The sequence below is a fragment of the Agrobacterium sp. MS2 genome (genome assembly GCF_003261015.1).
GTDB lineage: Bacteria > Pseudomonadota > Alphaproteobacteria > Rhizobiales > Rhizobiaceae > Agrobacterium > Agrobacterium pusense.
This window is the reverse complement of sequence record NZ_QLNF01000003.1, coordinates 1-57,671: the sequence shown is the minus strand read 5'-3', so window position 1 is coordinate 57,671 and position 57,671 is coordinate 1. Positions and strand designations below refer to the sequence as shown.

The 57,671-nt window shown below is 59.9% G+C and carries 50 protein-coding genes and 1 other RNA gene (1 of these 51 running past the window's edge); 14 read left to right on the top strand and 37 right to left on the bottom strand.

What is annotated here, in order from left to right; all coding sequences use genetic code 11:
* From DOU54_RS00550 to DOU54_RS00510, 9 genes are all read right to left on the bottom strand, one after another.
* Positions 1-416 carry the 5' portion of an aminoglycoside phosphotransferase family protein gene (locus tag DOU54_RS00550; protein WP_113381179.1) on the bottom strand. 478 nt of this gene lie to the left of the window's left edge, so the window shows 416 of its 894 coding nt (coding positions 1-416); it begins with the start codon at positions 414-416; its stop codon lies beyond the left edge, outside the window.
* Positions 417-478: 62 nt separating this feature from the next.
* Positions 479-2,653 (bottom strand): NAD-dependent DNA ligase LigA, encoded by a 2,175-nt coding sequence (ligA, locus tag DOU54_RS00545; RefSeq protein ID WP_004442778.1) that lies wholly within the window; start codon positions 2,651-2,653, stop codon positions 479-481.
* Between the two features lie 116 nt (positions 2,654-2,769).
* Positions 2,770-4,443, bottom strand: coding sequence for a DNA repair protein RecN (gene recN, locus DOU54_RS00540; RefSeq protein WP_004442779.1), 1,674 nt, complete (start codon positions 4,441-4,443; stop codon positions 2,770-2,772).
* Between the two features lie 15 nt (positions 4,444-4,458).
* Positions 4,459-5,325 carry an outer membrane protein assembly factor BamD gene (locus tag DOU54_RS00535; RefSeq protein ID WP_006697761.1) on the bottom strand — a complete coding sequence of 289 codons (867 nt, stop codon included), beginning with the start codon at positions 5,323-5,325 and terminating at the stop codon, positions 4,459-4,461.
* Between the two features lie 233 nt (positions 5,326-5,558).
* Positions 5,559-6,518, bottom strand: coding sequence for a UDP-3-O-acyl-N-acetylglucosamine deacetylase (gene lpxC / locus DOU54_RS00530; protein WP_004442781.1), 960 nt, complete (start codon positions 6,516-6,518; stop codon positions 5,559-5,561).
* A gap of 271 nt (positions 6,519-6,789) precedes the next feature.
* Positions 6,790-8,544: a cell division protein FtsZ gene (gene ftsZ, locus DOU54_RS00525; RefSeq protein WP_113381180.1), complete on the bottom strand. Its 1,755-nt coding sequence runs from the start codon at positions 8,542-8,544 to the stop codon at positions 6,790-6,792.
* A gap of 91 nt (positions 8,545-8,635) precedes the next feature.
* On the bottom strand, positions 8,636-9,967 hold the full coding sequence (gene ftsA, locus DOU54_RS00520) for a cell division protein FtsA (protein ID WP_113381181.1): 1,332 nt from the start codon (positions 9,965-9,967) through the stop codon (positions 8,636-8,638).
* On the bottom strand, positions 9,964-10,896 hold the full coding sequence (locus tag DOU54_RS00515; protein ID WP_193603276.1) for a cell division protein FtsQ/DivIB: 933 nt from the start codon (positions 10,894-10,896) through the stop codon (positions 9,964-9,966). The genes ftsA and DOU54_RS00515 overlap by 4 nt, the downstream gene beginning before the upstream one ends.
* Positions 10,884-11,810, bottom strand: coding sequence for a D-alanine--D-alanine ligase (locus tag DOU54_RS00510; protein WP_004442785.1), 927 nt, complete (start codon positions 11,808-11,810; stop codon positions 10,884-10,886). The genes DOU54_RS00515 and DOU54_RS00510 overlap by 13 nt, the downstream gene beginning before the upstream one ends.
* A gap of 237 nt (positions 11,811-12,047) precedes the next feature.
* Here DOU54_RS00510 and DOU54_RS27795 point away from each other — a divergent pair, with 237 nt between their 5' ends.
* Positions 12,048-12,176 carry a hypothetical protein gene (locus tag DOU54_RS27795; RefSeq protein WP_257784223.1) on the top strand — a complete coding sequence of 43 codons (129 nt, stop codon included), beginning with the start codon at positions 12,048-12,050 and terminating at the stop codon, positions 12,174-12,176.
* A gap of 175 nt (positions 12,177-12,351) precedes the next feature.
* Positions 12,352-13,656: an MFS transporter gene (locus tag DOU54_RS00505; protein ID WP_004442787.1), complete on the top strand. Its 1,305-nt coding sequence runs from the start codon at positions 12,352-12,354 to the stop codon at positions 13,654-13,656.
* Positions 13,657-13,745: 89 nt separating this feature from the next.
* Here the strand turns inward: DOU54_RS00505 and murB are convergent, their stop codons facing one another.
* From murB to DOU54_RS00415, 18 genes are all read right to left on the bottom strand, one after another.
* Positions 13,746-14,711: a UDP-N-acetylmuramate dehydrogenase gene (gene murB / locus DOU54_RS00500; protein ID WP_004442789.1), complete on the bottom strand. Its 966-nt coding sequence runs from the start codon at positions 14,709-14,711 to the stop codon at positions 13,746-13,748.
* Positions 14,708-16,123: a UDP-N-acetylmuramate--L-alanine ligase gene (gene murC / locus DOU54_RS00495; protein ID WP_004442790.1), complete on the bottom strand. Its 1,416-nt coding sequence runs from the start codon at positions 16,121-16,123 to the stop codon at positions 14,708-14,710. The genes murB and murC overlap by 4 nt, the downstream gene beginning before the upstream one ends.
* On the bottom strand, positions 16,120-17,256 hold the full coding sequence (murG, locus tag DOU54_RS00490) for an undecaprenyldiphospho-muramoylpentapeptide beta-N-acetylglucosaminyltransferase (RefSeq protein ID WP_004442793.1): 1,137 nt from the start codon (positions 17,254-17,256) through the stop codon (positions 16,120-16,122). The genes murC and murG overlap by 4 nt, the downstream gene beginning before the upstream one ends.
* Before the next feature lie 6 nt (positions 17,257-17,262).
* On the bottom strand, positions 17,263-18,417 hold the full coding sequence (gene ftsW / locus DOU54_RS00485; RefSeq protein ID WP_004442795.1) for a putative lipid II flippase FtsW: 1,155 nt from the start codon (positions 18,415-18,417) through the stop codon (positions 17,263-17,265).
* A gap of 5 nt (positions 18,418-18,422) precedes the next feature.
* The gene (gene murD / locus DOU54_RS00480) at positions 18,423-19,832 is read right to left on the bottom strand and encodes a UDP-N-acetylmuramoyl-L-alanine--D-glutamate ligase (RefSeq protein ID WP_113381182.1); all 1,410 of its coding nucleotides are present in this window, start codon (positions 19,830-19,832) and stop codon (positions 18,423-18,425) included.
* A 3-nt stretch (positions 19,833-19,835) separates the two neighbouring features.
* Positions 19,836-20,936: a phospho-N-acetylmuramoyl-pentapeptide-transferase gene (gene mraY, locus DOU54_RS00475; protein ID WP_003522196.1), complete on the bottom strand. Its 1,101-nt coding sequence runs from the start codon at positions 20,934-20,936 to the stop codon at positions 19,836-19,838.
* A gap of 23 nt (positions 20,937-20,959) precedes the next feature.
* Complete coding sequence (locus DOU54_RS00470; RefSeq protein WP_004442800.1) at positions 20,960-22,393, bottom strand: UDP-N-acetylmuramoylalanyl-D-glutamyl-2,6-diaminopimelate--D-alanyl-D-alanine ligase; 1,434 nt, start codon at positions 22,391-22,393, stop codon at positions 20,960-20,962.
* Positions 22,390-23,859: a UDP-N-acetylmuramoyl-L-alanyl-D-glutamate--2,6-diaminopimelate ligase gene (locus tag DOU54_RS00465; RefSeq protein ID WP_113381183.1), complete on the bottom strand. Its 1,470-nt coding sequence runs from the start codon at positions 23,857-23,859 to the stop codon at positions 22,390-22,392. Before DOU54_RS00465 ends, DOU54_RS00470 begins: the two co-directional genes overlap by 4 nt.
* 57 nt (positions 23,860-23,916) lie before the next feature.
* Positions 23,917-25,659 carry a peptidoglycan D,D-transpeptidase FtsI family protein gene (locus DOU54_RS00460; RefSeq protein WP_004442804.1) on the bottom strand — a complete coding sequence of 581 codons (1,743 nt, stop codon included), beginning with the start codon at positions 25,657-25,659 and terminating at the stop codon, positions 23,917-23,919.
* Positions 25,659-26,216 carry a cell division protein FtsL gene (gene ftsL / locus DOU54_RS00455; RefSeq protein ID WP_004442805.1) on the bottom strand — a complete coding sequence of 186 codons (558 nt, stop codon included), beginning with the start codon at positions 26,214-26,216 and terminating at the stop codon, positions 25,659-25,661. The genes DOU54_RS00460 and ftsL overlap by 1 nt, the downstream gene beginning before the upstream one ends.
* A gap of 1 nt (position 26,217) precedes the next feature.
* Complete coding sequence (rsmH, locus tag DOU54_RS00450) at positions 26,218-27,243, bottom strand: 16S rRNA (cytosine(1402)-N(4))-methyltransferase RsmH (protein WP_113381184.1); 1,026 nt, start codon at positions 27,241-27,243, stop codon at positions 26,218-26,220.
* Between the two features lie 14 nt (positions 27,244-27,257).
* Positions 27,258-27,698: a division/cell wall cluster transcriptional repressor MraZ gene (mraZ, locus tag DOU54_RS00445; RefSeq protein WP_004430734.1), complete on the bottom strand. Its 441-nt coding sequence runs from the start codon at positions 27,696-27,698 to the stop codon at positions 27,258-27,260.
* A gap of 401 nt (positions 27,699-28,099) precedes the next feature.
* Positions 28,100-28,502: RNase P RNA component class A (gene rnpB / locus DOU54_RS00440), an RNA gene on the bottom strand.
* Positions 28,503-28,558: 56 nt separating this feature from the next.
* Complete coding sequence (locus DOU54_RS00435) at positions 28,559-29,749, bottom strand: NAD(P)/FAD-dependent oxidoreductase (protein WP_022556604.1); 1,191 nt, start codon at positions 29,747-29,749, stop codon at positions 28,559-28,561.
* A gap of 60 nt (positions 29,750-29,809) precedes the next feature.
* Positions 29,810-30,997 (bottom strand): FAD-dependent oxidoreductase, encoded by a 1,188-nt coding sequence (locus tag DOU54_RS00430; RefSeq protein ID WP_113381185.1) that lies wholly within the window; start codon positions 30,995-30,997, stop codon positions 29,810-29,812.
* A gap of 88 nt (positions 30,998-31,085) precedes the next feature.
* Positions 31,086-31,625 carry a lytic transglycosylase domain-containing protein gene (locus tag DOU54_RS00425; RefSeq protein ID WP_004442810.1) on the bottom strand — a complete coding sequence of 180 codons (540 nt, stop codon included), beginning with the start codon at positions 31,623-31,625 and terminating at the stop codon, positions 31,086-31,088.
* A gap of 248 nt (positions 31,626-31,873) precedes the next feature.
* The gene (locus DOU54_RS00420) at positions 31,874-32,653 is read right to left on the bottom strand and encodes an N-acetylmuramoyl-L-alanine amidase (protein ID WP_113381186.1); all 780 of its coding nucleotides are present in this window, start codon (positions 32,651-32,653) and stop codon (positions 31,874-31,876) included.
* Positions 32,650-33,390, bottom strand: a complete 741-nt coding sequence (locus tag DOU54_RS00415) for a J domain-containing protein (RefSeq protein WP_034498855.1) — start codon at positions 33,388-33,390, stop codon at positions 32,650-32,652. The genes DOU54_RS00420 and DOU54_RS00415 overlap by 4 nt, the downstream gene beginning before the upstream one ends.
* 328 nt (positions 33,391-33,718) lie before the next feature.
* Here DOU54_RS00415 and DOU54_RS00410 point away from each other — a divergent pair, with 328 nt between their 5' ends.
* The 7 genes from DOU54_RS00410 to DOU54_RS00380 all read left to right on the top strand — a co-directional run bounded on the left by DOU54_RS00410 (position 33,719) and on the right by DOU54_RS00380 (position 41,479).
* Positions 33,719-34,930, top strand: a complete 1,212-nt coding sequence (locus DOU54_RS00410; protein WP_004442813.1) for a pyrophosphate--fructose-6-phosphate 1-phosphotransferase — start codon at positions 33,719-33,721, stop codon at positions 34,928-34,930.
* A 52-nt stretch (positions 34,931-34,982) separates the two neighbouring features.
* Positions 34,983-35,618 (top strand): LysE family translocator, encoded by a 636-nt coding sequence (locus DOU54_RS00405; protein ID WP_113381187.1) that lies wholly within the window; start codon positions 34,983-34,985, stop codon positions 35,616-35,618.
* A gap of 123 nt (positions 35,619-35,741) precedes the next feature.
* The gene (locus tag DOU54_RS00400) at positions 35,742-36,821 is read left to right on the top strand and encodes a lytic transglycosylase domain-containing protein (protein ID WP_113381297.1); all 1,080 of its coding nucleotides are present in this window, start codon (positions 35,742-35,744) and stop codon (positions 36,819-36,821) included.
* A 331-nt stretch (positions 36,822-37,152) separates the two neighbouring features.
* Positions 37,153-38,403, top strand: a complete 1,251-nt coding sequence (locus tag DOU54_RS00395) for a BtaA family protein (RefSeq protein ID WP_112766573.1) — start codon at positions 37,153-37,155, stop codon at positions 38,401-38,403.
* Entirely contained in the window at positions 38,400-39,119 is a 720-nt protein-coding gene (locus DOU54_RS00390) for a class I SAM-dependent methyltransferase (protein WP_022556612.1), read from the top strand. Before DOU54_RS00395 ends, DOU54_RS00390 begins: the two co-directional genes overlap by 4 nt.
* Before the next feature lie 231 nt (positions 39,120-39,350).
* Positions 39,351-40,130 carry a glycoside hydrolase family 25 protein gene (locus tag DOU54_RS00385; protein WP_004442823.1) on the top strand — a complete coding sequence of 260 codons (780 nt, stop codon included), beginning with the start codon at positions 39,351-39,353 and terminating at the stop codon, positions 40,128-40,130.
* Positions 40,131-40,252: 122 nt separating this feature from the next.
* Positions 40,253-41,479, top strand: coding sequence for a lytic murein transglycosylase (locus DOU54_RS00380; protein WP_004442825.1), 1,227 nt, complete (start codon positions 40,253-40,255; stop codon positions 41,477-41,479).
* Between the two features lie 465 nt (positions 41,480-41,944).
* Here DOU54_RS00380 and metF read toward each other — a convergent pair whose 3' ends face one another.
* The 3 genes from metF to ettA form a co-directional block, all read right to left on the bottom strand.
* Positions 41,945-42,838 carry a methylenetetrahydrofolate reductase [NAD(P)H] gene (gene metF, locus DOU54_RS00375; protein WP_006697742.1) on the bottom strand — a complete coding sequence of 298 codons (894 nt, stop codon included), beginning with the start codon at positions 42,836-42,838 and terminating at the stop codon, positions 41,945-41,947.
* Position 42,839: 1 nt separating this feature from the next.
* Positions 42,840-43,853, bottom strand: coding sequence for an ArsR/SmtB family transcription factor (locus tag DOU54_RS00370; protein ID WP_113381188.1), 1,014 nt, complete (start codon positions 43,851-43,853; stop codon positions 42,840-42,842).
* Positions 43,854-44,012: 159 nt separating this feature from the next.
* A complete protein-coding gene (gene ettA, locus DOU54_RS00365) occupies positions 44,013-45,662 on the bottom strand; it encodes an energy-dependent translational throttle protein EttA (protein WP_004442830.1) in 1,650 nt (549 codons plus the stop codon).
* A gap of 147 nt (positions 45,663-45,809) precedes the next feature.
* On the opposite strand from ettA, the gene DOU54_RS00360 reads away from it, so the two are divergent.
* The 4 genes from DOU54_RS00360 (at position 45,810) to DOU54_RS00345 (ending at position 50,656) form a co-directional block, all read left to right on the top strand.
* Entirely contained in the window at positions 45,810-46,790 is a 981-nt protein-coding gene (locus tag DOU54_RS00360) for an alpha/beta fold hydrolase (RefSeq protein WP_113381189.1), read from the top strand.
* A 167-nt stretch (positions 46,791-46,957) separates the two neighbouring features.
* A complete protein-coding gene (gene caiB / locus DOU54_RS00355) occupies positions 46,958-48,160 on the top strand; it encodes a succinate--glutarate CoA-transferase (RefSeq protein WP_113381190.1) in 1,203 nt (400 codons plus the stop codon).
* Positions 48,157-49,824 (top strand): thiamine pyrophosphate-binding protein, encoded by a 1,668-nt coding sequence (locus DOU54_RS00350; protein ID WP_162749591.1) that lies wholly within the window; start codon positions 48,157-48,159, stop codon positions 49,822-49,824. The genes caiB and DOU54_RS00350 overlap by 4 nt, the downstream gene beginning before the upstream one ends.
* A gap of 67 nt (positions 49,825-49,891) precedes the next feature.
* The gene (locus DOU54_RS00345; RefSeq protein ID WP_113381191.1) at positions 49,892-50,656 is read left to right on the top strand and encodes a HugZ family pyridoxamine 5'-phosphate oxidase; all 765 of its coding nucleotides are present in this window, start codon (positions 49,892-49,894) and stop codon (positions 50,654-50,656) included.
* A gap of 267 nt (positions 50,657-50,923) precedes the next feature.
* Here the strand turns inward: DOU54_RS00345 and DOU54_RS00340 are convergent, their stop codons facing one another.
* The 3 genes from DOU54_RS00340 to DOU54_RS00330 form a co-directional block, all read right to left on the bottom strand.
* Positions 50,924-51,265, bottom strand: coding sequence for a RidA family protein (locus DOU54_RS00340; protein WP_004442838.1), 342 nt, complete (start codon positions 51,263-51,265; stop codon positions 50,924-50,926).
* Between the two features lie 50 nt (positions 51,266-51,315).
* Positions 51,316-51,654, bottom strand: coding sequence for a protein tyrosine phosphatase family protein (locus tag DOU54_RS00335; protein ID WP_003522797.1), 339 nt, complete (start codon positions 51,652-51,654; stop codon positions 51,316-51,318).
* Between the two features lie 115 nt (positions 51,655-51,769).
* The gene (locus DOU54_RS00330) at positions 51,770-52,603 is read right to left on the bottom strand and encodes an aldose 1-epimerase family protein (protein ID WP_113381192.1); all 834 of its coding nucleotides are present in this window, start codon (positions 52,601-52,603) and stop codon (positions 51,770-51,772) included.
* 155 nt (positions 52,604-52,758) lie between these two features.
* On the opposite strand from DOU54_RS00330, the gene DOU54_RS00325 reads away from it, so the two are divergent.
* Entirely contained in the window at positions 52,759-54,144 is a 1,386-nt protein-coding gene (locus tag DOU54_RS00325; RefSeq protein WP_113730238.1) for a L,D-transpeptidase family protein, read from the top strand.
* A gap of 57 nt (positions 54,145-54,201) precedes the next feature.
* On the opposite strand, the gene DOU54_RS00320 is transcribed toward DOU54_RS00325, so the two are convergent.
* The 4 genes from DOU54_RS00320 to DOU54_RS00305 all read right to left on the bottom strand — a co-directional run.
* Entirely contained in the window at positions 54,202-55,407 is a 1,206-nt protein-coding gene (locus DOU54_RS00320) for an MFS transporter (protein ID WP_193603275.1), read from the bottom strand.
* A gap of 46 nt (positions 55,408-55,453) precedes the next feature.
* Positions 55,454-56,101: a TetR/AcrR family transcriptional regulator gene (locus DOU54_RS00315; protein WP_162749592.1), complete on the bottom strand. Its 648-nt coding sequence runs from the start codon at positions 56,099-56,101 to the stop codon at positions 55,454-55,456.
* Between the two features lie 144 nt (positions 56,102-56,245).
* Positions 56,246-56,962 (bottom strand): ParA family protein, encoded by a 717-nt coding sequence (locus DOU54_RS00310; RefSeq protein WP_004442847.1) that lies wholly within the window; start codon positions 56,960-56,962, stop codon positions 56,246-56,248.
* A gap of 286 nt (positions 56,963-57,248) precedes the next feature.
* The coding region (locus DOU54_RS00305) for a dehydroquinate synthase/iron-containing alcohol dehydrogenase family protein (RefSeq protein ID WP_146617323.1) at positions 57,249-57,671 on the bottom strand (423 nt) is incomplete at its 5' end.

Sequence of the window (57,671 nt, the reverse complement as noted above, 5' to 3'; positions counted from 1 at the left end):
GGGCCATCCACAGCATCCGCCTCGTGTAATGATTTCAAGAACGTGGCGACATCAATGGCAATGACCGACAGATCGACCTTCTCCAGATGCTGAGCAAGCGGTTCCCCTTCGAGCCAGCGATAGACCGACCAACGGAACGGATAACCCTGCCCCGGCTGCCCGAGCGCTACTGGAGCAGGGATCGGAAAAGGCAGGAAAGGCGCAAGCGTTGGCAGCCATCGATGCTCCTTCTCGACCTGCGCCACGTAACGGGTGGCGCTCGGCATGCGGATGAGCATTTCATCGCCAAGGCGAAAACTGCGATTGTCCCAGCCGCTCAGCTCCACCGGCCGAACATCTAACGCCGCCCATTGAGGAAACTGGCTGTCAACCAGCGCCCGGACCTGCTCTGCGCTGACGACGATGCGGTCATCCATGCCTTACCCTCCGTCTCAGGCACAAGCTCTAGCGGCAGAGGACAATATTTCCATGACGCCCCTCAGCCGCCGATCAGCGCCAGCCACTCGTCCTCATCCATGGTCTGCACGCCCAGTTCCGCCGCCTTGGCAAGCTTGGAGCCCGCTCCCGGCCCCGCCACCAGAATATCGGTCTTTTTCGAAACGGAACCGGCAACCTTGGCGCCCAGACTTTCCGCCCGGGCCTTCGCCTCGTCGCGGGTAAACTTCTCCAGCGAGCCGGTAAACACCACCGTCTTGCCTGCCACCGGGCTGCCTTCCGTAGAAGGCTTTTCCGCCTCTTTCGGACGAAGTTCCCTTATCAGCCGATCGATGACGTCTAGGTTGCGTGGCTCCTTGTAGAACTCGACAATGGCGCGGGCCACCACCTCGCCGATGCCGTCGATGGCATTAAGCTCGGCCCACGCATCGCTTGCGGGATCCGCCGCCGCCTTCATGCTTTCTTCGAAATGGTCGTAAGTGCCATAGGAGCGCGCCAGAAGCTTCGCCGTAGTCTCACCCACATGGCGGATGCCCAGCGCGAAGATGAGCCTGTGCAGATCGATCTCGCGGCGGGCATCGATGGCGTCGAACAGCTTCCTGACGCTGACCTTGCCAAAACCGTCGATATTTTCGAGCTTGGTCAGATGGGAAGCATCCTGACGCGCCTTCAGCGTGAAGATGTCGGGTGCGGTCTTGATCGAGAGCGCAGGATCGTCACTTTCGAAGAAGAAATCGATCTGCTTGGTGCCCAGCCCTTCGATATCGAAGGCATTACGCGAGACGAAATGTTTCAGATGCTCCACCGCCTGGGCCCGGCAGACGAAACCGCCGGTGCAGCGCGTGACCGAATCGAGCTTGCCGGTCTTCTCATTACGCTCCCGCACCGCATGGCTGCCGCAGACCGGACATTTTTCCGGGAAGGCGTATTTTGCCGCCCCGGCCGGTCGCTTTTCCAGAAGCACGTCCAGAACCTGCGGAATGACATCGCCGGCCCGCTGCACGATAACAGTGTCGCCGATGCGGATATCGTGATCTTCCGGGCGGATGCGCTCACCGCTATTCCCGATGCCCTCGATATAATCGGCATTATGCAGCGTGGCATTGGTAACGACGACACCGCCGACAGTGATGGGGGTAAGACGCGCGACCGGCGTCAGCGCGCCGGTGCGGCCAACCTGAATTTCGATATTTTCAACCGTCGTGAAGGCTTGCTCTGCTGGAAATTTATGCGCGGTCGCCCAACGCGGGCTGCGCGAGCGGAAGCCAAGCCGTTCCTGCAGATCAAGCCGGTCGACCTTGTAGACCACACCGTCGATATCGTAATCGAGATCGGGCCGCGCAACACCGATTTCATTATAATGCTCAAGCAATTGCTGGGCGGACGTGAATCGCTTCATCAGCGGATTAACCGGGAAACCCCATTCCCTGAACTTCTCGACGATGCCATATTGGGTATCAGCAATCCGCGTCGGCTGACCGCCATTCGAAACCTCGCCGAGGGCGTAGGCGAAAAACCGCAGCTTGCGTTTCGCCGTCACATTGGCGTCCAGCTGACGCAGGGAGCCGGAGGCAGTATTGCGCGGGTTCACGTAGGTCTGCTTGCCTTCCGCTTCCATCTGGGCGTTGAGCGCCAGAAAGTCGCTTTTGGCCATATAGACCTCGCCGCGCACTTCCACCACATCGGGCGCGTCGGCGGGCAGCTCGTTCGGAATTTCCTTGATGGTCCTGATATTGGGAGTGACATTTTCGCCGGTCGTGCCGTCACCGCGCGTCGCCGCTGTCTTCAGCCTGCGGTTTTCGTAGCGGATGGACATGGAAAGCCCGTCGATCTTCGGTTCCGCAGTGAAAGCAATGGAGTCATCAGGCAGATGCCCGAGGAAACGATAAACCGAACTGACGAAGTCGCGCAGATCTTCTTCCGAGAACGTATTGTCGAGCGACAGCATCGGTCGCGCATGCACGATGGGCGCAAAGGTCGGAAGCGGCGCGAAGCCTACTTTTTTCGATGGGCTGTCGGCCCGCACCAGCGCCGGGAAATTCGCTTCGATGGCGTCGTTGCGCCGCTTCAGCGCGTCATACTCCGCATCGGAAATCTCCGGCGCATCCTTGCCGTGGTAAAGCGCGTCATGGCGGGCAAGCTCGGCCGCCAGAAATGCAAGCTCCGAAGAGGCTTCAAGCTCGGTGAGGTTTTCAACGGGTTTCTGGTCTTTCGACATGACGGCCTCTTTTCGGAATTACCGAACGCTTTTAGCCGAAATAACAAACATTAAAAACAGTTTTGCCGCTGGACTCACAATGCCGAAAGGCACTGCACTGGCATTGCCGCGAAGGGTCAGTCCTTGGCTGCTAGAAGACGAGCGGCAGCAGCCCTTGCCTCGTCCGTCACGGACGCGCCAGCAAGCATACGGGCGATCTCTTCGGTGCGGTGCTGCGGCTCCATCGTGGCGACGCGCGTGGCGATACGCTCGCTTCCATCGCCGGACGGACCCTTTGAAATGAGAAGATGGGTCGCCGCCCGTGCCGCCACCTGCGGCGCATGGGTGACGGAAAGGACCTGCACGGTTTTGGACAGGCGGCGCAGCCGCTGGCCGATGGCATCCGCCACCGCGCCACCGACACCCGTGTCGATTTCGTCGAACACCAGGGTCGGTGCCGAACCGCGATCCGCCAGCGCCACTTTCAGCGCCAGCAGGAAGCGGGACAATTCGCCGCCTGATGCGACCTTCATGATCGGACCTGGGCGCGTGCCCGGGTTGGTCTGCACGTGGAATTCCACCGTATCGATGCCATCGGCCGTCGCCTGCTCGGGATCGGAGGTGACCTCGACGGTAAACCGCGCCCGCTCCAGCTTCAACGCCGGAAGCTCGGCCATGACAGCGTTGGAAAGCGCTTCCGCTGCATTACGGCGTTTGTCGGAAAGCGACTGCGCGGCACGGTCAAAATCAGCCTTCACGACGCCGAGATTGGCCTCGAGCTTGCCAAGCTTTTCTTCGCCTGCATCGAGATCGGCGAGATCGGCCACCATTTTTTCGGCGAGAGCGGGGAGGTCTGGCACGGCGACATTATATTTGCGTCCGGCGGCGCGCAACGCGAACAGCCGCTCCTCCACCCGCTCCAGCTCGCGCGGATCGAATTCTGTGCGGCGCAGCGCCGCTTCCACTTCCATCTGCGCATTGGAAAGATTGTCCAGCGCGGCATCCAGCAATTGCACGGTGTCTTCCAGCAGGCCGGGAGCCTCGTGGCTCTTGCGCTCCAGACGCCGCATCATGGATGCTATGACAGGCACGGGCGAAGCATTGCCGTTCAGGAACTCGCTGGCTTCAGCAATATCGCCAGCGATGCGTTCGGATTTTTGCATCACCGCCCGGCGTTCGGCCAGTTCATCCTCCTCGCCATCGCGCGGCGAAAGCGTTTCCAATTCTTCGACGGAAGAGCGCAGGTAATCCGCCTCTCGCGCCGCAGCCTCGACTTTTGCGCGATGCGTCTTTAAGGCCCGGTCAGCATCTTTCCAGGTGCGATAGAATGCCTGAACAGCGCGAGCCTCTTCGCTCAGCCCGGCAAAGGCATCCAGCAGCGTGCGGTGCGCATCCGTATCGACAAGCGCACGATCATCATGCTGGCCGTGAATCTCGACCAGCATCTGACCAAGCTGGCGCATCATCTGCACGCTGATGGCCTGATCGTTGATATAGGCCTTGGTGCGCCCGTCGGAAGATTGCACGCGGCGGAAAATCAGGTCGCCATCGTCATCGAGACCGTTTTCGCGCAGGAGAAGCCGTGTCGGATGATTGTTCGGCACCTCGAAAGTCGCGGTGACCTGCCCCTTTTCCTCCCCGTGGCGCACAAGGCCGCCATCGCCGCGGCCGCCAAGCGCCAGCGAGAGACTATCGAGAAGAATGGATTTGCCCGCACCCGTCTCGCCCGTCAACACGGAAAGGCCCGCCTCGAAACCGAGGTCGAGCCTTTCGATGAGAACGATATCGCGAATTGAGAGCTGGACCAGCATGGCCTATGCCCCGTCTCAGGCGCCGATGAGCTTCTTGCCGGCGCGCGAAATCCAGGACCCCTTATTCTCACGCGGCTCCAGGCCCTGGCCCTTCAGCAGCTTGTAGGAATCCGCATACCATTGGCTGTCGGGATAGTTGTTGCCGAGAACGGCAGCCGCAGTCTGCGCTTCGTCCACCAGGCCCATCGCGTAATAGGCTTCCGTCAGACGCGCCAGCGCTTCCTCGATCTGGTTGGTGTTCTGGTACTGCTCGACGACAATGCGGAAACGCGAAACGGCGGCGAGATATTCCTTGCGCTCAAGGTAATAACGACCGACCTGCATTTCGCGGCCGGCAAGCTGATCGCGGGCGAAACGGATCTTGGCCTGCGCATCCGCGACATATTCCGAATCGGGATAATCGTTGACGACCTTGTTCATCGCCTCAACTGTGCGCTGCGCGGCGCGCTGGTCCTGCGTGACGTCGGAAATCTGCTTCGAATAGGCAAGACCGATCATGTACTGAACGTAAGCGGCGTCCTTGGAACGCGGATATTGCCGCAGGAAACGGCTACCGGTGGTGATTGCCACATCGTTCTTGTTGGTGCGCGTGGCAATGAAGGTCTGCATGACAAGCGCCTTCTGGCCCCATTCGGTGAAGGGGTACTGCTTGTCGATCGCCTCGAACTTGCGTGAGGCTTCCGTCATATTGCCTTTGTTCATGTTCGCCAGCGCTTGCTTGTACAGAACGTCAGGCGGATCGGTCTCCACGCCAAGCTTGGTGATGTCGATATCCGGATCGGACTGGCAGGCAGTGACGACGACGCTCGCGCCGACCAACATCAACGAAACGGCGATCCCCCGCATCGTACCCTTCATTGCACCAGACCCTACATGCTTCATTCGACAGTTCCCACTTCCCGCGCAAATACATAAGCATCGGCTTTGTATTGGCGTTCTAGCCATAAAAGCATCCGCAGGGCAACGCAATGATGACGCATTAACGCATTTTTATGGCATCACCCCATGCAATCGCACGATTATCCGGCGATAATTTGCAACTTCCTGCTCCGTCTCACGAAAAAGCCGCCCCGAAGGAGCGGCTTTTTCTGTCAATTGATAGCCTTCAAAAGACCTTATGCGGACCAGGGCGCGAATTCGGGCATATTGACGGCCACAAATTCGCGGGCGCGCACCATCTGGTTGCGTGCGGCCGGAGCCTCTACGATCTCGTAAGCCGTACGGTCGCTCAGCAGGGCCTTCAGCGCATTGGCATTGACCTTGTGACCACCGCGATAAGAACGGTAGCAACCGATGAACTGAGCGCCCGCAAGTGCCAGGTCGCCCACCGCGTCAAGCGTCTTGTGGCGGACGAACTCGTCCTTGGCGTAACGCAGGCCTTCCATGTTGATGACGCTGTTGTCGTCGGAAATGACAACCGAATTCTCAAGTGAGGAGCCCAGTGCATAACCGGCGGCCCAAAGGCGCTCGACATCACGCATGAAGCCGAAAGTACGGGCACGCGACAGTTCGTTCTTGAACGTCTCTGCCGTCAGGTCACCCTTCCAGGACTGCTTGCCGATCAGCGGCGTGTCGAAATCGATGTCGACCTCGAAGCGCGTACCATCATAGGGACGGAACTCCGCCCAGGACGCACCCGAATCGATACGCACCGGCTTGGTGACCCTGATATAGCGGCGCTTCACGCCAAGATTCTTGATGCCGACCGATTCGATCGCTTCAATGAAGGGAGCAGAGCTGCCATCCATGATCGGCGCTTCCGGACCGTCTACCTCGACGACAAGGTTGTCGAGGCCCATGGCGTAGATGGCGGCCATGACATGCTCGATCGTCGCTACTGACTGGGAAAGCGAACGGCCAAGCACGGTGCACAGATCGGTATTCCCGACATTGGCAGACACTGCCTTCAGCTCGGTGACGCTGCCATTGTCATGGAGGCGATGGAAGACGATGCCCGTTCCAGCTTCTGCGGGCTGGAACGTCATCGAGACCGGATTGCCGGAATGCACGCCAATGCCTTTAAGCTGAACGGCATGTGCGATAGTTGTCTGAAATCCGAGCAGTCCGATAGTCATTAGTGTATGCCTTTTTTGCAAACCGCGCCGCTTGGGGCCAGCGCCGTTCAAGTTTTCAAGCCGGGTTTTAACGACCGGCGAAGTCAGTCTGTTCCTTTACCCAGCCTCATACATACGCACATGTACGTGCCACGACAAATCACTGTTCGTTTCGGATTGTTACATGCGTAAGTAGCTGACAACGCTAATTAATTTAGTGTTAATAACGTAAAATAAACAAAACGCCCGGATCGTCGGATCCGGGCGTTTCGAGAGGCTAATGGAATCGCCCTCAGTTGGACTGGCGGCGCAGGAAGGCCGGGATTTCCAGCTGGTCATCATCGTGGTGGCTGGACGATGCAGGCGTTGCACGGCCGTGATCGTCGAGCTGGCCGCGACGCGGTGCGTAGAGGCTTGCTTCCGGCGAAAGCGGTGCGCGGCGCTGCGGCGCCATGCTCGGCGCATCCATCATGTCGGAAGGAACTTCTTCTTCTTCGCGACGACCAAGCGAGTTGGTGATGCGCTTCAGAAGACCCATCGGGCCACGCTCTTCCTGGGCAGCAGGAGCGGCATGGGTGCGGTGGTCCAGCTCGGCCTTCACGACCGGCGGGAAGTCTTCGACCTTCGGCATGCGAACCGGCTCAGGCTGGCGGGCAACCGGTGCAGGTTCCTGATAGACGGGAGCCTGCGGCTGCTGCGTGCGCGGTGCCGGAGCAGCATGCTGTTCCGGAGCGTGATAGACCGGTGCCGGAGCAACCGGAGCCGGAGCGGCCTGCTGAACCGGCTGGGCCGGACGAAGTGCCGCCGGTGCTTCAGCCGGAGAGGATGCGAACAGCTTGCTCTGCGGACGGAAGTCCTGGGCCGGCTGCTGATGTGCGGCAAAACCGAGTTCACGTTCCATTTCGGCCTCAGCCGAACGGATGGTCTGGGCGATCGGGTCTACGGCCTTCGGTGCCTGCGAAACTGCGGCAGGCTGTACTGCGGCCGGAGCGGGAGCAACGGCCGCGGAAGGACGGATAAGCGGCTTTGCAGCGGCGGCTGCGGCGCGCATTTCGGCAACGTTCTGTTCGCCGACGCCTGCAACGCGGTCAATGCCGGTTGCAACGACGGAGACGCGGATGAGGCCTTCAAGCGCTTCATCGAAGGTTGCGCCGAGGATGATGTTCGCATCCGGATCAACTTCTTCGCGAATACGGGTCGCAGCTTCGTCGACTTCGAAGAGGGTGAGGTCGCGACCGCCGGTGATGGAGATCAAGAGGCCCTGAGCACCCTTCATCGAGGTTTCGTCGAGCAGCGGGTTGGCGATCGCCGCTTCCGCAGCCTGCATTGCGCGGCCCGGACCGGAAGCCTCGCCGGTGCCCATCATCGCGCGGCCCATTTCGCGCATGACCGAACGGACGTCGGCGAAGTCGAGGTTGATGAGACCTTCCTTCACCATCAGGTCGGTAATGCAGGCAACGCCGGAATAGAGAACCTGGTCGGCCATGGCGAAGGCGTCCGCAAAGGTCGTCTTGTCATTGGCAATACGGAAGAGGTTCTGGTTCGGAATGACGATCAGCGTATCGACGGACTTCTGCAGTTCCTCGATGCCCTGTTCGGCAAGACGCATGCGGCGGCCGCCTTCGAAGTGGAAAGGCTTGGTGACGACGCCAACAGTCAGGATGCCCTTGTTGCGGGCGGCCTGCGCGACAACAGGAGCAGCACCGGTGCCGGTGCCGCCGCCCATGCCGGCGGTGACGAAGCACATGTGGGTGCCGTTCAGATGGTCGATGATCTCGTCGATGCATTCTTCAGCGGCAGCGCGCCCGACTTCCGGCTGGGAACCAGCGCCGAGACCTTCAGTGACGTTGACGCCGAGCTGAATGACCCGATCTGCCTTCGTCATGGTCAGCGCCTGGGCATCCGTGTTGGCGACAACGAAGTCGACGCCCTGGAGGCCAGCCGTGATCATGTTGTTGACAGCGTTACCACCACCGCCACCGACACCGAAGACGGTGATGCGTGGCTTCAGCTCTGTGATATCAGGCTTCTGCAGCTGTATCGTCATTTTAACATTCCTTCTTTCTCTGGCCGCATCGCCCCGCTGGCCGATTCTTGAAACTCAACTCTGAAACCTCCGGCTTGCGCCCCGAGGCTACTCAAAAACTTTCTTTCAGCCATTGCCCTACCCGGGCTATCCGGCCGCTACCGTTGCCAAACGGCGAGAACATTCCGCCTTGCGCCGCATGAATTTCGATGTCCGCCACCTGCGGATAGATCATCAGTCCGCAGGCGGTTGAAAATGCCGGGCCCTTTGCCGCGACCGGAAGACCAGCCACGCCCATGGGGCGGCCGATGCGAACGTTGCGGGCAAGAATGCGCCGCGCCGTTTCCGGCAGCCCCGTCAGCTGGCTCGCACCGCCGGTCAGGACGACGCGCTTGCCGACAATCGGGCTGAAGCCGGACTTCTGGATGCGATCACGGATCAATTCCAGCGTCTCTTCGATACGTGCCCGCACGATGCGGGTAACCAATGCTCTTGAAACTTGCGATGGTTGATCGCGATCATCTTCGCCAATCGGCGGGATCGAAATCATGTCGCGCTCATCCGCGCCATTCAGCAAAGCCGAACCATGCACCACCTTCAGTCTCTCCGCATCTTCGATTCGTGTCGAGAGGCCTCGTGCAAGATCTGTCGTAACGTGATGGCCGCCAAGGCCGATCGCGTCCGTATGGATGAGCCGGCCCTCGGCAAAAACCGAGATCGTCGTCGTGCCGCCGCCCATGTCGATGGCGGCACAGCCGAGTTCGACTTCATCGTCCACCAGTGCTGCTAGACCGCTGGCATAGGGCGTCGCGACCATGCCCTCGACGGACAGATGCGCGCGGTTGACGCAAAGTTCGAGGTTCTTCAGCGCCGTGCGTTCGACGGTTACCACATGCATGTCAACGCCGAGAAGATCGCCGTACATCGACAGCGGATCGCGGATACCGCGCTCGCCATCCAGCGAATAGCCCGTCGGCAGCGAATGCAGGATCGCCCGGTCCTGACGCATGGACTGCTGGCTTGCCGCCACCAGAACCTTGCGCAGATCGCTTGCTTCCACTTCCTGCCCGCCGAGATCGATGCTCGCGGTGTAGATATCGCTTGCTAGTCTTCCTGCCGAAACATTGACGATCAGGCTGTCGACGGTCAGGCCCGCCATGCGCTCAGCCGCATCGACTGAAAGACGAATGACGCTTTCCAGCGCGTCGAGGTCAGCAATCACGCCAGACTTCACGCCGCGCGAACGCTGGTGGCCGATGCCGATGATTTCGACCTTGTGGGTGCGGCCAGGCAGGATTTCGCTTTCCTGACGGGGCGTCAGCCGGCCGATCATGCACACGACCTTGGTCGAGCCGATGTCGAGCACCGAAACGATGTGGCTGCGCTTGGAAGAAAGCGGCTTCAGACGAGGCAGACCGAAATGGGAAGAACCGAAAAAGCTCATGTGTTCTTCTCCGCTTTCTTGAGAGCCTTGGTGCGCGCATCGACGGCAGCCTGGCGGCGTTCGGCGGCACCTTCGGTCAGCTGGATCGTCGTACGGTCGGACAGGCGCAGGTCCACGGCAGCGACATCGCGCGACAGAACTTTCTCTTCCAGATCGAGCCGCGCGAGCAATTGCAGCGCCTGCGGCAGGTTTTCTTCTGGCAGCTTGACGACGATGCCGTTGTCGAGATGCAGGTCCCAGCGGCGACCGGCGATACGCGCGTAGGCTCGGACGCGGCTGCGGATTTCCGGCCAGTCAGCCAGCTGCTCGACGAAACCGGCAGCACCGGTTTCCGCGTCGCGGCCCACGAAAAGCGGCAGCGAGGCAAACTTGTTGTCACGCAGCGGCGCGATGACACTGCCGCTCTTTTCGATCAGGGACAGTTCCGAGCCGTGCTGCCAGATGCCGAAAGCCTCACGCTCCTTCAGACGAACCTCGACCGTCTTCGGATAGATCTTGCGGATATCGACATCCTCAACCCAGGGAAGCTGCACCAGCTTGCGGCGCGCGGCGTCGATGTCGAGCGCGATCAGGGACGTGCTGCCATCGAGACCGAGAAGCTGGAAGACATCGATTTCGGAGGTCTGCAGGTTGCCGGAGACCTTCACGTCCTCAACGGCGAAACCGGCCGCAGAGGTCGTTGCCTGCGTGACGATATTCGTATGGCCGCCGAGCGACATGCCATAAAGCCCGGTCGCAGCATAAAAGGCGACGGCCGCAATCGTACCGGTATGGGCGGGAATGTGGATACGTCCGGTCGCAAGGCTGACGCCGAAACGCACGACGCGACGCAGCGGACGCGGCAACACCATGCGATCGTCGGCACTGGCCGCCGCCGCGAATTGCTCGCGCTTTTTTGCCGTCGACTTTTTGCCGATCACCGCAAACACGAAGCGTCCTCCACCATCCAGCTGACAAGGTTACCAAAGGAGCGGCCAGCATGAGCCGCCATTTCAGGCACCAGGGAGGTCGGCGTCATGCCCGGCTGTGTATTCACTTCAAGCCAGATAACTTCGCCATCTTCTGAGAAACGGTCGTCGTAACGAAAGTCTGAACGGCTTACGCCACGGCACCCGATCGCCCGATGCGCCATAACCGCCAGTGTTTGAATTTTTTGGTAAATTTTCGGTGAAATTTCTGCGGGAATGACATGTTTCGAGCCACCAGCAGCGTATTTCGCATCGTAATCATAGAAATTGTGACCAAGCGGCACCACTTCGGTGACGCCCAGCGCCTCGCCGTCGAGCACCCCGCAGGTCAGTTCGCGGCCATGGATATAACGCTCGACCATGACATGGTCGCCGTATTTCCATTCAGAGGACGTGAGTATCTGCGGCGGGTGCGACTGGTCTTCCTTGACTATAACGACGCCGAAGCTCGAGCCTTCGCGCACCGGCTTCACCACATAAGGCGGCGCCAGCGGATGTTCGCTCGTGAAATCGAAGCGGTTCATGACTCGCTCGGCGGCGACAGGAATGCCGGCAGCAGCAGCAACCTTCTTGGCCTGCGCCTTGTCCATGGCAAGCGCCGAGGCGAGCACGCCGGAATGGGTATAGGGAATGGCGAGATATTCGAGGATGCCCTGAATGGTGCCGTCTTCGCCGAAGGGCCCATGCAGCGCGTTGAAAGCGACGTCCGGGCGCAGCGCATCAAGCACGGCGGCGACATCGCGGCCGACATCGACACGGGTGACCTTGTAGCCCTCGTCTTCCAGAGCCTGCGCGCAAGCGTTGCCCGACGACAGGCTGACCGGCCGCTCCGACGAAAATCCACCCATAAGAACAGCTACGTGCTTGCCGCTCATCGATACCTCTGACACCAACTCTCCGTTACGGACCACGCTCCGAACCGACCGGATTTCACAAACCGGTGATTCTGGCACATGACCCTTGAGACCAGTTAAACGCCATTAAGGTTAATGAATCGTTTACTTTCGTTAACCGCCGCGCCCAACATGCCGAGTTTGTTAAAGAATCAGCATTGATCCGAATTCCCTCCTTGGAATCAGAGAGTTGCGCGGAATGCAACATGCAGGTTTTCAATGATCGGAAATAAAACGACGCCGGCGCGTCTGCTGCCGCGCGACAAAGGCAAGGCCGAAACGTTAACAGACAGGATTATTCCCCAGGCAAATTATCTTCCGTTTCAGGGTTTTAAAACCGCAGCCTGAATCAGTCTCTCAATCGACAAACATTCTCCGAGGCCGTGACCACACGTGTCGCCCTGACGGATCACATTATCTGCATTATTTCTTTTTTAGCATTCCATAAGAACAAAAATTGCGTTAACGCAGATGTCGCCTCCCAAGGCATGACATTGCAATCATCCAAAATGGAACCAATACCATGACCGACGCGATATCTCCGGTATCGCCGACCGCTGACAATTCGAACGCTGTAAAGACAAATTCGCCTGCACGAGTTCTCACTGCCAGTCTGGTCGGTACGACCATCGAATTTTTCGATTTCTACGTTTATGCCACGGCCGCAGTGCTCGTGTTCCCGACATTGTTCTTCCCGAACAATGATCCGATGACGGCGCTTCTGGCGTCTTTCGCAACCTTCTCCATCGCCTTTTTCGCCCGCCCCCTCGGCGCCGTGGTCTTCGGCCACTATGGCGACCGCGTTGGCCGCAAGACGACGCTTGTCGCGGCGCTGCTAACCATGGGCGTATCGACGGTCGTGATCGGCCTGCTGCCGTCCTATGAGACGGCCGGCGTTCTGGCACCGCTGCTGCTCGCACTTTGCCGCTTCGGCCAGGGCTTCGGTCTCGGTGGCGAATGGGGCGGTGCCGTCCTGCTCGCGACGGAAAACGCCCCTCCCGGCAAGCGCAGCTGGTACGGCATGTTCCCGCAGCTTGGCGCACCCGTCGGCCTGTTCCTCTCGTCAGGCGTGTTCTGGATCCTGCTGCACTTCATGTCGCAGGAAGCGCTTCTCAGCTGGGGCTGGCGCATTCCCTTCGTCGCCTCGATCATCCTGATCGCCGTCGGCATGTGGGTTCGCCTGTCGATCACCGAAACGCCCGACTTCCAGAAGGCCATCGAAAAGGAAGAACGTGTGGCCGTGCCGGTTGCGGAACTGTTCCGCAACCACAAGCGCAGCCTCGTGCTCGGCACCTTTGTGGCGCTCGCCACCTTCGTGCTCTTCTACATCGGCACGGCCTATCTGCTCTCCTACAACGTCAAGGTCCTGAAAATTCCGTTCCTCGACGCGCTGGAAGTGCAGATCCTCGGCTCCGTCGTTTTCGGTATCTTCATTCCGATTGCCGGCAAGCTTGCAGAAAAATTCGGTCGCCGCGAAATTCTGATCCTGACGACAGTGCTGATCGGCCTGTTCTCCTTCCTGCTGCCCGGCCTGATGACCGGCAGCGAAGGCTCGATCTTCGTCTTCGCGGCTCTCGCGATGATGCTGATGGGCATGACCTACGGCCTGATCGGAACGGCGCTCGCCGCCCCCTTCCCGACCCGCGTCCGCTATACTGGCTCTTCCATCACCTTCAACATGGCCGGCATCTTCGGCGCGTCGCTGGCGCCTTACATCGCCACATGGCTGCAGGTGAACTACGGCATGGGTTATGTCGGCTATTACCTCTGCGTATCCGCGCTCATCACGCTGGCCTGCATTCTTCTGTCCCGCAAGGACGAAGTCTGAGTCCATAGATACCGACAGTAACAAAAAGCCCGCGAAACGAGAGTTTCGCGGGCTTTAATGTATTTACATCTTAGCAAGGCCGACTCGCCTCAAGCCCCCAGAAAAGGCTCCACTTCACGACCGGGCATGAACAGCCCGAGCCGCTTGATTTCCCATTCCAGCCGGATGCCCGATTTGTCAAACACGCGCTTGCGGATGGTCTCGCCCAGATATTCCAGATCGTAACCGGTCGCATGGCCGGTATTGATCATGAAATTGCAATGCAGTGATGACATCTGCGCGCCGCCGATCACGAGACCACGACCGCCCGCCTCATCGATAAGCTCCCATGCGGAATGACCTTCGGGGTTCTTGAAGGTCGAGCCGCCGGTCTGTTCGCGGATTGGCTGCACGGTTTCACGGTGATGACGCACCGCATCCATATCGGCGCGGATTTTCGCCTTGTCCTCGGGATAGCCCTCGAAGAGCGCACCGGTGAAGATCAGGCCCGCGTCGGCGCCGGAATGGCGATAGCTGTAGCCCATATCGGCATTGGAAAGCACATGCTGGTTGCCCTGACGGTCGACCGCGTAGACTTCCACAACACGTTCACGCGTCTCGCCGCCGTTTGCGCCCGCATTCATGCGCAGCGCTCCGCCGATGGAGCCCGGAATGCCGTAATAGAAGTGGAAGCCGCCAATGCCATTATCCATGGCCATGGCTGCTATATGCTTGTCCGGGCAGATCGCGCCCGCCTTGATGCGGTTTTCACCGGCAAGCTCCACCTGGCCGAAGCCCTTGGCGGACAGGCGCACGACCACGCCCGGAATACCGCCGTCACGCACCAGAAGGTTCGAGCCGACGCCAACCACGGTCAGCGGCACATCTTCCGGCAGAATTTTCAGGAAGGCAATCAGATCATCCGTATCGTGCGGCTGGAACATCACCTCCGCAAGACCGCCGGCTCTGAACCACGTCACGCGGTCCATAGGCGCATCCGGTGTCAGACGTCCCCGCAATTCCTTTACCCCGTCGCCGAGCCTCCCCAGCAATTTAACCCCATCGACCTGTCTCATTCAGACTTTCCTGATATGCTCTTCAATTCCGAAGGCAGCGACGCTGCCCATTGCGTGATATTCCCAGCCCCCAAGAGAACCACGAAATCACCCGGATTCGCAATGGCTGCGACCTGTGACGCAAGGTCCTCCCGCTTTTCGAGGAAACGCGCGTCACGGTGGCCAGCGGCCTTGATGGCCGAAACCAGCGCTTCGGAGCTTGCGCCTTCGATGGGATCTTCGCCCGCTGCATAAACCGGAGCAAGAAGAATCGTATCGGCATCGTTGAAACAATGCGCGAAATCATCAAACAGGCTCGAAAGACGGCTGTAACGGTGGGGCTGGTGCACGGCGATGATGCGGCCCTTGCAGGCTTCCCGCGCCGCCTTCAGCACGGCCTTGATCTCGACCGGGTGGTGACCGTAATCGTCAAAAACCTGCACCCCGTTGGCTTCGCCCGTCAGCGTGAAACGTCGCTTGACACCACCGAAGGAGGCAAGCCCCTTCTTGATGTCGGCTTCCGAGATGCCGAGACGATTGGCAACCGCGATTGCCGCTGTCGCATTCGAAACGTTATGGCGGCCGGGCATCGGCAGGACGAGGTCCTTGAAAGAGAAAATCTTGCCGGTGCGGCGACGGCGGATTTCCACGTCGAAGACCGAGCGCGTACCATCGATGCGGACATTCGAAAACCGCACGTCGGCCTGCGGGTTCTCGCCATATGTGATGACCTTGCGATCCTCGATCCGGCCAACCAGCGCCTGTACTTCGGGATGATCGAGGCACATGACGCCGAAACCATAGAAAGGCACGTTCTCGACGAACTGACGGAATGCGGCGCGTACGGCGTCGAAATTGCCGTAATGGTCGAGATGTTCCGGATCGATATTGGTGATGACGGCGACGTCGGCCGGCAGCTTCAGGAAAGTGCCGTCGGACTCGTCGGCCTCCACCACCATCCACTCACCCTCACCCATGCGGGCATTGGTGCCATAGGCATTGATGATGCCGCCATTGATGACGGTCGGGTCGAGATTGCCGGCTTCCAGGAGCGTGGCGACCATGGAGGTCGTCGTCGTTTTGCCGTGCGTGCCGCCGATGGCGATGGCGTTACGGAAGCGCATCAGCTCGGCCAGCATTTCCGCGCGGCGCACGATCGGCAGGTGCTTTTCCCGCGCGGCGACGAGCTCCGGATTGTTCTTCTTGATCGCGGTCGAAACGACGACGACCTCTGCATCGCCGATATTGTCAGCCGTGTGGCCCACAAAAACCTCGATGCCTTTGTCACGCAGACGCTGCACATTGGCGCTGTCGGCCTGGTCCGATCCCTGCACCCGGTGGCCGAGATTGTGAAGCACTTCGGCAATGCCGCTCATGCCGATCCCGCCTATGCCGATGAAATGCACAAGGCCTATGGCTTTCGGCATCTTCATGCCCCAACTCCTTCAATATTCTTCTTGAATTCCTGTACGGACCGGCCGGAGGCAATCGCCTCCACCAGATCGGCCAGCACATCCGCCGCGTGCGGTTTGCCGGTTGCCTTCGCCGCCGCCGCCGTTGCGGAAAGCCGCTCGGGTTCGGCAAGCGCCGAGGACAGCAGGCCGGAGAGCTTCTGCGGCGAGAGCTCCGCCTGCTTGATGACGCTTGCCCCACCCGCCGCCGAAAGCGCAGCCGCGTTCGCCGCCTGATCATGATCCAGCGCATGCGGATAAGGCACGAGGATCGACGGACGGCCGATCACCGAAAGCTCCGATACCGTCGAAGCGCCCGAGCGGCTGATGACCAGATCGGCCTCGCCGATGCGCGACGCCATATCGCCGAAGAAAGGCGAAACATCCGCCTTCACGCCGAGCTTCTGGTAGGAGGCGATGACGCTGTCCTTGTCTTCCGGCCGCGCCTGCTGGGTGACGACGATGCGCTTGCGCTGCTCGTCTTTCAGGAGGCAGATTGCGGCGGGTACCGCGCTCGAGAAAAACTGCGCGCCTTGGCTGCCGCCAAAGACAACGAGCTGGAAAGGCTCGCCTGTCTGCGAGGCGGTGTAGGGTATTTCAGAGGCGGCCAGCACCGCTGGGCGCACCGGATTGCCGGTCGCGACGGTCTTGTCGGAATATTGACCATTGGCGGGCGGCAGGAAGCCGCCGGCAATTGCCTTTACGCGTCCGGCAAGTGCCTTGTTGGCGCGGCCCATCACGGCGTTCTGTTCGTGAATGATCGACGGCACTCCAAGCCCGGTGGAGGCCAGCAGCGGAGGCACGGTGGGATAGCCGCCGAAACCGACAACCGCGACCGGCTTCAGTTTTGCGACCAGCCGACGCGCCGCGCGCAGGCCAACCCAGAGCTTCCAGAGCGAACCCGCCACGGAAATTGGGTTTTTGGAGCCGATGGTGGCAGACGGAACCACATGAATTTCATCTGCCGGAAACTTGCCCGCATAACGCTCGGCGCGACTGTCGGTGACGAGATGCACCTGATAACCGCGTGCCTTCAGCGTATGCGCCAGCGCTTCTGCCGGAAACACATGGCCGCCGGTTCCACCGGCGGCAAGAAGAACAATACCCTTGCTCATGATCGTTTACTCCGCGGGAACGCCGGAACCAACGCGGAAGAAACTCCGCTCCTGCGCCCGCTTTTCGGGTCTGTGGCGTGTCAATGCCAGAAGGAAACCGGCGGTCACGCATATCGCCATCATTGACGAACCACCATAGGAAATCAGCGGCAAGGTCATGCCCTTGGCAGGCATCAGTTCCAGATTGACGCCGATATTGATCATCGACTGCATGCCGATCTGCAGCACAAGGCCAGCCACGGCGAAGCGGCAGAAATCGTCCTTTTCCTTGAAGGCGTGCGACAGGCCGCGCAGCACGATGAAGGCGAAGATTGCGACGAGGAACATGCAGAAAACGATGCCGAATTCTTCCGCTGCAACCGAGAAGATGAAGTCGGTATGGCTATCGGGAATGATGCGCTTGACGATGCCCTCACCCGGTCCGCGACCGAACCAGTCGCCGCGAATGATCGCTTCACGCGCCGTGTCCACCTGGAACGTATCGCCCTCACCCGTCCAGAAACGGTCGATACGGCCGGCCACGTGCGGCAGCATGAGGTAGGCGGAGATGATGCCGCCGACGCCGAGACCACCGAGCATGATGATCCAGAACCACGGCACACCCGCCATGAAGAACATGCCGCCCCAGACAACGGAAGTCAGGATCGTCTGGCCGAAGTCAGGCTGGGCGATGAGAAGTGCGGCCACGATTCCGAAGGTGATGATCGCAAAGAGATTGCCCGGAATTTCCGGATGGCGCGCCCGCTCTGCAAAAAGCCATGCGCAGACGATGACGAAAGCCGGCTTCATGAATTCCGACGGCTGGATCGAGAAAGTGCCGATGGAAATCCACCGCCGCGCGCCCTTCACCTCGATGCCGAAGAACAGTGCAAAGATCATCATCAGCAGCGAGGCGATCAGCATGATGACCGCCACGCGGCGCACCTGGCGCGGCGACAGGAAGGACAAGCCGACCATGATTGCCAGCGATGGCACCATGAACATGGCCTGACGCTCAACGAAAAAGAAGCTGTTGAGGCCGATACGCTCGGCAACGGCCGGCGACGCCGCGAAGGACAGCATCAGGCCGATGCCCATCAGCGCGATGAATGCCGCCAGAAAGAAACGGTCGATGGTCCAGAACCATTCCGCGACCGGACCGCGATCAACTCGGCTTACCATGGCCTTCAGCCCCCTTTTCCAGAGTGAACGAGCATCGTCATGCCATCGAGCGCCGCGACCTGCGCGACAAACGAATCACCTCTCACTTCAAAGTTCTTATATTGATCGAAGCTTGCGCAAGCCGGGGACAACATCACGATATTGCCGGGCGTCGCGTCTTTTTCCGCATCCGCCGCCGCATGCTGCACGGCCTTGTCCAAGGTGCCGGATATTTCGTAGGGCACCGCTTCACCGAGCGTCGCTGCAAATTCCGCCGCCGCCTCGCCGATCAGATAGGCTTTTGCGATGCGCGGGAAAAGCGGTGAAAGGCTGGCAATCCCGCCGGCCTTCGGCAGACCGCCGGCAATCCAGTAAATGCGGTCAAAGCTCGAAAGCGCAGGTGCCGCCGCATCTGCATTGGTGGCCTTGCTGTCATTGACGAAGGTGACATTGCCGCGTCGGCCAACCGGCTGCATGCGATGCTTGAGGCCGGGGAAGGATTTGAGACCTGCCCGAACTTCATCCTCGGAAACACCGACTGCAAGGCAGGCCGCAATTGCAGCCGCCGCATTTTGCGCATTGTGGCTGCCGCGAAGCGTCTGGATACCGTCGAGATCGACCAGTAGCGACGAAGTTCCCCAATGCGCCCGCAGGATGCGGCTGCCCTCGGCATAAAGACCTTCGGAAACGACATTGCGCTTGGAAATGCGCTCAACCCTGACGCCGGCACGCTCAACGCGATCGGCAATCAGCGTCGAGTAGCTGTCGTCGACACCGACAATCGCCGTGCCGCTGCCGGCAACAAGCCGTTCCTTGACGTCGGCATAGTGCTGCATCGTGCCATGCCGGTCGAGATGATCGGGAGTGAGGTTGAGAAGAATGCCGGCAGTCGGATTGATCGTGGGTGCCAGGTCAATCTGGTAGGATGAGCACTCAACAACGTAGAAGCGCTGCGCCTTAGGCGGATCGAGGCTCAGTACCGCCGTACCGATATTGCCGCCAAGCTGCGTATCGCGACCAGCCGATTTCAGAATATGTGCGATCAGCGCCGTGGTGGTCGACTTGCCGTTGGTCCCGGTAATCGCAATGAAGGGGCAATCCGGCGCGTGGGCACGACGTTCTCGGACAAAGAGCTCGATATCGCCGATGATCTCGACGCCGGAGGCTTTCGCCAGATCGACGGACCAGTGCGGCTTCGGATGCGTCAGCGGCACGCCCGGTGCCAGCACGAAGGAGGAGAAACTCGACCAGTCAATCGTCCGAAGATCCGCCGTCTTGATGCCCTCGGCCTCGGCCTTTGCGACGCTGTCGGGATTATCATCGAAAGCCACGACGTCGGCACCGCCGGCGACCAGCGCCCGGGCCGTGACAAGACCCGAACCGCCGAGCCCGAAAAGAGCGACTTTCTTACCCTTAAACGACGTGACCGGGATCATCGCTCACCTCAGCTTCAGGGTAGCGAGGCCAAGCAGCGCGAGGCCAACGGAAATGATCCAGAAACGGATGACCACCTGGCTTTCCGTCCAGCCCTTTTTCTCGAAATGGTGATGGATCGGCGCCATCAGGAAGACGCGCCTGCCGGTGCGCTTGAACCAGAAGACCTGGATGATGACCGACAGGGTTTCCATGACGAAGAGGCCGCCGACGATGACCATGACGATCTCGTGCTTGGTGGCGACTGCGATGGAGCCGATCAGGCCACCCAGCGCGAGCGAACCCGTATCGCCCATGAAGATGGCCGCGGGCGGCGCATTAAACCACAGAAAACCGAGGCCGGCACCGATAACGGCGCCGACAATAACGGCGAGTTCACCCGTTCCGGGCACGAAATTGATCTGCAGGTAATTAGCAAAAACGGCGTTACCGGCGAGATAGGCGATCACACCGAAAGTGGCGGCCGCGATCATGACCGGCACGATGGCGAGACCGTCGAGACCGTCGGTCAGGTTCACCGCATTCCCCGCGCCGACGATGACGAAAGCACCGAACAGCACGAAGAAATAACCGAGATTGATCACGAATTCCTTGAAAAAGGGAAAAGCGATGGAGCTGCCGAGCGTGCCGCCATGCGGCGCGGAAGCGAGCGCCATCTTCATCATGAAAAACACGGCAATCGCCGCGATCAGGAATTCGATGCCGAGACGAGCCTTGCCGGAAAAACCCTTGTCGCTCTGTTTCGTCACTTTCAGATAATCGTCGTAGAAGCCGATGGCTCCGAAACCAAGCGTCACCATTAGAACGGCGACGACATAGACATTCGACAGGTCGCCCCACAGAAGCGAACCGCCGAGAATGCCGGCGAGGATCATCAAGCCGCCCATGGTAGGAGTGCCGGCTTTCTTGAAATGCGTCTGCGGCCCGTCGGCGCGGATCGGCTGGCCTTTGCCCTGACGCACGCGCAGCGAATTGATGATGGCCGGTCCAAACAGGAAGACGATCAACGCAGAGGTGAACATCGCCGCCCCCGCCCGGAAGGTGATGTACCGGAACAGGTTGAAGATTTGAATTTTATCCGACAGTTCGACGAGCCAGATCAGCATAATTGCCCTTTCAAAAGGCTATTTCAGACTTGGCGTTCCGTCTCGGGGAATGCCGGATACTTGTCAAGCAGGGCGGCGACAATCTTGCCGAAACCAAGCCCAAGTGACGATTTTACCATCAGCGCGTCTCCCGGTTGCACCCATTGCAGGGCGAAATCGGTGAGTTCCGCCGTCGTCGGGAACCAGATGACGGTGACGCTGTCAGGCAGCGCGTCGCGCAAAGCGGCCATCGCCTCGCCTGCCAGCCACACATGTTCGATACCCGCCGCAAGCAATGGCCCGGCCAATTCCTCATGTAGTTGCGCCGAAAATTCGCCCATCTCCAGCATGTCGCCGAGGACGGCAACGCGACGGCCATGGCCCTGCGTCGGCGTTTCCGCCAGCACCGCGATCGACGCCCGCATGGAGGCAGGATTGGCGTTGTAGCTTTCATCGATCAGAAGGAAGGAGCCGCCGTTGATCTGCAGATGGTGGCGCTGGCCACGCCCCTTCACCGCCTCAAGCGATCCCAGCGCTTCGAAAGCACGGTCGAGATTGGCGCCCGTGATCGCCACGGCGCCAAGCACCGCCATCGCATTGTCCGCAATGTGCCGGCCCGGAATGTTGAGATGCAGCTCGCTGGTTTCGCCGTTCAGGATCGCCCAGATCGTCGAGCCAGTCGTCGTGCTCTCGAAATCCGCGAGGCGGAAATCCGCCTTGGCATGCTGACCGAAGGTCAGGATGTGTTCGATGCCCTGCTCCTGCGCCGCCTCTTCAAGCTGCTCGAACTGGGCATTGTCACGATTGAGGATGACGGAACCGCCCTGCTCCACGCCCTCGAAAATCTCCGCCTTGGCGGCGGCGATCTCTTCGATGTTGTTGAAGTTGCCGAGATGGGCAGGCGCGATGGTGGTGATGATCGCCACATGTGGGCGGACCATCTTCACCAAAGGCCGGATTTCGCCGGAATGGTTCATGCCGATTTCGAACACGCCGAATTCAGTATCGGCGGGCATGCGGGCAAGCGTCAGCGGCACACCCCAATGGTTGTTGAAGGAAGCCACCGCCGCATGCACCCGGCCCGATGGCGCGAGCGCCTGCCGCAGCATTTCCTTCGTCGTCGTCTTGCCGACCGAGCCCGTCACCGCGATGATGCGCGCCGATGTTCTTTGACGCGCCGCGATGGCAAGCTTGCCAAGGGCTGCAAGAACATCTTCGACCACGATCATCGGCACCGTCAGGCGGCCGAGCGCTGGCAGCTTGGCTTCAGCAACGACCAGAAGTCCTGCCCCGTTGGCAACCGCGAAACTCGTATAGTCGTGACCGTCGACACGATCACCCTTGATGGCGAAGAAAGCTTCACCCGGCTTCACCGTCCGGCTGTCGATGGAAATGCCGGTGATTCCTGTCGGCAGGTTGCCCACCGGGCGTCCTGCGGTGATGGCGATCATATCGGCGACTGTCCATAACCAGCTCAAATTTTCGATCCTTCCAGCGCTGCCAGTGCAGTGCGCACCTGTTCATGATCGGAAAAAGGCAGTGTCACGGAGCCAACGATCTGCCCTTCTTCATGCCCTTTGCCCGCGACGATCAGCGTATCGCCATGCGACAGCATCGATACCGCATGGCGGATCGCCTCGGACCTGTCGCCAATTTCCAGAGCGTCGGGCGCCGCCGCCATCACCTCGGAGCGGATCGTCGCCGCGTCTTCCGAGCGCGGATTGTCGTCCGTGACGATGACGATGTCGGAAAGACGGGTCGCGACCTCGCCCATGATCGGGCGTTTGCCCTTGTCGCGGTCGCCGCCGCAGCCGAAAACGGTGATGATGCGGCCGGAGGTGAAGGGCCGGACCGAGGTCAGCACGTTTTCCAGCGCATCGGGCTTGTGGGCGTAATCCACATAGGCAAGCGCGCCGTTTTTCGTTTGTCCCACTAATTCGAGACGGCCGGCAGCGCCGACAAGCTTTTCGAGCGCCTTGAGCGCCGTTGCGGCGGCAACACCCGTCGACATGGCAAGACCGGCGGCAACAAGCGCATTGGCCACCTGGAAATCACCCGCGAGCGGGATATCGACTTCGTGGATGACGCCGTCATGATGCACTTCGATCATCTGCTTGTGGCGGAAATGCTCAACGCGCTTCAAAGCGAGATATTGCCCGTTCCGTCCGACGGTGCGGACATCGAGACCCGCTTCGCGCGCCGCATGAACCGCCTTGTCCGACCAAGGATCGTCGGCGAAGATCACGGCGGGAGCGCCTTTTTCCATCAGCGTATCGAAAAGCCGCATCTTCGCGGCCATGTAATCCTCGACGGTCGGATGGTAATCCATATGGTCGCGGCCAAGATTGGTAAAGCCGGCGGCAGAAAGGCGCACGCCATCGAGGCGGCGCTGGTCGAGACCGTGGCTGGAAGCTTCCATCGCCGCGTGGGTGACGCCCTCGCTCGCAAGCTCGGCCAGAAGCGCATGCAGCGTCACCGGATCGGGCGTCGTCAGCGCGCCATAATCCTCCCGGCCGGGAGCGATGACACCGGTTGTGCCGATCTGGGCTGCGGCATGGCCGGCGAAAGCCCAGATCTGCCGCACGAAGGAGGCAACCGAGGTCTTTCCCGCGGTGCCAGTGACGGCGACCATGGTTTCCGGTTGTTTTCCGTAAAAGCGGGAGGCGGCAAGGGAGAGATAAAGGCGTGGGTCGGTCACGACCAGAACCGGCACTTCGGCTTCCACCGCGTGCCCGGAAACAACGGCAACGGCACCCTTGGCAACCGCATCCTTTACATAGGTCGCACCATCAGCCTTGGTGCCAGAAACCGCAACGAACAGGCTGCCCGGCGCAGCCTTGCGGCTGTCTGCGGTGATCCCCCCGATTTCGATCGCCCCGATCTCAGACAGGAGCAATTCTTTCAATTCCGGAAACGCATTTCCGGATATATCTCGCAAATTCATCGACTGTTTCCGTCTTGTCCCCCCGGCACGAATCGCCGGAACATCATAAGCTAACAATCAATAAGACACGAGCAAGGCCGAGCCATCCTTGCCGAACTTCGGCTTCACACCCAGCACCGCCGCCGTGCGGCTGATGATATCGTGCACCATGGGTGCTGCGGACGTGCCGGCGAGTGCCGCGCCATTGCCCTTATCGGTCTTCGGTTCATCGATGAAGGACAGCACCACATATTGCGGATCATCCATCGGGAAAGCCGACAGGAAGGCGTTGAAGTTCTTGTCGTGCACATAACGGCCGTTGACGACCTTATCGGCCGTGCCGGTCTTGCCGCCGACGTTGAAGCCATCGACGCGCGCATTTCGGCCTGAACCGTTGACGCCGTTCCATTCGAAGAGGAAGCGCATATCCTTGCTGGCGCCGGGTTTCAGCACCTGCTTTGCCACCTGATCCGCCTGTTCACGGGTGCGCGGCAGGAAGGTCGGCTCGATGAGTTTGCCGCCATTGACGAGTGCCGCACCGGCAACCGCCGTCTGCAGCGGTGTGGTTGAAACGCCGTGGCCGAAGGAGATGGTGATGGAGTTGATCTTCTTCCACTCACGCGGCTGCGAAGGCAGCGCCACTTCAGGCAGTTCGGTCTGCATGCGGGTGAGAAGACCAAGCCGCGTCAGGAATTCCTTGTGCCCTTCGGTGCCAACGGTATCGGCAATCTTGGCCGTACCGATATTGGACGAAAACTGGAAGATTTCCGGCACCGAGAGCATGCGGCCCTTGCCGTGGAAGTCCTTGATGGTGAAGCCGCCGATGCGGATCGGGTAACGCGCGTCGAACATATCACCGAGGCGGACGCGGCCCGAATCAAGACCCATGGCAATGGTGAAGGATTTGAAGGTGGAGCCCATTTCGAACGTGCCGTTCGACATGCGGTTGAGCCAGCCTTCTTTCGCGCCTTCGGCCGGGTTGTTCGGATCGTAATCCGGCACCGAGGCCATGGCCAGCACTTCGCCGGTATGCACATCCAGAACCACGGCACCGGCGCCGATCGCCTGGAACTTGGTGATGGCCGAAGTCACGACTTCGCGCACGATGGACTGCACGCGCAGGTCGATGGAAAGCTTCACAGGCTCGAGCGGCTGATCGCTCGTCATGCCGAGCGCCGTGAGATCGGCAAGACCCTGGCTGTCGACGTAACGCTCCATGCCGGCAACACCGCGGTTGTCGATATTAACGTGACCGACGACATGCGCTGCGGTCGGCCCGCCGGGATAGAAGCGACGTTTTTCCGGACGGAAGCCGATGCCGGGAATGCCGAGCGCGAGAATCTGGCTCTGCTGCTTTGGCGTCAACTGGCGGCGCAGCCACTGGAACCGCGAATTGGAGGAGAGCTTCTGATAGGTCGTGCGCTGGTCGAGATCCGGCAGGACGGTGCGCAGCTTTTCGATGGCCTCGTCAATATCGACGATACGATGGGGCTCGGCAAACAGCGAGACGGTGCGGATATCGGTGGCCAGCACCTCGCCGTTACGGTCGAGAAGATCAGGGCGCGACGCCATCAGCCTGTCGGCCGGCGCGATGCTCGACACCGTCTCCTGCTCTGCCATGCCATATTGCACCAGACGGCCGCCGACGACGGCGTAAAAGGCGACGAAACCGAAAATGAGAAGGCCGACGCGGCTTTTCGCCTGCGCCGCGCGCTTCTTGCGCGCGCCTTCAAACGCCGCATGATCGGTGTGGATGCCGGTCGTGCTGGCGGAAAAGTGAGCCTTGCTCTTCAAAACCATGGCGCGGGAGAGAAAAGACATCAGCGGTTCACCGATCCTGTTATCGTGTCGTCCATGTCGGTTTCATCACCGGCGGTGGCGGAGGCAACGGGCACGGGTGCCGGTGCCGGGCGAGAAACACGGGCACGCGGCGTAGGCACCGGCACGCCGTTGACGGCAATCTGGCCTGCCGGCGGTGATTTTGGCTTGGAAGCGCCACCCAGCGTCGCGCCGGGTTTGGAGCCATTGACGGCAGCGGCGATGACATCCTCGACGCTCATGCCTTCCGGCTCGGGCGGCTGCGGCAATTGCGAACGCAGCATCGGCAGCTCGCGCGGCTGCGCCAGTTGCGTCGGCAGTGTCGGCGAAAGACCGAGTTCCGTTTGATAGGCATTGACGAGACGGTGCAGACGGTTCGGCTGCGTCAGCAGCGCCCAGTCAGCCCGCAGGAGATCGATCGTATCTTTCTCAAGCTTGATTTCCGCCTCCAGCTTGCGGACCTCCTCAAGCTTGAGATCGGCCTTGTGCTTGATCGAATAGGTCACGACCGCCGCAGCGACCATGACCCCCATCAAGATGACATCGAAAGTGCGCAGCATATCAGCCTCCCATCTTTTCAAGGCTGGCGAGATCGGGAAGCTCGAATATCGAGAAATCCGCAGCGCGCGCCGGTGCCGTGGTGCGCAGGCCAGCGCGGAGCTTGGCCGAACGAGCCCGCGGATTAAGCTCCGCCTCCTCGTCGCTGGCAGCAATCATCGGCTTGCCGATATTCTCGAAAATGGAGGGCTTGTCCTCCACCATCGGCAGATGCCGGGAACCGGCTGCCTTGCCCGAACGGTCGGAGAAGAATTTCTTGACGATACGGTCTTCCAGCGAATGGAAGGTGACGACGACCAGCCGGCCGCCGGGCTTCAGAACCTGCTCGGCGGCAAACAATGCCTGCGCCAGCTCACCCAGCTCATCATTGACGAAAACACGCAGCGCCTGGAACACCCGCGTTGCCGGATGAATCTTGTCCTTGGCTTTCCGTGGCGTGACGATCTCGATCAGGCCCGCCAGATCGCGGGTGGTGCGGAAAGGCTCTTCCGCCCTCCTCTTCTCGATAGCGCGGGCAATGCGACCCGGCTGCTTTTCTTCGCCGAGAAAACCGAAGATGCGGATGAGATCGCCAACCTTGGCGCGGTTGACGACATCGGCCGCCGAAACGCCGGAAGCGGACATGCGCATGTCGAGGGGGCCGTTTTTCTGGAAGGAAAAACCGCGCTCGGCCTCGTCGATCTGCATGGAGGATACGCCGATATCGAGAACGACGCCATCAAGGCCGCCCTCGGGCGCATGTTTCGCGAGATCGGAAAATTGCGACTGGATGAGCGAAAGCCGGCCGCCATTGGCTGCGACCATTGCCTGACCGCCGGAGATCGCCGTTGGATCGCGGTCTAGTGCGATGACATTTGCGCCGCGATCGAGAATGGCCTGGGTATAGCCGCCGGCGCCGAAAGTGCCATCCAGAATAATTTTGCCGGGGGTGGGTTCAAGCGCGCTGATGACTTCACGAAGCAGCACCGGGATATGGCGCTGAGGTCCGCCATCGGCATCAGAAGATCGTCCGCCAGAATTCGCCGCCATTGACTGTCCCCGTCCTAGGCGGGGCGAGCAGCCGAAAAACCGCGCCCCGCTCTTGCTTCCGCCTGCGCCGCCAAAAACGCATCCGGTTGCCAAAGCTGAAAATGATCCGCTCGTCCGACGAAGGTGACCTCGGTAGAGATGCCGGTGAATTCCCGCACAAAATCCGTCACCATCAATCGACCTTCCTGGTCGAGCTTCATGAAAACACCGCCGCCGTGAACCAGCAGCGACATTGCGTTCGCCTCCGGCGAGAAGGCATCCATGGACGCGATCTGCCGCTCGTAGCGCTCCAGCAGATCCGGACCGCCGACACTGATTGCCGGAAACGCAAAATCCTGGAGACAATAAAGCTCCTGAATGCCGCGCTTCGCCAGCACCGAACGAAACGGAGACGGAACCGAAACGCGCCCCTTGGCGTCGATCCTGTTCGTCACGTTCGATAAAAAGCGGTCCATTACTCAACTCGCCAAAACCGCATGCCGCAAAGCGATTCATCCGCCCTGCAGCCGACACCGGTACGCACGACACATCGCCAAGCGCCAGGGCGACGTGCCCTGCAGCAGCCCCTTGCAGGCTCCTCACTCGTTTCAGCGATTGCGGGTCAAAAACACGACCCAATGTGGTGTGCATTTGGGATATCATGGGACACTATGGGCGTCAATGGGATGAAGCCGGCACGATACCGCCTTCGCATCGGAAATTCATAAGCCGTTAAGTTTAACGAATGGTTTACTTTGCGCGCAGCAATCCGTCTTCACGACGCAAGAATGCATCATGGAAAAATATATTTTCTTTTATGAAACAACAGGATGTCTTCATCCCGCCAAAATTTCCACCCTCGAAGCCGAAGAGGAAATTCGCCAGTTGGCCTGTAAGCCGGGTTCTGTATGGCCCCGGTTTGACCCGGAACGTGGCAGCCATTCATCTGGGACGGCATTTGCATGCCGCCTCGCGCAACCCACCCGGATGACGGGCCCGGAAACCGGCTGTGAACGGGCTTTCGCCCGCCCCGTGTCATCCCTATTCGGTCTTGCTCCCGGTGGGGTTTACCTTGCCGCCGCTGTTACCAGAAGCGCGGTGGGCTCTTACCCCACCCTTTCACCCTTACCATGCGGATGCATGGCGGTTTGCTCTCTGTGGCACTTTCCCTGGGGTCGCCCCCGCCGGACGTTATCCGGCACCGTATTTCCGTGGAGCCCGGACTTTCCTCACCTTACCGTCTTTCGACATTGGTAAAGCGCGGCTGCCCGGCCAACTGGCATGGGCTGCATAACCATGTTCCGCAGCGAAAGCCACCGAAAAGCGACGGCCAAGATTAAAGAAATGCGGGTTTGAAATCCGTCGAGAAAGCACCGTCGGCGATTTCTCCGTCTCGTAGCAGCAACGCGCCAAGCCGTCCGATCTCATCGGAGCTCTTGGCCGCCGTGCCGTTACCACCGGTCAGAACGGCGATGCGCGGTGAGGCTGTGAAACCAATGGCGGGATAACCGCTGCCGGTTTTGGAGACGACACAGGCGGCCATCGAGACACGCGAGAGATCGATGGCAGGCACCAGCGTTCCGACGATGTCAGCGAGATGATCCCGCACGCTTTCACGTCCGCCGGAACGGAACCATTCCCGGATTTCCGGATCACTGCCGAGCCGCTTGTCATCGGGATCGCCGCCAATCTTCAGGTAGAATTTGCCATCGGGATAGCGGACCGGCGGCAGAAGATAGATATGTTTTGTCGTATCGCGCGGCTCGTAGATCAGCGACGGCATGCCGGCATATTGATCCAGATCACCCTCATCTATCTCAAAGAAAGCAACGGTGCGGGCATAGACATCCAGCGCTACCGGCTGGGGCAACAGATCTTTGGTAATCGAGAAGCCGCCAGCCGCCACCAACACCCGGTCTGCGGTGTAAACCGCACCTGATGCCGTATGAACCGATGCCCGGCCACTTTCTTCCCGCGTGGAAACAACGATATCGTCGATCAGCGTAACACCCGCCTTTTCCGCCAGTATGGTCTGTGCTTTCACCAGCGCGCGGGGATTGACGTAACCGGCATTATCCCTCTCGAAGACGCCTTCGCAGCTCTGTTCAAAGGAGAAATAGGGAAAGCGGCTTTTCAGGCTCTGGTCATCCAGGAGTTCCGTGGAAACCCCGAGCCGAGCAGCCGCCTTCAGAACATCATCGACAAAGGGATTGGCGCCGCCCCGCTCAGGCCCAACCATCAGGCAGCCGACCGGCGCGTAAAACTCGACACCGCTGCGTGTGGCAATATCGCCATAACGTGCAATGGAACGGTTGGCGAGCAACGCCCAGTCGGCATCGCCATCGATGGTGCGGGTAATCCGCGCCTCGTCATAATGGCTGGCGAAGACGCCTTGATGCGATTTTATATCTGCAGGCTCACCGGGACCGATCAGCGCGACGCCATCCACTGTTTCGGCCAGATGGCGGGCGGCGGCGGCGCCCATCATGCCGCGGCCCACGACGATATATTTGAAATGTCCCGACATGCCGCCCCTCTTTACCCGCTCACTTCCGTCGAAACCTTTTAGCCGCTTCGCCCGAAAATGTCAGACGAAAACCGGGGCCATTTCGGCGGCGAACTCATCCTCTGCCAGCTGACCGTTCAAAAGCAGCACGGCTCCCAGCCGTCCGATTTCGTCCGAAGATTTGGCAGAAACGAAATTGCCGCCGGTCAGAACCGCGATGTTGGAAGATTGCGTATAGCCGATGTAGGGATAGCCGCTGCGGGTGATGGAGGCGACACAGGAGCCGGAGGTCACGGGGCAGCCGGCAAGCTCCGGCATCAGTGATAGCGCCCGCTTCTTCAAAAACTCCACCTCCTCAGGCGTGCCGTCCGAATGGAACCAGCCAACCGCGTCAGCCAGCGTTTCCAGCCTGCCCTTCTCGCTCTCGCCGCCGATCTTCAGATAGACCTTGCCGTCGGGATAACGCACCGGCGGCAGGATGTAGACGATGTCGTCCTCGGTCTCCGCGAGGACGATGGTGGATGGCATCGCTCCAAACAGGGCCTGCCTTGCCTCGTCCAGCTCGAAAAACACGATGGTTCGGCCCGTTGCCGCCATATCGACCGGCGATGGAAGAAGTTCTGCCATGTTGGTAAAACCGCCGGCGGCTACGATGACCTTTTCGGCGGTGTGGATGGCCCCTTCGCGGGTCGAAACCTCAACGCCACGGGAGGTATCGCGAATATGCGTCACCGTCTCGCGCAGCAACCGTGCGCCCTGCGCTTCCGCAATGGCGCACTGCGCTTTCACCAGGGCCCGTGGATTGACGTGACCGGCATTCCGCGCCTCGAAATAACCGCCTTGATCGGCTGGCAGGGAGAACATCGGAAACCGGTCGGCAAGCACATCATGGCCCAGCGTCTCTATGCCGAGGCCTAGACGGTCGGCCGAGGAAAGGGCGCGCGAGACATAATCACCGGCAAGACCCTTGCCGTTGCCGGTGAACAGGCAGCCCGCTTCGGTGAAAAAGCGGATGCCGCTCTTAGCCTCGATCTCGGCATAACGGTGGATGGAACGTTGCGCCAGTTCCGCCCAGACGGGATCACCGTCAAACCCGCGAGTGATGCGCGCCTCGTCGTAATGGCTTGAGAACACGCCCTTATGGGTCTTAGGATCGGCGGGTTCACCCGGGCCGATCAGCGCCACGTCATCCGTTTGCACTGAGAGATGCCGCGCCGCAGCCGCTCCCATCATCCCGGCCCCGACGACGATATATTTGAAATCAGGCATGTCATGCTCCGTATCAGCTTTGCTTCTGACTACAGCATGACGGGTGGGAGCGGAATCGCTTTTCGCAATTTCTCAGACGATGGAGGCCTCAGCCGGCCAGCAGCGCCTGCACCTTGCCGCAATAACGCTTGGAGACCGGGTTCATGCGGGTAGCGCCATGGCCGGCATTGTACCGCAGGATCGTGCTACAAACCTGACCGCCGCCCAGCTGATGCGCCGTCGCCAGATATTGCATGCCCCAGCGAATGTTGGTCTCGGGATCGTACAGCGCCTTGGTCGTGCCGCGATAACCCATCATCCGCGCCGTTGCCGGCTTGATCTGCATCAGCCCGACTTCGCCGGCGCTGCCACGAGCCTTGGGGTTGAACTTGCTTTCAACCGAAACCACGGCATGCGCCAGATTGGTGGGAACGCCGTAACGCTTGGCATATTTGACGATCAGATCGGAATAATCGTTCCTGAGCGAAGAAGGCAGGCTCTTTTCTGGCATGGGATAACCGGGCTTGCGGAAGAAATTCTCCAGCGTCACGGTTTTGGTCTTCACGTCTTCATCTTTGGCAAAAGCAATCCCCGCCTGCGAAGCGAGTACAGCAATACCCACTACGACAGCAACAACAACCCTGTTCATATGTAGAAAAAGTCTCCAGATCGGAGGACCGGAACAATGAATCGGCACAATTAGTCAACGCCCGGAAAGTCGATCGCGACTCTCCGCCGTCCGGTCTCCTTGATTGATATTGACGGCAGGTTCCCCTGAAGAACGTCACCGCATACAGTGCTGTTCTTAAACTTCCTCAATGCGGATTAACTGTGGCAACCCAAAAAAAGCGACTTGCGGAGCGCGGCAAACCGGGATTCGTTTTCCAGAAACTGCGTTCAGGCGACCGAAAATTTCGGCAGGTTGGCAATCAGCCGGTGCAGGGTGTCAATGGTGGAAAAATCCGCAATGCCATCCACCAGTGCGGGCCGGAAATGCCTCTGGAACGCCGCCACGGCGCCCTCGGTTTTTTCACAATAATTGCCCGTTATTTCAACGCCGTAACCATAGATGGACAGCATCGACTGCAGCGCTTCGACGGGCTGGCCATGGTCGCCGCGCTGGAAAAAACGCCCGCCGCGGATTGGCGCGGGTTCAACCCAATGGCCGACACCGTGCTGCGACAGGATGTCCCACGGGAATTTTTCGCCCGGATCGACCTTGCGGATCGGCGCCACGTCCGAGTGGGCAAGCACCCTTTCAGGGGCGATATGCCACCGCTGGCCGCAATCGCGACATAATTCGATGACGGCTTCCACCTGCTCCATGGGGAATTCCGGCAGCCCGCCGGGATGGCCCTGATTGGCGATTTCGATGCCGATGGAGCGGGAGTTGATATCCTCGTCCCCGGCCCAGGAGCTTTTTCCCGCGTGCCATGCACGGCGGGTTTCCGGCACAAGCTGGATGATGCGCCCGTCTTCGAAAACAAAGTAGTGGCTCGACACCTGGCTTTCGGGATTGCAGAGCCACGACAGAGCACCATCGGCTGTCGTCATGCCGGTATAATGAAGAAGAATGATATCGGGACCGGGCACGCCGATCCTCTCGCCGTGATTAGGCGAAGGCGCAACAGTTGCGCCCCCGAAATCCGGGGTAAAATCCGGCAGACATTCACTCATGCGACGCGGCGTTCTTTCTCGATGGCCGCATAGGCGGCGTTGAGAGCCGCCATACGCTCATTCGCAGCCGCATGCAATTCCATGGGAACGCCACGGGCGATGAGCTTGTCGGGATGATGCTCCGCCACCAGCGAACGGTAACGCTTGCGGATATCCAGGAAGTCGTCGGACGGCGAAACACCGAGCACGCGGTAGGGATCGCGCCCATCCATATGCACATGCCGCGCCATGATCGTTTCGAAATGATCTTCGGTGATATGGAAGATTTCCGCGATACGGCCGAGGAAGGCGAGCTCACGCTCGTGGATCAGGCCATCCGCCTTGGCGATATGAAACAGGCCGTCGATGACGCTTTCCAGCATCTCGCAATTATCGTGACCGGAACCGCAAAGACCGGCCAGCCGCTCCGCATAGGCTTCATAACCCGCAACGTCCTGACGTGCGAGGTTATAAAGACGGGCAACGTTTTTGGCTTCTTCTTCCGGAAAATCGAAAATCTGCCTGAAGGCCCGCACCTCGGCATCGTTGACGATGCCGTCGGCCTTTGCCATCTTGGCGGAAAGCGCGATGATGGCCACGGAAAAAGAGACCTTGCGGCGCGTTTCCGGATCACCTTCGAACAGGGTGCGGATGGCTTCCACCACGCGACCAAGCGCGTTGCCTGCCGCGTCGCCGATTGCGCCGAGCAGCCGTTCCCACAGGGATGAAATTTGCAAACAGGCGAAATCGAACATCATGACCGCAAGCATGACGGGATATTGCCGCGAATGCAATATCCACAGCGGGTAAGCGGCATTAACTTTTATTCATCTTTGCGACAGTTTTGCTTCAGGAACAAGATAGCGGGGTGAACGGAACTCCGGGTTTTCCACAGGGCACTGGGCCCGTGTCGGCAATGGGCCTATTGAAACGATTATATTTGCCCGGTCAGGTCAAGCCGCTGAAAAAGCGCGAGAAATCGGCGTTTTTCTTGATAAATTCACTTTACACCTACACGCGGCTGTCGCATCCATTTGCCAGACATGTCCAGACATGTGTTTGAGTATACGCAAAAGGAGAGCCATGATGGCCAAACAGAAAGTCGCAATGCTGACCGCGGGTGGCCTTGCGCCCTGTCTCTCTTCGGCCGTGGGCGGCCTGATCGAACGATACAGCGATATAGCGCCTGAGATCGACATCATCGCTTACCGCTCCGGTTATCAGGGCGTGCTTCTGGGTGATCGCATCGAAATCAGCAAAGACATGCGGGAAAAGGCGCATCTGCTGCATCGTTACGGCGGCTCGCCGATCGGCAACAGCCGCGTCAAGCTTACCAACGCCGCCGATTGCGCCAAGCGCGGCCTCGTCAAGGAAGGCGACAATCCGCTTCGTGTCGCTGCCGAGCGGCTGGCGGCTGACGGCGTCACCATTCTTCATACCATCGGCGGTGACGACACCAATACGACCGCAGCGGACCTCGCCGCCTATCTCGGCGCCAACGGCTACGACCTCACCGTCGTCGGTCTGCCGAAGACGGTGGACAATGACGTGGTTCCGATCAAGCAGTCGCTTGGCGCCTGGACGGCCGCCGAAGTCGGCGCGTCCTTCTTCGACAATGTCAGCAACGAGCAGAGCGCAGCCCCCAAAACCTTCGTTATCCACGAAGTCATGGGCCGCCATTGCGGCTGGCTGACGGCGGCTACCGCCCGTGCCTATATCCAGAAGACCAACGGCAACGAATATGTCGAAGGCCTGATGATGAACACGCAGATGAAGAACATCGACGGCATCTACCTGCCGGAAATGGCCTTCGACATCGAAGCGGAAGCCGAGCGCCTGAAGGAAATCATGGACAGACACGGCTACGTCACGCTGTTCGTCTCCGAAGGTGCCGGTCTCGATTCCATCGTCGCTGAACGCGAGGCTTCCGGCGAAGCGGTAAAGCGCGATGCCTTCGGCCATGTGAAGATCGACACGATCAATGTCGGCGGCTGGTTCCAGAAGCAGTTTGCCAGCCTCATCGGCGCAGAACGCTCCATGGTGCAAAAATCGGGCTATTTCGCCCGCTCTGCCCCCGCCAATGGTGACGATCTGCGCCTCATCCAGGGCATGGTCGATCTCGCCGTGGAAAGCGCACTCAACAAGGTCTCCGGTGTCACCGGCCACGACGAAGACCAGAATGGCAAATTGCGGACCATCGAATTTCCGCGTATCAAGGGCGGAAAGCATTTCGACCTCTCTGCCAAATGGTTTACCGAAGTGATGGAACATGTCGGTCAGCCGTTCACAGCGGCCTGATTTTACGGTAGGCTAAAATAAGACGGCGACAGGGAGGGCAAGGAGGAAGAGAATGTCTGGACAGGCCTGGCTGATTTTTTGCGCAGCATGTGCCGTGGTGTTCGCACTCCCCTCTCCCCTTGTATTTTCTGTCGCCTCTTATGCCGCCATCCGCGGCAAAAAGACGCTTTTGGCTTCCGTCAGCGGCGGCGCTCTCGGTATCGTAACCGCCATGACGATTTCAGCCATTCCTGTGGCCGGCTTTGCCTATATGCCGCAGTCTTTCGTGGAAATCGTGCAATGGGCCGGGCTCGGTTGGCTGATGCTGTTTTTCCTGTGGACTTTCGCCACTCCCGCCGCCCAGGCGGCCAATGCCGATAATGACAATCTGGCTGGCAAGTCCGGGAGCGGAACGTTCCGAGATTGTTACGCAACCGCCGCCCTGAGACCGCGCTATTTCACCTTCTTCCTGGCGCTGTTGCCGCAATTCATCTCCACCACCGGCAATGCGGTAGAGACGTTTGCCGTGGCGCAGGCCGTAGTCCTGCTTCTGGCTCTGGCCATTCTCATCGTGCAGGGGCTGTTTCCCGAATCGACTCTGGCACTGGTGCGGCGCATGTCTGGCGACAAGAAAATCCGCCAGAAGTACCGCACGCACTTCATTTCCGGCCGCGCGGTCAGCGCCGGATACAGGCGCATCGCGGCCTGAAACACTGCAAGTCGCCTCCCGGCTTGCCGCTTTCCTTACAATAGGTTAATGAAGCTCGACGGGACACTGCCTGCTTCGCTCGACGCGGGGGTATCGAAAGACAGGCATAACGAAGGCGGCAACATGCGAAATTCGGGCAAATTCCGCGGAAGAAGGACACTTCTTCTGTCTTCCACCGTGGGTCTGGCACTGGCATTGAGCGCATGCACCAGCGTCGAATATACCGCGAAGGACGGGCCGAACGGCCCTAAAATCGCAACGGTCAACCCCGCGACCACTCCTGCGTCGACATCCGCGCAGCCGGCAGCGACCGATGCCGCAGCAGCAACCCCGACAGCTGCATCGGGTCAGACCGCCGAAACCGCAGCCTCTTCTCAGGCAGCAGCACTTCCCACAGCCGTCGCCGTCAAGGGCGGACGCGTGGCGCTGCCGCCGGCTTCCGAAATAGCTGCCGCCGCTGCGATCACTGCCCAGATGCAGCCGCAACAGACCGAGGTCGCCCAAGCCGCCGTGGCGGCATCTGCACCCACCGCGGCCGCAGCACTCGCACCGGCAAGCGCCGCTCCCGCGGCGGCAGCCATCGAAACGGCGGCTGCGGCGGCCAAACCTGCCTCCCATAATGCCGCGGCCGATCTGCCGCAGGTGGTTGCCGTCAAGGGCAGCTTCCCGCCGGCACCGCCGCCGCCCGGCTCACCCTCCATCGGCACCGAACTGACGGCCGAACGCAAAGTCATTCCGCTGCCCAAGCCGGACAGCACCGTTCTCGCCTATGCCGCCGGACCGACCAACGCCGCCCTTGCCGCCATCCGGCAGAATGAAGCGATGACTGCGCCGCTTAATACGCCACCTGCCGGACGCGAAAAACTGAGCGGGCTGATTTCCAAATACGCCAGCATGTATGATGTACCGGAAGACCTGGTTCATCGCGTGGTGCAGCGCGAAAGCCGGTATAATCCCGGCGCATATAACAGCGGTAACTTCGGCCTGATGCAGATCAGGCACGCTACGGCACGCTCCATGGGCTTCGATGGCCCCGCCTCGGGCCTGTTCGACGCCGAAACCAATCTCAAATACGCCGTCAAATATTTACGCGGCGCATGGGTGGTAGCGGGCAACGACCGCGACAACGCCGTCAGGCTTTACGCGCGCGGTTATTATTACGATGCAAAACGCAAGGGCATGCTGCACGTTCTGCGCAAGTGATCGCCTTTGGCGTCGCTCTGAGCGCGGTGCAGCCGTTTGCCTTCCTTGAGCGTCGGGCATTTTCCATTCGCCATCCCTGGTTTTGTCCCAAGGATTTGAAAACCTCGCAAATATCAGGACGTGCAGATCCTCGGGACGAGCCCGAGGCGACGTATCCGTAGCGGCGCCAGTTGCCTCCCCATCCGTCGCTGGGGCGGTTCTTTGTGTCCCGCAGTGCCGGCCGTCTGGTTTTCCAGCGTCTCCATCATTCCCCACCTTCGCCAACAGCCCCTGTCATCAAACTGTAGCGTCACGGCTGTAGACGCCTCTCAATCGACTGAGAGGTGAACAAATGACGAGTGCGGCACCCAAGACCGGCTTCAGCAAGAACACGAAACTGAAGTCCGCATTGCTCCAGCACAAGGCTCTCTCGAAAAGCGGACTCTCCGAACGGTTCTTCGGCGTTCTCTTCTCCGGCCTCGTCTATCCGCAAATCTGGGAAGATCCCGAGATCGACATGGAGGCGATGGAGCTTGGCGAAGGTCACCGTATCGTCACCATCGGTTCCGGCGGCTGCAACATGCTGGCCTATCTCTCGCGCAACCCGGCCAGCATCGACGTGGTTGACCTCAATCCGCATCACATTGCGCTGAACAAGCTGAAGCTCGCCGCCTTCCGCCATCTGCCCGCCCATCAGGACGTGGTGCGTCACTTCGGCCGCGCCAATATGCGCAGCAACAGCCACGGTTACGATCGCTTCATCGCCGAACATCTTGATGCCACGACCAAGGCTTACTGGTCGAAGCGCACGCTTTCCGGCCGTCGTCGCATTTCGGTGTTTGACAGGAACATCTATCACACCGGCCTGCTCGGACGCTTCATCGGCGCAGGCCATCTCATGGCCAGGCTGCACGGTGTGAAGCTCACCGAAATGGCCAGGACCCGGACGCTCGAAGAACAGCGCCAGTTTTTCGACAGCAAGGTCGCGCCGCTCTTCGACAAGAAGGTGGTCCGCTGGTTGACGAAACGCAAAAGCTCCCTCTTCGGTCTCGGCATACCGCCCCGCCAATATGACGAACTGGCAAGCCTTTCCGATGACGGCACGGTTGCCTCGGTTCTGAAGCAGCGGCTGGAAAAACTCGCCTGCAACTTTCCGCTGAGCGACAATTATTTTGCCTGGCAGGCCTTTGCACGCCGTTATCCGGAGCCGCATGAAGGCTCTTTGCCCGCCTATCTCAAGTCGGAATATTACGAGACAATCCGCAACAATACGGCGCGCGTCGCCGTGCATCACGCAACCTACACCGAGCTTCTCTCCAAAAAGCCGGCAAGCGCCGTCGACCGCTATATCCTCCTGGACGCGCAGGACTGGATGACGGATGTGCAGCTCAACGAATTGTGGTCGCAGATCAGCCGTACCGCCGCATCGGACGCCCGCGTCATCTTCCGCACCGCAGCCGAAAAGAGCGTGATCGAAGGCCGGCTTTCCCCCGATATCCGTAATCAGTGGGTCTATCTGGAAGAGCGTTCCAGCGAGCTCAACGCCTTGGACCGCTCGGCCATTTATGGCGGTTTCCATATTTACCAGAGGGCTATGGCATGAAAACCGTCGGTGAGAATGTAAGTCTTGCAGATAGTGCACATGCGAGCCTGATGGACCGCATGTATCGCCACCAGCGACATATCTACGATATCACCCGCAAATATTACCTTCTTGGCCGCGACCGGACCATTTCCGGCCTGAACGTACCAAAGGGCGGCACGCTCCTGGAAGTCGGCTGCGGCACCGGTCGCAACCTGCTGCTGGCCGGCCGCAGGTTTCCTGACGCCAAACTATTCGGCCTCGACATCTCCGCTGAAATGCTGCTGACCGCAGCCGAGAATTTCGCCGGCAGGGCGGAACGCCCGATTTTGCGCGTGGCCGACGCCACCGCTTTCCGCCCCTCCGAGTTCGGTCAGCCCGACGGGTTCGACCGGGTCATGATTCCGTATGCGCTGTCGATGATACCGGACTGGGAAAAGGCAGTGGAACAGGCGCTCAAGGCGCTGAAACCCGGTGGCGCGCTGCATATTGTCGATTTCGGCCAGCAGGAACAGCTGCCGAAGTGGTTCCGCACGCTCCTGCACGGCTGGCTCACGCGCTTCCATGTTACGCCCCGCGCCAATCTTCGCTATGTTCTGGCCAATATGGCAGGCCGTTTTGATGGCAACCTCGAATTTGAGGAAATCGCCCGTGGTTACGCCTGGCGGGCTGTCATTACCCTTCCGGTCACTGAAGCGCAGCAACCGAAAATCCACCGCATCCTGGCCGACGCCTGATTGCAGAAGGCATAGGTACCCCGCGCGCGCCGAGAGGCGTCACCGTCAAGGCTCCTGCAGCGCCTTATTCGGCGATGAATGCGCAAATCGCTTCAAATCCAGCGACTGTCGGGTGCAAAAAGCACGTTGCCACTTGCCATATCAGTTTGTTTACCATGTTATGCGTAAATCGGGAGATACGGCGCGCGGTTTTGGCGGCCGTATAGGGGCAATATTTTCATCAGGGTTCCAATGCGGCTGCGTTTATCGGCACTATTGTCGGCTTTGCTATTGATCGGCGGCTGCACCTCCACGAGTTACGATCTGCTCGAAACCGCGTCCGTATCCAAGCCAAAATTTTCCGATACCGACCCGCAGGATTTCGGCGTCAACAACCCGCACCGCCATGAGGTGCACGGCATCGACGTGTCCAAATGGAATGGCGATGTCGACTGGCAGACCGTGCGCAAGTCGGGCGTGTCATTCGTCTTCATCAAGGCAACGGAGGGGTCGGATCGAATCGATCCGAAATTCGGCGACCATTGGCGCAGCGCCGCAGCCGCGAATATTCTGCATGCGCCTTACCACTTCTATTATTTCTGCTCGACGGCAGACGCGCAGGCCGACTGGTTCATTCGCAACGTGCCGAAGGACGCCGTTACTTTGCCACCGGTTCTCGACGTCGAGTGGAACCCTGCCTCCCCCACCTGCAAGACGCGCCCGGCTCCCGGCATCGTACGCGCCGAAATGCAGCGCTTCCTCGACCGCATCGAAGCCCATTACGGCAAACGTCCGATTATCTATACCTCGGTTGATTTCCACCGCGACAATCTCGTCGGCCAGTTCAAGGACTATCATTTCTGGGTGCGGTCCGTCGCCGCGCATCCGACGAAGATCTATGAAGACCGGCAATGGGCCTTCTGGCAATATACCGCAACAGGCGTCGTACCCGGCGTGAATGGCCCGACCGACATCAATGTCTTTGCCGGAAGCGAGAAAAACTGGCGGAAATGGATCGCTTCGGCCAAATAGAACGGCCAAGAAGCAACACTTTCCAAAATTCGGCGTTGTTCAACCACGTCAGATCGCCCGATCCGTTTTTTTGTCGCAAACATATGGGTAAAGCGGGCTAACAACCTATCGAGGAAATTCCCATGCCCACGTTCCGGTCGCGCAGCATCATCTTTGCCGCCGCTCTGTCTCTTTTGTCTTCCAGCGCAGCCCTCGCCACGCCACCGGTTGCATCGCCTGACGATCCCAAGCAGGTCGCCTGCGGTGGTGATCTCGGTACGTTTCTTGAAGGCGTCAAGGCCGATGCGCTTGCCAAGGGCATTCCGGCAGATGCGATCCAGAAGGCATTGGCGGGCGCACAGATCGACCAGAAGGTGCTATCGCGTGACCGCGCGCAGGGCGTTTTCCGCCAGACTTTCCTCGAATTCTCGCAGCGCACCGTCAGCCAGGCTCGCCTTGATATCGGCCGCAAGAAGCTGCAGGAGCTCTCCTCCACCTTCGCCCGCGCCGAAAACGAGTTCGGCGTGCCCGCTGGCGTCATTGCCGCGTTCTGGGCCATGGAGACCGATTTTGGCGCCGTTCAGGGCGATTTCAACACCCGCAACGCGCTGGTAACCCTGTCGCATGATTGCCGCCGCCCGGAGCTCTTCCGTCCGCAGCTGCTCGCGCTGATCGAAATGGTTCAGCATGGCGATCTCGATCCTGCCACCAATACGGGCGCATGGGCCGGCGAAATCGGCCAGGTGCAGATGCTGCCGAAGGATATCATCGCCTTCGGCGTCGATGGTGATGGTGACGGCCACATCAACGTCAAGAGCAGTGCGCCCGATGCCATTCTGACGGCTGCAAAATTCATCCAGCACCTCGGCTTCAAAAAGGGCGAACCCTGGATTCAGGAAGTTTCCCTGCCCGAGAACCTGCCCTGGGAAAAATCCGGCCTTGGCGGCCCGCTGACCGCCGGCGAATGGTTTGCGCTTGGCGTCACCCCGCGCGATGGCAACAAGAACTTCGCCTCCCTTCCCGCCGCACTCATCATGCCGCAGGGCCGCAAGGGTCCGACTTTCCTCACCTATCCGAACTTCAACATCTATCTGGAATGGAACCAGTCGTTCATCTACACGACCTCGGCTGCCTATTTCGCTACCCGCCTGATGGGCGGCCCGGTCTATGACAAGGGCAACCCAGATCCCGGCTTTGATGACGCCACCATGAAGCAGCTTCAGACCAAGCTCGAAGCACGCGGCCACAATGTCGGCAAGGTGGATGGCATTCTCGGTTCTGGCACCCGCGTCGCCATCCAGAAGGAACAGCAGCGCCTCGGCATGCCGGCAGACGGCTGGCCTACGGCAGCTCTTCTCCAGGCGCTTTAACCTGTCTTAACGCTGCTCTCCGACCCTTAATCTGTCGGCCGGAATCAAGGCGGAAATCGTTAATCTCGACCGGATGACTGGGGATAAAACCCCGGTCATTTACTTTTTTTAAACACATGAAGCACTGCGTGATAAGAAAATAACCATTCATTTTCAGATAATTACGGAAATTCCTTTTCTGAGGCCCTGAAAGACGTGCTGCACCGCGTCACAAAAACCGCTTTTCAACTGCCACAAAACGGTCATATTATCGAAGCTGTCAACAAGAGGAGGCACCCATGGGACTTACAAAATCTCTCAATGCCTTGGCAGTCGGTTTGGCGTTTTTGTTCGTAGCGATGATGCTTTTCATCTGACGAGACGTGAAGACCAAACGCAGTGAAGAACCGTAGATGACACGAATTTAAAAAGCGCAGGCCCCAAGGGACCTGCGCTTTTTTCTGTCCGAAAATAGACTGGCTGAAATCACGCGGCGCTGCGGCGCAGACGCTCCAGGCCCAGATTTTCAAGCACGGCATCCACCAGCGGCGCGCGGTTCATGGTATAGAGGTGGAACTCATTGACGCCGCGCCGCTGGAGATCAGCGATCTGCTCGGCCGCAACCTCTGCAGCCACGCGGGCGCGGCCCTCCAGATCCTCGTCATAGCCTTCAAAACGCTCATCCAGAAACGCAGGAATGCTTGTGCCGCAACGTCCGGCGAAACGCTTGAGCTGGGTGAGATTCTGGATCGGCATGATGCCCGGAACCACCGGAATGGTGATTCCCGCCGCCGTAACCCGTTCCATGTAACGTTCGAACACGTCATTATCGAAGAAGAACTGCGTCAGCGCCCGGGTAGCGCCATTATCCGCCTTGCGCTTCAGCATGTCGATATCAACAGCTTCACTTGCGCTTTCCGGATGCTTTTCAGGATAGGCGGAGACGGAAATCTCAAAGTCGCCCAGCTCCTTGAGGCCCTTTACCAGCGCTGCGGCGTTCTCGTAACCCTGCGGATGCGGCTGGTAAGCCGTGCCGATACCGGTGGAGGGATCACCGCGCAGCGCCACGAAATGACGAACGCCCGCATTACGGAACTCGTCGACGACCTGGTGCACCTCATCGCGGCTCGCGTCCACGCAGGTCAGATGTGCAGCTGTCGCCAGGTGGCTGTCACCGATCATCCGGCGCACCGCGTCCAGCGTCGGCGCCTTGGTGGAACCACCGGCACCGTAGGTGACGGAGACGAAATCCGGGTTCCACTTCTTGAGCTCGGCAACAGTTTCCCAGAGCTGGGTTTCCATCTCGGCGTTCTTGGGCGGGAAAAATTCGAAAGACAACCGGATGTCGCCATCACGGCGTGCGGTTTCCGACCTCAACATATCATGCCCTCCCGGAGCGAAGTAAAACCGCCTCTTGCGCCACATCGTCTGCCATCAGCAGCCGCTGGTCGCGGGCAACCCAGATCGTGACGTCCAGAGCTTCGTCGGACGCCTTTTCAGAATGCAGATCGACGGCACGCTCCAGAGAAAGCCCGGCCTTCTTCATCCACTCTTCCATCAGCGGGTGCGAGAAGCCTAGCCGCACATGCGCGTGTTCGTCGCGCAGATATTCAAAGGAATGCGGCGCAAGATCGATGACGATCAACCGACCGCCCGGACGCAGCATACGCGCGGCTTCCGAAAGGGCGATCTCCGGCTGGTCGAGAAAATGCAGCACCTGATGGATGACGATCAGATCGAAATCCTGTCCCTCGAGCGGCAGATTGAGAATATCGCCATGGCGCACGGAGGCGTTCACCACGCCCGCCTTGTCCAGATTGGCGCGTGCTACCGAAAGCATGTCGCGGCTCGCATCCACGCCGATGGCACGGCGATAAATGCCGCTCAGAAGCTGCAGGATACGGCCGGTGCCCGTGCCGAGATCGAGCAGCGAATCGACGGGCGTGGTGCCCACCAGCTTCAGCAGCGCGCCTTCCACAGCTTCGTCGCTGACATGCAGGCGACGCAGTTCGTCCCAGGCGGACGCATTACGGCTGAAATAATCCTGCGCCCGCTCCGCCCTCACCCGCTTGACGGCGGCCAGTCGCTCACTGTCACGCTGAAGAACCGCGTCGGAAGGCGAGGCCGCTGCAAGCAACTGCCGAACAACACCCGCAGGCTCGCCATCCTGCCGCAAGCGAAAATAGGCCCACGCACCTTCCTGATAACGCTCGATCAGCCCCTCTTCCGTCAAAAGCTTGAGGTGACGGGAGATACGCGGCTGCGACTGGCCAAGGATTTCGGTAAGGTCGGTCACCGTCAGATCGCCGGCCGAAAGAAGCGCCAGCAACCGGAAGCGCGTCAGCTCACCCGCCGCCTTCAGGAGATCCACCAATTTGTCCAGACCGAACGCCACTCTGCCGCGCCTCGCAAGCTAATCAAGATATAAAGATATCTTTATGTCGATGCGGCGCGAGATGCAAGCGCAAAGTGCCGCGCGAGACGATCATCTCCACTTATTACACGGAAAAAGGCCCGCTTTGCGGCGGGCCTTTTTGAAGTGATGACAAACGGATCAGCGTGTCAGACGCTTGTAGCTCACGCGACCGGGCTTGATGCTTTCCGGGCCGAGGCGACGGACCTTGTCCTTTTCGTAGTCTTCAAAGTTGCCTTCGAACCATTCCACGTGGCTGTCACCCTCGAAAGCGAGAATGTGGGTCGCGAGGCGGTCCAGGAACATGCGGTCGTGGCTGATGATAACGGCGCAGCCGGCGAAGGCTTCCAGCGCTTCTTCAAGTGCCGCCAGCGTTTCCGTATCAAGGTCGTTGGTCGGTTCGTCGAGCAGCAGTACGTTGCCGCCCGCCTTCAGCATCTTGGCAAGGTGCACGCGATTGCGCTGACCACCCGAGAGGTTGCCGACCTTCTGCTGCTGATCGCCGCCCTTGAAGTTGAAGGCGCCGCAATAGGCGCGCGAGTTCACTTCGAACTTGCCGAGCTTGATGATGTCGTTACCGCCGGAAATTTCTTCCCACACGGTCTTGTCACCCGCCAGCGCGTCACGGCTCTGGTCGACGTAACCGAGCTGAACGGTGTCACCAACAGTCACCGAGCCGCTATCAGGCTTTTCCTGACCGGTGATCATTTTGAACAACGTCGTCTTACCGGCGCCGTTCGGGCCGATGACGCCGACAATACCGCCCGGGGGCAGCTTGAAGGACAGGTTCTCGATCAGCACGCGGTCGCCATAGGATTTGGTGAGGTTCTCAGCCTCGATGACGACGCGGCCCAGACGCTCGGCGACCGGAATGACGATCTGCGCATCGCCGGGACGGCGGTTTTCCGCTGCTTCCACCAGCTCGTCATAGGCCTTGATACGCGCCTTGGACTTCGTCTGGCGGGCCTTGGGGCTGGAGGCGATCCATTCCTGTTCGCGGCTGATGGCCTTCTGACGCGAAGCATCTTCGCGGGCTTCCTGCTGCATGCGCTTGGCTTTCGCCTGCAGATAAGCGGAGTAATTGCCCTCGTAAGGAATGCCGCGACCACGATCGAGCTCGAGAATCCAGCCCGTGACGTTGTCGAGGAAGTAGCGGTCGTGGGTGATCATCATCACGGCGCCCGGATAGTCGCGCAGGTGCTTTTCGAGCCAGGCGATGGTTTCGGCATCCAGATGGTTGGTCGGTTCGTCGAGCAGCAGCAGGTCCGGCTGCGACAGCAGCAAACGGCACAGTGCCACGCGGCGGCGCTCACCACCCGAAAGGCCGGTCACCGGCGAATCGCCGGGCGGGCAGCGCAGGGCGTCCATGGCCATTTCGACCTGATTTTCGAGGTCCCACAGGTTCTGGCTGTCGATGATGTCCTGAAGCTTCGCGCCCTCTTCCGCCGTTTCGTCGGAATAGTTCATCATCAGCTCGTTGTAGCGGTCAACGATCGCCGTCTTGCTCGCCACGCCTTCCATGACGTTTTGCATCACGGTCTTGTTTTCATCGAGCTTCGGCTCCTGCTCGAGATAACCGAGCGTCGCACCTTCGGCGAGCCACGCCTCACCGGTGTATTCCTTGTCAAGGCCGGCCATGATCTTGAGAACGGTCGACTTACCCGCGCCGTTCGGGCCGAGGATACCGATCTTGGCGTCAGGGTAGAAGGAGAGATGCACATTCTCCAGAACCTTCTTCGCGCCATAGGACTTGTTCAGCCCAGCCATGTGATAGATGAATTGACGTGCCATTGTAGCGAATGCTCCACATCGGATTTTTAAGAGTACGTATCGGGAAATTTGCCGCTATGTAGGGTAAATAGGACCTTGGGGCAACCTCTGGCACGATTATGACCCCATGATTATGACAGGCTGCGCGATGAGACGACGGGTGCGACGATGAATGAGACGACCGATAACTTCGCATTCAGCCGGATTGAGAGGCTGGAAGCCCCTTCCGGCGCATCCATCGCCTTCCGACATCAACCTTCCGCCCTTGCTCCCACCCGCGGCGTGCTGATGATCTGCCACGGCCTTGTGGAACATGCCGGCCGTTACCGCCGTTTTGCCGATGTCATGGCGCAACAGGGGTTCGAGGTCTATGCCCATGACCATCGCGGCCACGGTCGCACGAAAGCGGCGGATGCGCCTCTCGGCCGCTTTGCCTGGAAGGATGGCGCGGACAAGGTCGTGGCCGACGTCATGGCGATGCGCCGGCTGGCCGGCGAGCGGCATCCCGGCCTGCCGGTGATCCTGTTCGGCCACTCCATGGGGGGCCTAATGGCGCTCAATACTGCTGTCAGTTACCCCGACGCCTTCGATGGTCTGTCGATCTGGAATTCCAATCTCAATCCCGGTCTTATGGGCCGTTTCGCGCAGATTGTGTTGCGGCTGGAAAAAATGCTGAAAGGCTCGGATGTGCCGAGCGCCATCCTGCCGAAAGCCACTTTCCGCGCCTGGAACGCGAAAATGCCGGAAAAGCGCACCCATGCGGACTGGCTGAGCCACGACAAGGCGGCGGTGGACGCCTATGTGGAAGACCCGCTCTGCCAGTTCGAGGCGAGCGTTTCCCTCTGGCAGGATGTCTTTGCACTCTCCTATCGCGGCCCGAAACTTATCGAGCGTCTGCCGAAGGCTTTGCCGCTTTTGCTGGTGAGCGGTGATGAGGACGCCGCCACCAATGACGGCAGGGAGATCGTGTGGCTTGCCGAACGTTTCCGGGAGGCGGGCTTCAGCCATGTCGAGCACACGATTTACAAGGGCATGCGGCACGAAACCCTGAACGAAATCGGCTGGCAGCCCGTCGTAGCGGATTTCGCCGCCTGGTGCGGCCGCGTCGTGGATGACAGTAAAACGCCCTCCCCGTCATTCCGGCCTTGAGCCGGAATGACGGAATTAGGGGACTCTCAAAATACCGAATGTCGAAGCTGCCGTGTCAACCCCAGTTTAGTGCCGTTCCAAAACGGAATAAGTCCATGAGATAAAATCACATGCGACGCGGCAAGCAGCGGTCTATAAACCGGCAGACACCAAGTACCGGGGGATAGATGACCGACAAGCCGAACAGGAAACCGCCGCTATCGGGCATCCGCGTCATCGAATTGGCGCGTGTTCTCGCCGGTCCCTGGGCGGGACAGATGCTGGCCGATATGGGCGCAGACGTTATCAAGGTCGAAAACCCCGAAGGCGGCGATGATACGCGCGCATGGGGACCGCCCTTCGTTGAGAGCAATGACGGAGAAAACCTCTCCGCCGCCTATTACCACGCCACCAATCGCGGCAAACGCTCCATCGTCGCCGATCTCAAAACACCCGAGGGCTGCGAACTGGTGCGCCAGCTGGTGCGCACCGCCGATGTCGTCATCGAGAATTTCAAGCGCGGCGGACTTGCAAAATATGGCCTCGATTACGAAAGCCTGAGGGCGCTCAATCCAAAGCTGATCTATTGCTCCATCACCGGCTTCGGCCAGACCGGGCCCTATGCCGATCTCGCCGGATACGATTATATCGTGCAGGGCATGTCCGGCTTCATGTCGATTACGGGCGAAGCCGACGGACAGCCGATGAAGGCGGGCGTGGCGGTTGCCGATATCTTCACCGGCATCTATTCCGTATCGGCCATTCAGGCGGCACTGATCCACGCCATTCGATCTGGCGAAGGCCAGCATATCGACATGGCGCTTCTCGATGTGCAATCGGCCGTGCTCGCCAACCAGAACATGAATTACCTGATCTCCGGCAGGCCTCCCGTCCGGCTCGGCAACGCCCACCCGAATATCTCCCCCTATGAGGTGGTGCCAACGGCCGACGGCTTCCTGATCCTCGCGGTCGGCAATGACGGTCAGTTCCGCCGCCTCTGCAATATCCTCGGCATCGGCGCGATCGCCGATGACGAACGTTACGCGACAAACAAGGCCCGCGTGGCGCATAAGGTCGAGGTGCGGCAGATCGTTTCCACGGAGACGCTGAAATGGCAGAAGCGCGATCTTCTGACCGCCTGCGAGAAGAACGCCGTTCCCGCCGGACCGATCAATTCCATCGAAGAAATGTTCGCGGATCCGCAGGTGAAGGCACGCGGCCTCCGTATCGATCTGGAAGCGGAAGACGGCACTGTCATCCCCGGTGTCCGCACACCCATTATCATGTCTCAGACGCCGCTGCGTTATGAACGCCCGAGCCCTAAGCTCGGCGAACATCAGGCGCAGGTACTGGCCGAACTGGAAAACATCGAAAGGACCACGACGCCATGACTGCAGCCGGAATGAAAAGAACAGGCGGGCAATTGATCGTCGAAGCGCTGAAGGCCAATGGTGTCTCCCGCGTTTCCTGCGTTCCAGGCGAAAGCTATCTGGCCGTTCTGGATGCGCTTTATGAAAGCGGCATCGAAACCGTGGTCTGCCGTCAGGAAGGCGGCGCAGCCATGATGGCCGATACCTGGGGGCGGCTGACGGGCGAGCCTGGCATCTGCATGGTGACCCGTGGCCCCGGTGCCACAAATGCTTCGGCCGGCCTGCACATTGCAAGGCAGGATTCCATTCCGATGATCCTGTTCATCGGTCAGGTGCAGCGGGATGCCCGCGAGCGCGAGGCCTTTCAGGAAGTGGAATATCGCCGCGCCTTTACCGAATTCGCAAAATGGGTGGGCGAGATCGATGATGCCCGCCGCATCCCTGAATTCGTTACCCGCGCTTTTGCCGTCGCCACTTCCGGCCGCCCCGGCCCCGTGGTGCTGACGCTGCCCGAAGACATGCTGGTGGAAGAGGTCGAAGCTCCCGAGGCAAAGTCCTATACGCCCGTCGAGGCACATCCAGGCCTGTCGCAAATGGCCGCCTTCGCCAAAATGCTGGGCGAGGCAAAACGCCCGGTCTTCATCGCCGGCGGCACCCGCTGGTCCGAGGAAAGCGTGACGGGCTTCAAGGCTTTTGCGGAAAAGTACAAACTTCCCGTGGGCTGTTCATTCCGCCGCCAGATGCTGTTTGATCATCTGAGCCCCTCCTACGCAGGCGATGTCGGCATCGGCATCAACCCGGCACTGGCCAGGGAAATCAAGGAAGCCGACCTCGTGGTGCTACTCGGTGGCCGCCTCTCCGAAATGCCCTCCTCCGGTTATACGCTGCTCGATATTCCCTACCCGTCGCAGAAGCTCATCCATATCTATCCGGAGGCGGAAGAGCTTGGCCGCGTCTATCGGCCGGACCTCGCTATCTGCGCCTCCCCGAACGATTTCGTTGCCGCCCTTGCCTCCATCGATCTTGCCGGCAATGCCGCCTGGGCCGATCGCACGGCCTCAATGCATGAGGCCTATCTCAAATGGTCAACGCCGCCGCATACAGGCCCCGGCGCCGTGCAGATGGGTCCGATCATGGACTGGATCGAGGCGAACGTTGCTGAAGACGCCATCTTCACCAATGGCGCCGGCAATTACGCCACCTGGCTGCACCGCTTCCACCGCTTCCGCCGATTCAACACGCAATCGGCCCCGACATCAGGCTCCATGGGTTACGGCCTGCCGGCGGCGGTGGCCGCCAAGCACCTGTTCCCGGAGCGCGAGGTGATCTGCTTTGCCGGTGACGGCTGCTTCATGATGCACGGGCAGGAATTCATTACCGCCGTGCGTTACGGGCTGCCAATCATCACCGTGCTGGTCAATAACGGCACCTATGGCACGATCCGCATGCATCAGGAGCGGGAATATCCCGGTCGTGTCAGCGCCACCGATCTCGTCAATCCGGATTTCAACGCCTTTGCCAAAGCCTATGGCGGACACGGCGAAACGGTGGAAAGAACGCAAGACTTCGCCGCCGCCTTCGAACGGGCACGGGCAAGCGGCAAACCGGCGATCATCGAGGTGAAGCTGGATGCGGAAGCGATCACGCCGACGCGTACCCTGACGCAGATCAGAACCCGAAGCTGATAACGCGCATGGACATGGCTTCGGCATGGTGTAAATCCTGACTGTGACTCACAGCTTAGGAAACGCCATGCCGGTTACAGCCCCTCCCGTCATCACCCCACGCGGCGCGAAGATCGAGCCCTCGGCCGGCGCGCCTTTCGAGGCAGTGCGCGTGGCCCGCGATGTGCTGCACACGTCCCGTACGGCAGCACTTGCGACGCTCGATCCCGTCAGCGGTTATCCCTATACAACCGCGACCAATATCGGCATCGAGCCGGATGGCACGCCGTTCTTCTTCGCGGCCGGGCTGACGCTGCACGCCCGCAATATGGAAAGCGATTCTCGTATCTCGCTGACACTCGCCCCTTTCGGCAAGGGTGACGCGCTGACGCTGCCGCGCCTGACACTGGTGGGCAGGGCGGAACAAATCAGCCCGGATGAAGTGCCGATCGCCATCGCGCGCTACATTGCCCGCTACCCCAAAGCGAAACTTTATCTCTCCCTTCCCGACACAAGGCTTTACCGGCTGCGGACGGAAGGCGTGCAGATTAATGGCGGCCCGGCCCGCAACGCCAGCAATATCATCCCCGCCGATCTGCGCACCGATCTGTCAGGCGCAGAAGAACTGATGGCGGCGGCGGAAAGCGAAGCGACCCGCCTTAACGCCATCAAGGGCGAAGCAGCTCGGCTCGCCGTTCTAGCTGGCGCAAAGGCTGGCCGCTGGACGATCACCTCCATCGATCCGGATGGCATCGATTTCGCCTCGGCAAATGATCTGGCGCGACTATGGTTTGCGGAGCGGGTGGAGACGTTGAAGCAGGTTGAGAAGGCGCTTGCTTCGCCGGTGAGGTGACGGACGCAAGCGATTCAAAAAACATGAAAATTGCTTCTACTTGGCATTTTGTGGCCATGTCGCCACGCCGCGCCGTCACCCGGACTAGATCCGGGGTCCAGCGCGATCAAGTCCTGGATCGCGAGAGACTCTTTTCACGGCGCAGACGCGCCGTGGCTGGATACCGGGTCAAGCCCGGCATGACGGGGCGAGTTTTTGACCCCATCCCATCAAAAAGGCCGGGCCGCATTCCGCGACCCGGCCTTTTCTTAAAGATCAGACTGATGCTCAGAGAGCAGCGGTGACGATGAATTCAACCTTGTAATCCGGCGTTGCCAGCGCGGCTTCGCTGGTGGCGCGGGCCGGCGGGTTTGCCGGGTCGATCCAGCCTTCCCAGACAGCGTTCATTTCGCCGAAGGTGGACATGTCGGAGAGGTAGATGATGGTCTGCAGGATCTTCGACTTGTCGGAACCGGCAGCGGCCAGCAGGCGGTCGACTTCAGCGAGAGCCGACTTGCTCTGTTCCGTCACGCTCGTACCTTCGCCAACCTGGCCGGCCAGATAAACGGTGTTGCCGTGAACGACGGCGCCGCTCATGCGCTTGCCCGGCTCGATACGCTTGATGGTCATGGAAAACTCCTGTTGATTGGCACTTGAAAAATAGAATGACGCGCGAAAAATCAGCCGCGCAGGTGATGGGTCTTTTCGTAGATCGCCGTGGAGCGCGCGCCGGAACGGCAATAGCCGAGCATCGGGCGCTGCAATTCATCGAGCGCATCCACCATGCCGGCAACGGCATCGGCGTCGACGCCGTAGCGGCCGACCGGCACATGCATGATCGTCAGGCCAAGCTGCTCTGCACGCTCGGCAATATCGGCAAAAAGCGGCTGACCGTCTTCTTCGCCGTCCGGGCGATGGCAGACGATCGACTTGAAGCCGAGTGCCTTGATCTCATCCAGATCGGCGACGCTGATCTGTCCAGTTACCGAATATTCGTCGTCTATGCGCCTGATATCCATGTCATGCCTCCTGAAACCGGCGTCCGCGCCGCTGGCCGTCATCCTTGAAATCCGCATCCGATGTAAGCGGTCAAATCCCATGCGTCAATGATGCCCGGTCTTCATTCGGTACGGCTCAGAGGATGGAAAAGCGCAGACCGAAGGAACGGCTTTCGCCCGGCTGAAGAATATTGAACTCACCGGCTACCTCAAGCTCGCTACGCCCCACCCAGCGATGCGAAACCGGCTCGATGCCGAGCACGTTCGCCGGTGCCTGCTGGTTGCGCCACATCTGCAGATAGGGCAGCGTCTCCGTGCGAAAACGCACGGTGAGCGTCTTCCCGCCAATTGCCGCAATCGGGCCGAGTTTCAATTCCGCCCATTCAGTCTTGCCGGCCGACACGCAGAAAACAGTGCCCGGCTCCTCGCCAAAACGCCAGCCATGGCCGCCGCCATCCAGCATTGCGCCTTCAAGCCGCACCGCATCGTCAAACAGGCGAGCGCCGACATTCATATGGTACATCAGGAATACTGGGATCGGCCGCCCGGACGTATTGACGATCCTGTCATCGAGGCTGACCTCGCCGCTTTCGCCATCGATCTTCCATGTCCGTTCCAGCAGCGCCGTGCCGCCATCGGCAAGCTTCACGGGAACCTCGACGCGTGCCAGTGCATTGGACTCGAGAACATCGAACGCGGTGATCGTTGCGGGATGCGAGGAGAAGGAGCCATGCAAGGGATATCGACGCCCCTCGCGGTCACCATCGATCGGTTCGGGATGACGGATATGATCGGGACCACAGGTAAAAAGAAAGCCTTCAAGCGAGTGGTCGATACGCGCATCGCCATCATCGGGAATGGCGCGGCCGGGCGCGATGTCTATGCCATCGACGACGCAGGCGCCGATATCGAAAACGGAGGTCTCATCGAGGAAAATGCGTGGCGATCTGCCAGCCTGAAACGAACGCAAGAAAACCTCCCTGTGGCAGTAAAAACGCATGGTTCACGGAAACGCTACTAACCGTGACGGAAATTAAGATTGCATTAACCGCGAATTCACCTTTTTCACAATAGGGTCAAGATTACGGTGTGTTTATCGGTGACGAAGCAAGGGATAGCAGAATCGTGAAACAGTTTCTTAACGCAGCTCTGGGCCTGACGATCGCCGTGGCGTCGATTTTCGCTCCGCTACAGGCTGGCGCGCAGCAGCGTTATGGCGAACAGACCATGCTGGTTACGCCGGATGGCCGCGTTCTCGATTTCATGCCGGAACGTGGCGACATCGTCATCAGCCGCGACGCGATGGGCCGTACCGTGTTCTACGACCAGTACGGCAACTTGCTGGCCACCGAAATGCCCTCCGGCTACCAGCAGCGGCAGCAGGTACGCCAGCGCGACACCACCTATTATCCACCCGCCCCCGGTGGCCAGTATCGTAAGCCGCCGCGCGACTACGGTTATCAGGACAACGGCAACGTGCGCGATTATCGCGAATATCGCGGCGACGGCTCCGATGAGAATCTCTACACCGGTTCCGTGCCAGCCCCCGGCGCGGTGGAAAGCGGCCCGCTCGGCCAGCCGATGCCGGAAGAAAGCACCACGGCCGCCGTTCCGCAACCGGACCACCTGATCGAGCGGCATACGCCGGTAACGACGCCGGTCAACCGTTCCCGCCAGGAAATCGTCGCGCTCCAGACCTTCCTCGACCGCGAGGGCATCTCCCCCGGCGTGATCGACGGGAAGATGGGCGACAATGTCAACAAGGCCATAGCCGCCTGGCAGGACATGACGGGCGAAAAGCTCGACCCGAACAATTCAGAAGACATTCTGGAACGCCTGCGCGCCTCGGGCGGCATGCCGATTGTGGATTACACGATCACCGCCGCCGATGCCGCCGGCCCCTACGTGGCCTCCATCCCGGACGACTATGCCGAGAAATCGCAGCTGCCTGCCCTCTCCTTTACGTCGACCTCGGAAGCGCTGGCCGAACGCTTCCACATGGATGAGAACTATCTGAAAGAGCTGAACCCCGGCGTCGATTTCTCCGTGCCCGGCACTATCATCAAGGTCGTCAATCCCGGCGAGGCGAAGAAGGGGCAGGTCGCCCGCATCGTTGCGCACAAGGGTATCAAGCAGGTCTTCGCCTATGGCCAGGACGGCAATCTGATTGCCGCCTATCCCGCCACGATCGGCTCCACGGACACCCCCTCGCCAAGCGGCACCCATACGGTAGAGCGTATCGCGCTCAATCCGGGCTACACCTATAATCCCAAGATCAACTTCAAGCAGGGTCAGAACGACAAGATCCTGCAGATCCCGCCGGGCCCGAACGGTCCTGTCGGCACGGTCTGGATCGCCCTGTCGAAGCCGACCTACGGCATTCACGGCACGCCGGAACCCTCGAAGATCGGCAAGACGAACAGCCATGGCTGTATTCGCCTGACCAACTGGGATGCCACCGAACTGGCGAAAATGGTCCGTCCCGGTGTGGTGGTCGAATTCGCGGAATAAATCGACTGGAAGAAAAGGAAAAAGCCCGGTGGTCCGGGCTTTTTTAGTTATGACGTTTCAGTCGCGCTTTTCCGTCAGGAAATATAGCAGCGCGGCTATCGGAAGAGCAAAGCCGATCCAGGAGGCGGCTTGCCATTCGCCAACCGCATAGGCCCAGCCGCCAACGGCGGAACCAATTGCACCGCCCATGAAGAATGTCGCCATATAGATGCCGTTCAGGCGGCTGCGGAATTCCGCCCCCAGCGTGAAGATCGCCCGCTGCCCGAGCACCAGATTGGTAGTGACACCGAAATCCAGAACGATTGCGGCAATGACAAGAATGGCGAGCGCCAGATGCGATCCCTCAGGCGCAAGATGCGTGACGGCGAAAGAGAGTGCTACCGCCAGCAGTGCAAAGAATGTCGCCGCCCGCGTCCATCCGCGATCGGCCATCCGCCCGGCAATCGGGGCGGCGACGGTGCCGGCCGCACCAGCCAGTGCGAAGAGTGCGATCTCACCCTGGCTGAGATTGAAATGCGGCCCACTCAGATAAAGAGGCGTCGTGGTCCAGAACAGGCTGAAGGCCGCGAAGAGAAAGGCATGATAGATCGCCCGCCGCCGCAGGACCGGCGTGTGAAGCGCCAGCCGGCCCATCGAAGCCATCAAGGCGCCATAGCTCAGCCGCGCCTCAGGCACACGGGTCGGCAGGAGCCGGAAAAGCACCACGGCAAGAAGCGCCATGACGGCCGCAGACGTCAGAAACACACCGCGCCAGGAGACAACTTCCGACAGAAGGCTGGAAACCGGCCGCGCCAGCATGATGCCGGCCATCAACCCGCTCATGACATTGCCGACCACCCGCCCGCGAATGGCGTGCGGCGCCATATGGGCCGCATAGGGAACGATGACCTGCACCGCCACCGAACTGACCCCTACCAGGAAGGCTGCGATCAGAAACGGCGTCGCATGTGGCGCGAATGCTGCGGCCGCAAGGGAAAGTACCGCCATGGAGACGGAGCCGACGACCAGCTTGCGGTTTTCCACGAGATCGCCGAGCGGCACGACAAACAGCAGACCGACACCGTAACCGATCTGTGTCAGGGTCACGATCAGCCCCGTCGCGCCAGCGGAAAGACCAAGCTCCGCACCGATGATGCCGGCAAGCGGCTGACCATAATAAAGATTGGCCGCGATCAATCCGCAGGCTGTCGCCAGCAGGAAAGTCAAAGCCGGGGAAATGGATGGTGCCTGAATATCATCCCCATCAATTACACGCGTCGTCATCATTTTCTCCAATATGGAAACAATCGTTTCCTAAATATTCACAAAATTACTCGGCAAGCCTCATGGCAATATCCACCACGGCCACCATGTCTTTAAGGCTCCGCCCTGTCTTTCCCACCACGCGCATACCGTACATCATGCACAGCATCGCCCGCGCAAGATCATCGGGATCAGCCTTGGACCGCACGGAACCATCCTTCTGCCCTTCGGCAACGAGGCGGGCGACGATCCGCTCCCTCGCCTTCACGGCCCTCTCGACCACAACGGCGATGTCGTCGTCCAGTGCCGCCAGATCAGCAGCGGCACCAACCACCAGACATCCGTCGGAGCCGACACCGCCGTGGGATCGTTCGGCGTAAAACATCAGCCCCGCTCTCAGCCTCTCATAACCGGTGTCGAAACCGGCCACAGCTGCCTCAAAACGCTCGGTCTGTATGATCCTGTAGCGCTCCATCGTCGCGATGAAGACGGCTTTCTTATCCTTGAAGGCCTTGTAGAGGCTACCCTGGGCCAGCTCCATCGCATCGGTAAGATCGCCTACCGAGGTGGCGTGATAACCGCGCCGCGAGAATACCTTGATCGCGCCATCGAGCGCGCGTTCAAGATCGAACTCGCGCGGTCTGCCGCGATGGCGCTGTTCCGGGGAATGGGGCTGGCTGAAATTGCTCATGAGCCGAATATAGGAAACGATCATTTCCAAATCAAGCAAAAATTTAGCGCCATGAAGAGGTCGCGGGAGCGCCTCGTAAAGGCGCCTCTTCTCCGCATTTTTGTGGGGAACCCATTTCACCAAACCGTCGCACCGTCGCCGCAACCGGGCCGGATTGGCAACGCGAGGTCAGGCAGCCCTGCGTGTCACGAGACGTGCCAGGTGCGCAACGCGCCTCGGAAGTCTTTTCGGCAGGAGGTTGATGACTTCCTCGGCAAAGGCCGCCGCATTTTCTACCGCCTTGTCGATATTGCTAACCTTCTTGCCATCCAGACAGAGAAGCGTGCCGCCATAGTCGAAAATATCGCGATAGGCCGCCCGCTCGACAATCGCCGTGTTGAGCACGGAGACGTTCTTTTCCGCCAGCAGCATCTTGACGAGCAACAGCGAACGCGTTGCTACCATGGCGTTGACCCGTGTCAGCACGATGGAATGGGCGATCGCCTTGCCCATCTTGCGGTTCAGGAATTCGATGTGATCGAGAACTTCGGCAGCGCCACGCGCATCCATGGCCGATCCCTGTACCGGGATCAGAACATGATCGGAAATACCGAGCGCCATGGTCAAAAGCGGCGTTTTTGCGCCGGGCAGGTCAATGATGAAACAGTCTGTATTGGCCCGGTTTTCGCGAATGTGGCCTTCAAGCGAAGCCATCGTCACATGCGAAATCACTGACAGGTTTTCTACCATGCCCGAGAGTTCGTACCAGCGGGAAATCCACAATTGCGGATCGGCATCCAGAACCGTCACCCGATGGCCGCTACGGGCGAGTTCGGTCGCCAGAAGCAGCACAGCCGTGGTTTTTCCGGCGCCGCCCTTGGTATTGGCGAAAGTGATGACTGACATGATACCCCCTGTTTGTCAGAGCCGTTTCATGCTCATTCACGCACCGACGCACTTCATGGTGCTTTCCATAATCTTAACGAACAGGGTTAATAAAACGCTAATAACGATTACGCCGCGGAACAAAAAGCCCGCGATGGCGTCGCGGGCTTCGTGGATTAGAGGTCGTATGGTCGCTCGGCACCGATGCGGGGTACAGCGTCGCCGCAGGTTTCTTCTCCCCGCCGGGGAGAAGAAACAAGCGGCACCCTCTCAACCTCTCACAAACCCGGCGATCAAAGGTAACTCCTTAAAAGCAAGCCTCAAAAAGTGCCTTGGTATTCTCAAGCGTCATCGGCACCGGATTGCCACCGCAGCTCGGGTCCTTGATCGCTTCCGCCGCCAGTTCGTCGATACGATTCGGCTTGATGCCCATGGCGGTGAGGTTCTCAGGCACGCCGAGTTCCCTGCGAAGCTCCAGCACGTAATCGTAGAAACCATCAAAGCCGCCGGAGATACCGAGATAGGCGGCCGCGCGGGCAATCTTGTCCTCGATGGCAGGACGGTTGAAGCGCAGCACGGCCGGCATGACGACGGCATTGGTCATGCCGTGATGGGTGTTGTAGACAGCGCCGATCGGATGCGAGAGCGAATGGATGGCCCCCAGCCCCTTCTGGAAGGCAACCGCCCCCATGGCCGCCGCCGCCATCATGTTGGTGCGCGCTTCGATATC

What these genes read in the sequence shown, in the direction of transcription:
- ligA (WP_004442778.1), bottom strand. Translation starts at nt 2,653, where the DNA reads ATGTCGAAAGACCAGAAACCCGTTGAAAACCTCACCGAGCTTGAAGCC.
- recN (WP_004442779.1), bottom strand. Translation starts at nt 4,443, where the DNA reads ATGCTGGTCCAGCTCTCAATTCGCGATATCGTTCTCATCGAAAGGCTC.
- DOU54_RS00535 (WP_006697761.1), bottom strand. Translation starts at nt 5,325, where the DNA reads ATGAAGCATGTAGGGTCTGGTGCAATGAAGGGTACGATGCGGGGGATC.
- lpxC (WP_004442781.1), bottom strand. Translation starts at nt 6,518, where the DNA reads ATGACTATCGGACTGCTCGGATTTCAGACAACTATCGCACATGCCGTT.
- ftsZ (WP_113381180.1), bottom strand. Translation starts at nt 8,544, where the DNA reads ATGACGATACAGCTGCAGAAGCCTGATATCACAGAGCTGAAGCCACGC.
- ftsA (WP_113381181.1), bottom strand. Translation starts at nt 9,967, where the DNA reads ATGAGCTTTTTCGGTTCTTCCCATTTCGGTCTGCCTCGTCTGAAGCCG.
- DOU54_RS00510 (WP_004442785.1), bottom strand. Translation starts at nt 11,810, where the DNA reads ATGAGCGGCAAGCACGTAGCTGTTCTTATGGGTGGATTTTCGTCGGAG.
- DOU54_RS27795 (WP_257784223.1), top strand. Translation starts at nt 12,048, where the DNA reads ATGATCGGAAATAAAACGACGCCGGCGCGTCTGCTGCCGCGCGACAAA.
- DOU54_RS00505 (WP_004442787.1), top strand. Translation starts at nt 12,352, where the DNA reads ATGACCGACGCGATATCTCCGGTATCGCCGACCGCTGACAATTCGAAC.
- murB (WP_004442789.1), bottom strand. Translation starts at nt 14,711, where the DNA reads ATGAGACAGGTCGATGGGGTTAAATTGCTGGGGAGGCTCGGCGACGGG.
- murC (WP_004442790.1), bottom strand. Translation starts at nt 16,123, where the DNA reads ATGAAGATGCCGAAAGCCATAGGCCTTGTGCATTTCATCGGCATAGGC.
- murG (WP_004442793.1), bottom strand. Translation starts at nt 17,256, where the DNA reads ATGAGCAAGGGTATTGTTCTTCTTGCCGCCGGTGGAACCGGCGGCCAT.
- ftsW (WP_004442795.1), bottom strand. Translation starts at nt 18,417, where the DNA reads ATGGTAAGCCGAGTTGATCGCGGTCCGGTCGCGGAATGGTTCTGGACC.
- murD (WP_113381182.1), bottom strand. Translation starts at nt 19,832, where the DNA reads ATGATCCCGGTCACGTCGTTTAAGGGTAAGAAAGTCGCTCTTTTCGGG.
- mraY (WP_003522196.1), bottom strand. Translation starts at nt 20,936, where the DNA reads ATGCTGATCTGGCTCGTCGAACTGTCGGATAAAATTCAAATCTTCAAC.
- DOU54_RS00465 (WP_113381183.1), bottom strand. Translation starts at nt 23,859, where the DNA reads ATGAATTTGCGAGATATATCCGGAAATGCGTTTCCGGAATTGAAAGAA.
- DOU54_RS00460 (WP_004442804.1), bottom strand. Translation starts at nt 25,659, where the DNA reads ATGTCTTTTCTCTCCCGCGCCATGGTTTTGAAGAGCAAGGCTCACTTT.
- ftsL (WP_004442805.1), bottom strand. Translation starts at nt 26,216, where the DNA reads ATGCTGCGCACTTTCGATGTCATCTTGATGGGGGTCATGGTCGCTGCG.
- rsmH (WP_113381184.1), bottom strand. Translation starts at nt 27,243, where the DNA reads ATGGCGGCGAATTCTGGCGGACGATCTTCTGATGCCGATGGCGGACCT.
- mraZ (WP_004430734.1), bottom strand. Translation starts at nt 27,698, where the DNA reads ATGGACCGCTTTTTATCGAACGTGACGAACAGGATCGACGCCAAGGGG.
- DOU54_RS00435 (WP_022556604.1), bottom strand. Translation starts at nt 29,749, where the DNA reads ATGTCGGGACATTTCAAATATATCGTCGTGGGCCGCGGCATGATGGGC.
- DOU54_RS00430 (WP_113381185.1), bottom strand. Translation starts at nt 30,997, where the DNA reads ATGCCTGATTTCAAATATATCGTCGTCGGGGCCGGGATGATGGGAGCG.
- DOU54_RS00425 (WP_004442810.1), bottom strand. Translation starts at nt 31,625, where the DNA reads ATGAACAGGGTTGTTGTTGCTGTCGTAGTGGGTATTGCTGTACTCGCT.
- DOU54_RS00420 (WP_113381186.1), bottom strand. Translation starts at nt 32,653, where the DNA reads ATGAGTGAATGTCTGCCGGATTTTACCCCGGATTTCGGGGGCGCAACT.
- DOU54_RS00415 (WP_034498855.1), bottom strand. Translation starts at nt 33,390, where the DNA reads ATGATGTTCGATTTCGCCTGTTTGCAAATTTCATCCCTGTGGGAACGG.
- DOU54_RS00410 (WP_004442813.1), top strand. Translation starts at nt 33,719, where the DNA reads ATGGCCAAACAGAAAGTCGCAATGCTGACCGCGGGTGGCCTTGCGCCC.
- DOU54_RS00405 (WP_113381187.1), top strand. Translation starts at nt 34,983, where the DNA reads ATGTCTGGACAGGCCTGGCTGATTTTTTGCGCAGCATGTGCCGTGGTG.
- DOU54_RS00400 (WP_113381297.1), top strand. Translation starts at nt 35,742, where the DNA reads ATGCGAAATTCGGGCAAATTCCGCGGAAGAAGGACACTTCTTCTGTCT.
- DOU54_RS00395 (WP_112766573.1), top strand. Translation starts at nt 37,153, where the DNA reads ATGACGAGTGCGGCACCCAAGACCGGCTTCAGCAAGAACACGAAACTG.
- DOU54_RS00390 (WP_022556612.1), top strand. Translation starts at nt 38,400, where the DNA reads ATGAAAACCGTCGGTGAGAATGTAAGTCTTGCAGATAGTGCACATGCG.
- DOU54_RS00385 (WP_004442823.1), top strand. Translation starts at nt 39,351, where the DNA reads ATGCGGCTGCGTTTATCGGCACTATTGTCGGCTTTGCTATTGATCGGC.
- DOU54_RS00380 (WP_004442825.1), top strand. Translation starts at nt 40,253, where the DNA reads ATGCCCACGTTCCGGTCGCGCAGCATCATCTTTGCCGCCGCTCTGTCT.
- metF (WP_006697742.1), bottom strand. Translation starts at nt 42,838, where the DNA reads ATGTTGAGGTCGGAAACCGCACGCCGTGATGGCGACATCCGGTTGTCT.
- ettA (WP_004442830.1), bottom strand. Translation starts at nt 45,662, where the DNA reads ATGGCACGTCAATTCATCTATCACATGGCTGGGCTGAACAAGTCCTAT.
- DOU54_RS00360 (WP_113381189.1), top strand. Translation starts at nt 45,810, where the DNA reads ATGAATGAGACGACCGATAACTTCGCATTCAGCCGGATTGAGAGGCTG.
- caiB (WP_113381190.1), top strand. Translation starts at nt 46,958, where the DNA reads ATGACCGACAAGCCGAACAGGAAACCGCCGCTATCGGGCATCCGCGTC.
- DOU54_RS00350 (WP_162749591.1), top strand. Translation starts at nt 48,157, where the DNA reads ATGACTGCAGCCGGAATGAAAAGAACAGGCGGGCAATTGATCGTCGAA.
- DOU54_RS00345 (WP_113381191.1), top strand. Translation starts at nt 49,892, where the DNA reads ATGCCGGTTACAGCCCCTCCCGTCATCACCCCACGCGGCGCGAAGATC.
- DOU54_RS00340 (WP_004442838.1), bottom strand. Translation starts at nt 51,265, where the DNA reads ATGACCATCAAGCGTATCGAGCCGGGCAAGCGCATGAGCGGCGCCGTC.
- DOU54_RS00335 (WP_003522797.1), bottom strand. Translation starts at nt 51,654, where the DNA reads ATGGATATCAGGCGCATAGACGACGAATATTCGGTAACTGGACAGATC.
- DOU54_RS00320 (WP_193603275.1), bottom strand. Translation starts at nt 55,407, where the DNA reads ATGACGACGCGTGTAATTGATGGGGATGATATTCAGGCACCATCCATT.
- DOU54_RS00315 (WP_162749592.1), bottom strand. Translation starts at nt 56,101, where the DNA reads ATGATCGTTTCCTATATTCGGCTCATGAGCAATTTCAGCCAGCCCCAT.
- DOU54_RS00310 (WP_004442847.1), bottom strand. Translation starts at nt 56,962, where the DNA reads ATGTCAGTCATCACTTTCGCCAATACCAAGGGCGGCGCCGGAAAAACC.